This window comes from Aureicoccus marinus (assembly GCF_002954325.1).
GTDB classification, from domain to species: Bacteria; Bacteroidota; Bacteroidia; order Flavobacteriales; family Flavobacteriaceae; genus Aureicoccus; species Aureicoccus marinus.
Genome location: NZ_MQVX01000001.1, coordinates 819,161 through 876,597 on the forward strand (window position 1 = coordinate 819,161; position 57,437 = coordinate 876,597).

Sequence of the window (57,437 nt, forward strand, 5' to 3'; positions counted from 1 at the left end):
AAAACGAATTTTTGGGCGTCGTAGAGCTTGAGGGATCGATCAACTATGTCGCTTCTCAAGGTGATTATATTTTTGCTGCTTCTGGCAGAGAAGGTCTGCAGATCATAAAATTAAATCGTGTTCTAGATTTTAACGCCTTGTGTGAAAACGCGGTTAACTATTCTGGTCCAAACAACATGATTATTGCTTCAGGTACTACAGAAGCCTACCGGGGTTCTAAATCCCTGCGATCAATGACAGTAAATGGTGATGTTCTTTTATGTGGCAATTATACTGTTCGCAATGAAGTTAACTTGAACGAGAACAGTTCTGTGGATATGCAAGGCCGACTTTATGTTGGGCGAAATAACAGACGCCAGAATCTACACCTTAAGGCCGGGGCTACACTTCGTATTTCCGGAGGGTTGGTGGTCTATGGAGATTTAATTCTCGATCCAGGGGCCCGTATCGAATTTTTAGAATCCAATTTCAACTACGCGGCGATCCGCGGTACGGTCCAGATGGCTGAAAGTTCTTCGGTACAGGGCAGTTTCCGAGATATCTGGAATAAATTTTAGCAGAGAATTCTAGTCGAGAATAGCGGCTACGGCCTGTTCTAAGGCTGCACCTCTGAGGTCCCTACCGATGATTTTACCTTCTTCGTTAAGCAAGAAGGCTTTTGGGATCGAAGATACATTGTACATTTTGGCGATTGGATCTTGCCAAGCCATGAGATTACTTACGTGATTCCACTCCAAACCGTCCTGGGCAATTGCTTCCGCCCATTCTTCCGCGTTTTTATCAAGCGAAACTCCGATCACGGTAAAACCCTTGTCTTTGTATTGTTCATAAACCCGCTTAACATTGGGGTTTTCCATTCGACAAGGCTTACACCAAGCAGCCCAAAAGTCAACGAGGGTCACTTTACCCCGTACTTCGGATAGAATCAGCTCATTCCCATCAGGGTCTGGACCAATGAAATCAGGCGCGATAGCCCCAACACTGATGGGCTTTTCTTTGTCTATAAAAACCTTGATCTTTTCTCCGATAGGGCGTCTTTTCAGGTCTTCATCTAAAAGCTGGTAAAGGCTGTCAACGGTGATTACCGGTAGACTTTTTCGGTTGACCAAATCCTCCATCAAGGTTAAGGACATCAAGGATTTAGGGTGATTTCCGATAAAGGTTTTTGCAAAATCCAGGTTCTTTTGAACCAATTCTTGTGATTCTTCGATCAAGGCTGCATAGGCCACTGAATCCTGAGCGTAGTAGGCCTTGCGCATATCATCACGCAGGGTAGTGCCAATTTCATTCATGGTTCGGGTTTGGTCCATGAATTCCATCAACCACTCATTCTGCTCGGTCCCTTTTACGGTCATATAGGCCAAACTGTCAATGGGTGATTTAAAACTGATCTCTGCATTTTCGAGGATTACAGGTGCAAGCGTTCCGCCGCGACGAGAATCGAATTTGAGGGTGTACAGGTCAACTTCTTCCACTTTGCCTGTAAACTCGAAGTGCTCATCGACGATCAGGGCCGTATCTATCGGTTGAAACCGACCTAAAGAATCCCGCTTTTGCAAATACACTTTCGTGCTATCGGTCAATACTCCGCTTACACTTCCTTCGAGTGTAAAGCCATCTTTATCATTTTGACATCCAATCAACAGAGCTAAAACCCCGATCCAAGGCATGATCTTCTTCATTCTTCTAATTTGTCTCAAAGGTAGCAAGTTTGGGCATTTTTTGCTCAGAATCGGCTTTTTTTCCGTCTCGAATTCCACTGTTGGTAATTATGATTTAATTTCGATTTTCTATGAGGGAAGCTGTGACCGAGAAGGATTGGAAATCGTTGGAAGACGATTTTAAAGGAGAAATTAAACGAGACGACCTGCACCGCCGTATCTACGCGACAGACGCCTCGGTTTACCGGCGGGTTCCTCAGGCAGTAGCTTATCCGAAGAACGAGGAGGACATCAACCGCCTATTGGATTTTGCACGGAAAACCCAAACGGGTATCATTCCAAGGACTGCTGGTACTTCTCTCGCAGGGCAATGTGTAGGGGAGGGCATTGTGATGGATGTGTCTCGGCATTTTACGCGAATTCTTGATTTTGACCCCGAGAAAAAGCAAATTTGGGTGGAACCGGGAGTGATTCGAGACGATCTCAATCGCTTTCTGAAACCCCATGGTCTCTTTTTTGGCCCCAATACCTCAACTGCTAATCGGTGTATGATCGGTGGTATGCTGGGTAACAACTCCTCGGGTACTACCTCCATTCGCTACGGGGTAACGCGAGACAAAGTAGTTTCGGTCAAGACCTTATTGGCTGATGGAAGTCAGGTAGAGTTTAAATCGGTCTCCAAGGCCGAATGGAAAAAACGGTCAGAGCAAGAGAATAGGGAAGGAGAGCTTTACCGCCGTCTAGAAGAACTCCTAGGAGAAGAAGAAACCCAAACCCGTATACGAGAGAACTTTCCAAAACCGGAAATTCACCGCAGAAATACGGGGTATGCCATTGATGAACTATTAGATACGGAAGTGTTTTCGGCTTCTAGTCAGCAGCCCGCTCACCTAGGGCAATTATTGGCCGGGAGTGAAGGCACGTTAGCCATTACCCTGGCCGTGTGTATTCAACTCGATCCCTTGCCACCGGTTGAATCGGCCATGGTGGTTACCCATTACCAGAGCCTTCAGGCCTGTTTGCACGACGTTAAACCCTTGATGAGTCATCACCTCTATACCTGCGAGATGATGGATAAGATCATCTTGGATTGTACCAAAAACAATATTGAGCAGGCCGAAAACCGCAAATTTGTGGAAGGAGATCCGGCTGCCCTCTTGATGCTGGAGCTTCGTGCAGATTCGCGATCCGGTCTTAAAGAGCAAATCGCGGCCTTGCAATCGACTATTCAGGATAACGGCCACGCCTATGCCAGCCCTGTGCTTTTTGGGGAAGAAGTCAATAAGGCTTTGTCTTTAAGAAAAGCCGGTTTGGGACTCTTGGGAAACATTGTTGGTGATCGCAAAGCAGTAGCCTGCATAGAAGATACGGCTGTCGCCTTAGAAGATTTGCAGCCTTTTATTGATGAATTTGCCTCCTTGATGGAGGATTTTGGCCAAGAGGCCGTCTACTACGCCCATGCCGGAGCCGGGGAGTTACATCTACGACCGATTCTTAACCTAAAAGAATCCGCTGATGTAGCTCTGTTTCGTCAAATAACCCAAGCCGTGGCAGAACTCACGAAGAAATACCAGGGAAGTTTTAGTGGGGAACACGGAGATGGAATTGTAAGAGCGGAGTTTATTCCACTGATGATCGGGGAAGAGAACTACGAACTCCTTCGCGAGGTGAAGCGGCTCTTTGATCCCCTCGGAATCCTGAATCCAGGTAAAATTGTGGATCCTTATCCGATGGATAAAGCCTTGCGTTACGAGGTCGATCGTCAGGAACCGGAGGTGCAATCCTTCTTAGACTTTTCAGACAGCCTCGGTATCGTTCGTGCGACAGAAAAATGCAATGGAAGTGGTGATTGCCGAAAGTCTGCGGAGGCGGCTGGCGCCATGTGTCCCAGCTACCAGGCAACACGAGAAGAAAAAGACAGTACCCGCGCCAGGGCCAATGCACTGAGAGAGTACCTCACCGAGCAAAACGCGGATCAGGAAGAACTCAAAGAAGTACTGGATTTGTGCATCAGTTGTAAGGCTTGCGCTCGAGAGTGTCCTAGTAATGTGGATATGGCGGTTCTCAAGTCGGAAGTACAATTTCAATACCAAGAATCCAAAGGCTATTCGACACGGAGTAAGGCATTTGCGTACAGTACCACCCTCAACCGGATGGCCAGTCGCGTGCCCTTTTTATCCAATGCCCTGTATAAGAATCCCTTGAGCTCTGGATTGATCAAAAAGGTCAATGGGATTGCACCCAAGCGAAAATTGCCCTTGGTGCACAAATTGGATTTTGAAAAGCTCAATAAACGCTTAAAAGCTCAGTTTTCGAAAACGGCGAAGAAGGAAGGGATCGTCTTGTACGTGGATGAATTTACCCGCTATATGGATACGCAAATTGGCCAAGAGGCGCTTGAGCTTCTTTGGGGCTTGGGCTATTCCGTGGAAGTGGTTTATGGCGAGAGTGGTCGAACATTCTTGTCCAAAGGTTTTCTTCGACAAGCCAAGCGATGTGCGGAAGAGAACCTCAAAACACTCACTCCTTATTTGGAGCAAGGAAAGCCTATTCTCGGGGTAGAGCCCTCCGCTTTACTCAGCTTTCGGGACGAGTACAACCGCTTCGGTTTACTCTCAGAACAAGTCCAAAAGCTTGCGAACAATAGCTTTTTGGTCGAGGAGTTCTTGGCCAAGCAGTTGGAAGCAGGGCATATGTCCCCGGAGCAATTCACCTCGGAAGAAAAAGAAATTCAACTCCATGTGCATTGCCACCAAAAGGCGCTGAGTGATTCCAAAGTCAGCTGCGATGTTCTAGGTATTCCGGCCAATTACAAGGTCCGTCTAATGCCCACTGGCTGTTGTGGCATGGCTGGGTCTTTTGGCTATGAAAAGGAGCATTACGAGGTCAGTATGAAGATAGGAGAGTTGAAGCTCTTTCCAAGGATTCGCAAGCTGTCCAAAGAGGTGATTGTTGCGGCTAACGGAACCAGTTGTAGACACCAAATAGAGGATGGGACCGGCAGATTGGGATTACACCCTATTCAAATCCTGAATCGCGCCTTAGTCTAAGTCTTTGGCTTTGGCTTTAGCTTCGTCTTTGTCGTCTTGATGGACCTCGATATTTTTTAGAAACTCTTCTTTGTTGGTTATGGTTGCAATGAGCTCATTCATATCCATTTCTTTGAGTTCCTCATCCACATAAAAGGGGGACAGCTTGTCGTGGTTGTAGTGGTATACTCTCCAACGTTTAAAGCTGTACTCTAAAGCGGTTAGGTTTTCTACCCAATCACCAGCGTTTAAATAGAGGGTTGAGCCATTTTTATTTTCAATAATCTCTTTTCGAGGTTGGTGGATATGCCCACAGATAACATAGTCGTATCCGTTTTCAATGGCCAACTCAGCCGCAGTTCGTTCAAAATTACTGATGTACTTCACGGCTCCCTTTACACTGCTTTTAATTCTTTTGGAAAGGGAGTATCGTTCTCTTCCCAATTTTTTGAGGCCCCAATTAACAGCGCTATTGATCATGATTAACATATCATATCCGTAGCCTCCAAGCTTGGCAAGCCATTTCGCATTTTGAATCGAAACATCAAAAACATCCCCGTGGAATATCCAGGCTTTTTTGCCACCATCCAGCTCCAAAACAAGTTTGTTGATGATTTTTATGTTGCCCATGTCGGTATCGGTGAATTTCCGCAACATCTCGTCATGATTGCCCGTGATGTAATAGACTTCTGTTCCCTTAGAAGCCATGCCGATAATCTTTTTGAGCACTTTGAGGTGGGAAGGGGGAAAATAGCGCTTGCTAAATTGCCAAATATCGATGATATCGCCGTTGAGGATGAGTTTTTTGGGCTGTATACTGCTCAAATAAGCGATGAGCTCGTCCGCCTGACACCCGTAAGTACCCAAGTGCACATCCGAGATAACCGCTAAATCTATCTTCCTCTTTTTCAACTTCTAATCATTTACCATGCAAAGTAAAAGCCCAAAATTCAAATGCGAATCAATTCTGAATCATTTAAACATGAGCATTCGGTTAAGCATAGATTACAGAAATATACCGATTGTTAAGTTAAAGTTAGCCCCTAGAAACGAGTTGTTTCAAAGAATTAAAATTTAAATTTGGCCTTCAAGTCTTTTTAAATGTCAGGAAATAGTTTTGGAACACTTTTAAAGCTGACAACCTTTGGTGAATCGCATGGCCCAGCTTTGGGCGGTATTCTCGAAGGATGTCCAGCTGGTTTGGAACTGGATGTAGAGGCCATTCAAAAAGAATTGGAAAGACGCAAGCCTGGACAATCTAAAATTGTCACCCAGCGCAAAGAACCAGACCAGGTGGTATTTTATTCTGGACTGTTTGAAGGGAAAACAACGGGAACTCCCATTGGATTTGCCATTCACAACACCAACCAAAAGTCCAAAGACTACAGCCACATCAAAGACAGCTACCGGCCATCACATGCCGACTATGTCTACGACAAAAAATACGGTTTTCGCGACTACCGTGGAGGTGGGCGCAGCTCCGCGAGAGAAACGGCTAGTCGAGTTGTCGGTGGAGCGATCGCAAAACAGCTCTTACCCGATGTAAAGATTCAGGCCTATGTATCTCAGGTAGGGGATTTGGGATTGACCAAAAGTGCTGAGGAGCTGGATTTGAGCCTGGTAGAGAGTAATCCGGTGCGTTGCCCGGACCCTAAAGCCGCAGCGCAAATGGAAACCTACATCAAAGAGATCAAAAAACAGGGGGATACCGTCGGTGGAGTCATCAGTTGCCGAATCACCGGAGTGCCCGTAGGGCTTGGGAGTCCAGTTTTCGATAAGCTGCACGCCCGATTGGGAGCGGCCATGTTGTCCATCAATGCCGTTAAAGGCTTTGAATACGGGAGCGGTTTTGAAGGAGCCAGAATGAAAGGCAGTCAGCACAATGATGCCTTCAATTCAGACGGCAGTACCCAGACCAACCACAGCGGTGGGGTACAAGGAGGGATCAGCAACGGAATGGACATCGTCTTTTCGGTGGCCTTTAAACCGGTAGCTACTCTATTACAACCCTATACGACCATTGATTCTGAAGGTAATACGGTGGAAACCCAGGGGAAAGGAAGACATGATCCTTGTGTTGTTCCCCGTGCGGTTCCTATTGTTGAAGCCATGGCCGCCCTGGTCTTGGCCGACTTTAGCCTGCTCGCTCGCACCGATCGTTTTGATGTGGATTGATCACAAAATGCTATCTTCCCGAGCACAACCACAAGAATTACTTAAATAAGATTTATGGCATTACACTGGAGAATATTAGTCGGAATGGTTTTGGGCATCGCCTTTGGTTTTGGAATGACCCAGGTGGAGTGGGGCCCAGGCATTGTAGCCGATTGGATACAACCTTTGGGAACCATCTTTGTCAATTTGCTGAAATTGATCGCTATTCCACTTATTCTTGCCTCCTTGATTAAAGGTATTTCGGACCTCAAGGATATTTCGAAGTTTCGAAACATCGGTGTGCGAACTATGCTCACCTATATAGGGACGACGGTCGTTGCCATTTCGATTGGTTTGATTTTGGTTAATGTCCTTAAGCCTGGAGACGGTATTTCTGAAGCCACGGTAGCCAAATTGGAACAAACCTATTCCAATGCTGCTGGAGTTCAGTCAAAATTAGCCGAAGCCAGCAAACAAAAAGACAGTGGACCTCTGCAGTTCTTGGTGGATATGGTTCCCAGCAATGCCTTTAAGGCCTTCTCGGACAACGGGAACATGCTACAGGTGATTGTATTTACGATTCTCATTGCCTTGTCGATGCTACTCATCGGAGAAGAAAAAGCCCGCCCACTTAAGGACTTTTTTGATTCCTTGAATGATGTGGTGCTGAAAATGGTGGACTTGATCATGCTGATGGCCCCTTATGCGGTTTTCGCTTTGTTGGCTAATGTAGTGGTTTCTTCCAGTGATCCCGATCTTCTCTATGCGCTACTCAAATACGCGGGTGTTGTGGTTCTTGGACTGCTCTTGATGATTGTATTCTATGTCACCCTGGTAGGGTTATTCGCTCGAAAGAATCCTTTCTGGTTCCTCAAGCAGATGAGCCCAGCGCAATTACTGGCTTTTTCCACCAGTTCCTCAGCCGCTACACTTCCCGTTACTATGGAGCGGGTAGAAGAGCATATAGGGGTCGATAAAGAGGTATCCAGTTTTGTGCTTCCCGTTGGGGCGACTATCAACATGGACGGAACCAGTCTTTACCAAGGTGTAGCAGCGGTTTTTATCATGCAAGTACTCTGGCCTGAAGGTTTGGCCTTTAGTAACCAGCTTTCCATTATTATAACAGCTCTCTTAGCCTCCATCGGTTCGGCCGCCGTTCCTGGGGCAGGAATGGTCATGTTGATCATCGTTTTGGAAGCAATTGGTTTCCCTGCAGATTTGTATCCGGTGGCCCTGGCCTTGATTTTTGCTGTGGATCGTCCTTTGGATATGTGCAGAACAGTCATCAATGTGACCGGTGATGCCACTGTATCCATGTTGGTCGCTAAGTCCGTAGGGAAACTAGGCAAGCCTAATGTTAAAAACTGGGACGATAACTACGATGAAGTAAAGTAAGGGCTAGAGGTCCAGAAATTTTGACTTCAGTTCCGGTGTTGGAATCATGCAACTTTCTTTTTTGCCGAACCAACGGTAGCGGTTTCGCGCCATGAAATCGTATACGATATCTCGAATCGAGCTTGGTACCCACTGAAATACAGCAAGTAGCCCCCATATTCCGGGCAATTGCTTTCCGATGGTAAGGGCGGCATCTGAACGCAGATAAAAGGCCTTCCCGGGTTGAATAAGGACCATGGAATCCGTGGTTTTTGGATCGATTTGGCGCTCGGCGAGGAGCTGTTGCCCCAATTCACTTTGCAAAGAGGCAAACCGAAAGAGGTCTTTGCGGTCTCTCTTTAAGATGAACTGCACTCCTCCAGAACACAGGTTGCATACCCCGTCAAACAGGACAATCTGTTGTTCTTCTTTTAATGTTCTGAGGGCTGAGGTCTTCATGAAGCACAAAATTACGACATCACAGGCTTTATTTTGCCGCTTCGACCAGTTCGAGCTGATCGACCTTTACATGGGTCGTAAAGAGCCCGTAGTTGACGATAGCTTTGCCTTTTTCTATGGCATCAATGGTCCCTGTGGTCTTTCCGTCGTAGAGGCGAACCCGGTCCCCGATTTTAAATACCACCTTTTTCTTTGGAGCGGGGGCTTCTTTTTTCTTTTTGGCTTCTTTTTTCTTCTCTTCCCGAATAACCTTGACCTCCTTTTGAATTTCTTGTTGGGCGACGGCTTTTTTCTTTTTTTCGGCTTTGGCCTGTTCGGCAGATTTCTTCTTGCGTTTGCTGTTCTCGGTTTCAACAATGCGCAGAACTTCTCCTATCAACTGCCGCTTCTTGTTGTCCCGGAAATAGCGCTCTGAGGCATCATTCAACTTATTACCCAATACAATCATGCGTTGGTTGTGGTCGTAGAGTTCTTGATAACTCTCCAGCTTCGCTTTGAGTTTGGCATTGAGTTTCTCGAGTTTCTCGGCTTCTTCACGAGCCTTGGATTCTTCGACCTGTAATCGATTCCCCGTTTTACTGATTTTGTGCCTCTCTTTCTGAAGTTTGGCAATCGTCGCGTCAAATCGGACCTTCCCGCGCTCAATTTTCTTTTTGGCTTTATTGATTAAGCCATAAGGGATCCCATTCTTTTGGGCCACCTCAAAGGTGAAAGAGCTCCCGGCCTGACCTAAAACCAATTGGAAGGTCGGTTCCAACGTTCTGCCGTCAAAAAGCATATTGGCATTCGTCGCATAAGGCAATTCGTTGGCGAGAATCTTGAGGTTGGAGTAGTGGGTAGTAATCACACCGAACGATTCCCTTTCGTAAAAGACCTCCAGAAAAGCCTCTGCTAAGGCACCTCCTAATTCCGGATCACTTCCCGTTCCAAATTCATCGATAAGGAACAAGGTATTGGGGTCGCATTGCTTGAGGAAAGACCTCATGTTTTTGAGCCGGTAACTGTACGTACTTAGATGATTTTCAATGGATTGGTTATCACCAATATCGGTTAGAATGCGATTGAAAATGCAAACAGAGCTCCGGGGATGTACAGGTATTAACAGACCACTTTGCACCATGACCTGCAACAGTCCAATGGTCTTCAGGGTTATACTTTTTCCTCCTGCATTGGGCCCAGATATAACAATGATCCGGTTCTCAGAATGCAGTGAAATGGTTTGCGGCCAGGTCTTGTCTCCTTTTCTTTTATTGGCCAGGTAAAGCAATGGATGGTAGGCTTCTTTTAGGTCCAGCTGCTTTTCTTGATTTATCTCGGGCAGTATAGCTCCCAAATCCTGCGCATATCGTGCTTTAGCAGCAGTCAGATCAATCTTGGCTAAAAAATGCTGTTGCTTGTCCAATACCTCTCGGTAAGGTCGAACGAAGTTGGTCAGCTCCTTGAGAATCCGTTGAACCTCTTCCTGCTCTTCAAATTCCAATTGACTCAAGGCCCGCGTATGGGTTAGGGTAGATTCCGGGATAATGTAGACAATGCTACCCGTTTTGGATGAACCCAATACAGAGCCCTTTACCTTTTTACGGTACATGGCTTTAACTGCAAGAACACGGCGATTTTCTACGACAGATTCTTTGATGTCATCGAGGAATTCTGCTGCCTGATAGCGCTGCAGGGCAGAACCAAAGGTGCTGTTGATCTTACCACGTACCTCGTTCATCGCCGCCCGAATATGGCGGAGGTTGGGTGAAGCACTGTCTTTTATTTCCCCGAAGCGGTCAATGACCTGTTCGATTTCTTTCGGAATCGGAGACAAATCGTTAGCTTCTTCCGATAGTAAAAAGAGTTGAGGGTAGTATTCCTTGAATTTCTTTAAAAACTTCTTCTGCACCACAACCGAAACACAGAGTTGGGAGATTCGCCGAAAACCGGCTACCTCTAAGGAGGTGTTCTCGATCTGAAGAAGTTTGAGTTCCTCTTTTATGGAATCAAAACCGTGATTGGGGATGCGGTTGTCGTTTTCGAAGGAAGAGAGGTACTCCGAGGTCTGTAGTAGCAGCGGTTCCAGAAGGGCAAAATCGTTTTGAGGATGCACTTCTTTCGCCCATTCCTTCCCCAACTCCGTATGGCAACGGAGCGAGAGTTCCTCGCGCACAGAGGGAAACTCTAAATCCTCAAGGGTTTTAACAGAAATGGTCGAAGGTGAATTCATAGCCCGGCAAAGATAATACACTCTGAGGGGGAAGACCGCAGAATTGCTAAGTTTGCTGCATGAATGTCAAAATTGACCCCAGCTGGAAAGCGTTGCTGTCTGCCGAATTCGAGCAAGACTACTTCCAGGAATTGACCTCCTTTGTCCGTGACCAATACCAGAATCATCGGTGCTATCCTCCCGGCAAGGATATTTTTGCTGCTTTTGATTTTTGTCCAGTAGATCGCTGCAGAGTTGTTGTTTTGGGGCAGGACCCTTACCACGGCCCCAACCAGGCTCACGGGCTGTGTTTCTCTGTAAAAGAAGGGACGAATCATCCTCCTTCATTGATTAATATTTTTAAAGAGATTGAAGTCGATCTCGGCATACCCTATCCAAAAAGCGGACAACTAGATGCTTGGGCCAAGCAGGGAGTTCTTTTGCTCAATGCCACGCTGACGGTACGTTCGGGAGAAGCCGGAAGTCATCAAGGTCGTGGTTGGGAAAGGTTTACGGATCGGGTCATTCAAGAACTTTCAACAAGCAAAAAGGGCCTTATTTTCCTTCTTTGGGGAGGGGTTGCGCGAAAAAAACAAAAATTAATTAACACCTCAGATCATCTGGTTTTAGAGAGTGGTCACCCTTCGCCTTTAAGCGCCAATAGGGGATATTGGTTTGGAAATAAGCATTTTAGTAAGGTGAACCAGGCCCTCGTTCAACGCGGAGAAGCTCCCATTGATTGGCAGGTAAAATAAGTTATTCCGGTTTCATTAGGAATAGCAGTTCTAAAATAGATTGAAATTTAGTACGTTTACTTCACGTTAAAGCAGTACGAAAATTCGTATAAACCATGAGGAGCTTACATTCCATTTTGCTGGTTGACGACGACGAAACGACCAATTTCCTAAACAAATTCTTTGTCAAACAATTGGACCCTGATTTAGAGGTGGAAATTGCTGTAAATGGTCAAGAAGCTTTGAATTATCTTGAAAATCTTAGTCCGGATCATGCAGGGGGTATGATTGTCTTAGACATCAACATGCCTGTGGTTAACGGTTGGGAATTTTTAAATGCTTTTGAATCCAAATTTCCTGAAGAAACTCACCAAAAATGGGTAATCGTCATGTTAACCGCGATCAACTCCGAAGAGGCAATATCCAAGGCCTTGGCGCATCCCAGAGTAACCGACACCGCGCAAAAGCCCCTATCAGACCTTAAGTTTAGAGCGCTGATCAACAAGCACTTCTAAGTGGGATTCCAAATATAATCTTCGGCGATCATGGGCTTGTCGAGAACATCTAGGCTCAACAGAATGTCTTGTACCTTGTTCCATTCTGTAGGCTGAAAAGCAGATTGGCTCCATTCTGTTAAGGAAAGCCACTTTTGAACCTGCTCTAATTCCAATCCATAAGCATTGGCCAAGCTGTGTTCGATGCTAGGGATGCTTTTGAACTCCTCGGTATAACGAGAAAGTATTCGCTGCATGCTGCTTATGACTCCTGCATTCTTGTCGGCGTGTTCTTTTTGAGCCACCCACAAAAAGCAAGGCCAGGGAGTAGGGAAGTCATACTGCCTTTCTAACAAACCTTGTTCCACATAGGGATTGGTCGTGAAATGCTCCCACATGAAGTAGGTGCCGGGTTGCTCTTTAAGGTATTCTAGAGCCCCAGACAAGTGTTGTACGATGACAAACTGCTCCTTTTTGAGTTCAATACCTTGCTGAAGCCCCATGACTTTAGCCATTAAGTGGCTTCCACTACCAAAACGACTGATGGCAATCTGTGCCTCCGAAAGAGGAGGAGCGGGTTCGTCCTGGAGTAAACCTGTGTGAACTCCCCATAACAAAGGGCTTTGAACGTAGACTTGAATAATCTTTAAAGGAACTCCCATTCCTGCAGCTCTCAAGGTACCTTCTGTAAGCATGAGCGCCATATCCGTTTCGCCTTCCCGAAGCATATCGGTCATTCTGCCGGTCCCTTCCGGTACGTCCGTCCAATGCAGTTCAATTCCCGCTGCTTCAAAAGCGCCTTCCTGAATAGCTAAATGGAAAGGGTAATTAAAATGTTCCGGTACCCCGGTAATACGCACCTTTTTCATTCGCTGGATTTGGTTTTTAGATACTCGTAAATCTCCAACTGAGAACGTATAGCAGTTCCTTTTGAGGACCTGTAGTAGTCGTTGCTGTCTTCTCGATCCAGGATTCTGGCCTTGACATTGTCCTGAATTTGTATGTCCAGTATGTCCAAAAGCTCATTTTTAATTACGGCTTGGTATATTGGAGTTAAAACCTCGATCCGTCGATCAAGATTACGGGTCATAAAATCTGCGGAACCCATAAAAACTTTGTCTTTACCGGCATGTTGAAAATGATATATTCGGCCGTGCTCTAAAAAGCGATCGATAATACTGGTCACTACGATGGGTTGTTCCCCGGGCAGTAATTCACTTTTTTTCTTTTGTTTGAGACATGAGAATCCTCGGATTAGCAAGCGTACAGGCACCCCTTTTTCAGCAGCCTTCTGCAGGGCTTCAATCATGACACTGTCTTCAAGGCTATTCATTTTTAAAGTGATCCCACTGGGTCGGCCTGCTTCGGCTTCATCCGCCTCAAAACGAATGAGCTCCAATAGACGAAAACGAGTGGAATAGGGCGATACAAGCAGGTGCTTGACCTTGGGAAAGAGCAGCTTTTTTTGAAGTAATAAAAAGACCTGTTCAAGATCCTTAGTAATACCCTCGTGAGAGGTAAATAAGCCGTGATCACAGTATAGACGGGCGGTCTTGGCATTGAAGTTCCCGGTGCCAATGTATCCTAATCTTTGGATTTGACCCTGCACTATACGTGTCACCAAAGCTATTTTGGAGTGTACCTTGATTTGAGGTACACTGAAGATAACCTCAGCTCCTGCTTCCGCAAATCGCTTGCCCCATCGAATATTGTTTTCTTCATCAAATCGTGCCTGGGCTTCAACAAAAAGGACAACTTTCTTACCGGTCGCGATGGCCTGCAAGAGGGCATCAGTCAATGCGGAACTTTTTGCTATCCTGTAAAGTGTCATTTTAATGGATTCTACCTCAGGGTCGATTGAAGCTTGTCTAATTAAGGCTTCCAAGTGATCGAATCGCTGGTAAGGAAAATGGATGAGCTCATCCCTCCCAAGCAAATGTGCAAAAAGGCTTTCATCAAGGGGGAGATTAGGGTGGTCCAGTGGAGGTAATTCCGGGTAGAGTAAGCCATCTGTCGATTTTGGCTGAGGAAACCCAAAGAAATCCGAGATGTTATGGTAGCGTCCACCTTTGACCAAATCGGCTTCACCCAGCTCCAGTTGAGCACTTAATTCCTGGATAATTTTTGGAGGAGTATTGCGGTCGTGTAAAAAACGCGTTGGCTGGCCACTTTTTCTTTTATCGAGAGAGTTGTGGATCTTTTCGACTAGGGCAGCATCCGTATAATCGTCATCCAAATAGAGTTCTGCATCCCGTGATAGCTTAACTGAATAGGCTCTTTCGATAAATTCACCTGGAAAAATTAAAGGCAGGCAAAGCCGAAGCACGTCATCCATAAAGATGACATCGTGTTGCTTACTTGGCAAAACGAGAAAACGGCCTAGAGATTTAATGGGTATAGGAAGGAGAGCGAGTCTTTCAGGACGTTCAACGACCAGGTAAAGACCTCCATCTTTCAATTCTTCGGGATTAGCTGGCAGGATTTCGATTTCGTCTTTGAGCTCGCCTTCAAAAAACTGCTTGACAAAGTAGATTTGCTCTTCGCTCAATTCCGTTTCGTTTTTGAGCTTGATCCCCACCTTTTTTAACTCGAGTAGGGTAGCCTCAATGGTATTGCCAAAGCGTTCTTGCTGAAATTGTATTTTTTCAAGAATCTTTTGAAGTTGTTTGCTTCCTTTGAGTGCCAGCTTTTTACGGAGTTCTTTATCGATATCTTTTACTTGTCGCATCTGAGAAACGCGCACCTTAAAAAATTCATCCAGGTTGGAAGAAAATATGGCCAAAAACTTTAACCGCTCCAAAAGGGGTACCGTAGGATCTTCCGCTTCTTGCAGAACACGTTCATTAAAGTAAAGCCAATTGTAATCCCTGTTTTTAAAGCCTTTCATTCCTTGGGTTTAGTTGGAACAAAAGTAGGAATTGCGACTATAACTTATGGATGCGCTCGCTGTCGTTGTTGTACAGGAAGTTGTATTTCAACGCACCCCCAAGATAGGTTTCGTTGTTTCTCAAAAAGGCGTAGTAGTTGGTTTGTCCTTCCAGAACCTGCATACCTTTTTTACTGAGTTTAACCGGATTAAAAGAGGTGAAGAGGGGTTTTAAGCGTCCCATCATCCGATTGATTTGTGAGTCTCCGTAGCCGTAGGGGTTCTCTTCTTGCAGAACAGCCCCAACAAATTCTATTTTAGAAGCCAACTCTTTTTCCTCCGCGATAGACAAAACTTGGTTTTCGAAACTATTCAGGCCATTGCGAAGGGAAGGGAATCGGCGTAAATGCGCTTGAACGGCTTCTTCTAGGTAGTCGAACTGGTAATTCCCAAAGTCTCCTAAGTTTTCCAAACGCATGGGGTTGTCACTGCAGTACAACTGCCAAACGTAGTCTGCGTACTCAATATCATCTTGACTCAACTCGACCCTATTGTCATACAATTGTCGTAGTTGCTCGTCAGAAAGCTCACACAAAGCAAAAAGACGGTCTTGCCCTTCTTGTTCACCGCTGCAAACCAAGGAAATCTGGGCATGCCGACGGTGGGTTTTTAGCCAGCTGATCACCGCTAACATATTGACTTGGCAAAAAAGATCATATTCAAACCACAGCACAATTTGATCTTGTTGCTTGTGGTTACAAAGGGATCGGTATTCTTTTAAGGTCTTTTCTACAAACCAGGATTTGCTGACCTTGTAATTCTTGTTGAGGAACTCAAATCGCGTCTTCCAAAAGGATTCACTGCCAACAGAGCTCAGGGTCTTTCCTTCACACAGCATTTCACGCCATGTAATGATATCACCGTCTAAGTTCAACTGCTTTAGCTTTTGAGTAAAACTATCCCCGTTCGTGATGTGTAGAATGGAATTCATCGACACGTAGTTTAAGTGGTTAGGTATGGCTTTCGCACGATTTGTAGCTGCTAAATGTAAAATTATCAGGAAAAAAACAAAAGCAAATAATACAAAACCTTGATAATGAGCCCCAATATTTACTAATAACGTAAGAAATCAGGGTCAAAATATGAGGAATTCTTAACCTCCGACACGTTTTACTGCGAATCCTGATTTTTGAAGAAAATCCATGATTTGGTCTCGATAATCCCCTTGAATAATGATTTCTTCGTTTTTGATCCCACCACCGACATGCAAGTATTTTTTCAGGGCCTTCGCAAGGGCTTTGAAGTCTTTATCGGCACCATTGTAGCCCGCAATAATGGTTTGTGGTTTTCCTTTTCTCTTCTCGTATTTGCACAACAGGGGGTCATCCTGAAGCCAAAAGTCCGGTGAAGAGACCTTGTTGTCCTGTTCTTTTTCCGGTTCGTGGTCCGGAAACAGTTGTCTAAGTTGGTCTTCTAAATCCATGACTTTATTTAAGCAAGCCGAGTTCTCTTAGACGTTCGTTTAAGAAGTCCCCCGCGCTGATGTCTTCGTAAAGCTGCGGATGCTGATCGTCAACACAATTGTCCAAGCAGTTCAAAGGCATGGTGGCCTTTGGGTGCATAAAGAAAGGGATGCTGTAGCGTGACTCGGACCATCCGGCCTCTGGTGGATTGACCACCTGGTGTACAGTTGAAAGCAGACGGTTGTTGGAGAGACGCGAGAGCATATCGCCTACATTCACCATCAATTGATCCTTGGAAGCGATGGCTTCGATCCAATCTCCTTGCCTGTTCTGAACTTGCAGCCCCCTTCCATGGGCGCCCATCAACAGGGTGATCAGGTTGATATCGGTATGGGCCGCTGCACGGACCGCCTTCTCGGGTGCCTTCGTCAGAGGTGGATAATGGATAGGGCGTAAGATGGAGTTTCCTTGGCTCACCCATTGATCGAAATAGGTTTCTTCGAGTCTCAGGTGCAAGGCCAGGGCCCGTAACATATAAAGAGCAGTTTTTTCCAGTTGTTGATAGACTTCTTTTCCGACTGAATTAAAGGCCGGTAATTCATCCACGGTTATATTGGCCGGATACAGGTAGTCCTCTGGAGCAACTTCCTCGTATTGACCAAAGTGCCAGAATTCTTTCAAGTCTCCAACTGGGGCATTTTGAGCCTTTTCTTTGCCATAAGAGGTGTAGCCACGCTGCCCGGCAAGGCCTTGGATTTCGTAATTTGATTTGATCGATTGAGGCAGATCAAAAAAGGCCTTGATCTGGGTATACAAGTCTTCGCTGAGCTTATCGCTCAAAAAGTGTCCGCTGATGGCCACAAAGCCAATTTCTTCAAAGGCAGAACCCAGTTGTTCAACAAATTGCATTTTTTTACTGTGGTCGTCCGACAGGAAATCTCGTAAATCCACCGAAGGAATCTGGTTCATTGCGTATTTATTAGGCCTTTCAAAGGTACGGAAAGATCTCTCTTTGTTAGGGTGTCAAGGAGATTCTGTTTAATTTTCGCTGCGAATAAGAAATGGAGAAGTTTCGCGCTTCATAACCCTACGGAAAATGAGATACAACCGATCCAATCTCGACAAAAAAGTACTGTTGCAACTCTATAAAGGGATGCTGAAACCTCGTATGATTGAAGAGAAGATGCTGGTCCTGCTTCGGCAAGGCAAAATCAGTAAGTGGTTTAGTGGTATTGGCCAGGAGGCAGTATCCGTAGGAGTTACACAAGCACTAAAAGAAGACGAATACATCCTCGATGCACCGCAATCTGGGGGTGTTTACCTCTAGAGAAGTACCCCTTTGGAAGTTATTTGCCCAATGGCAGGGCAAGGCCACAGGATATACCAAGGGCCGGGACCGAAGTTTTCACTTTGGTACACAATCCCACAAAATTGTCGGGATGATTTCTCATCTGGGCCCGCAATTAGGGGTTGCCAATGGAATCGCTTTGGCCGAAAAGCTTCAAGAGAGTTCCAAACTTGCCGTCGTTTTTACAGGAGAAGGTGGAACCAGTGAAGGGGATTTTCACGAAGCCCTGAATGTGGCCTCCGTCTGGAAGCTCCCCGTGATCTTTATCATCGAAAACAATGGCTATGCCCTTTCCACGCCCACTGAAGAACAGTATGCTTGTAAGCAGCTCAGTGATCGGGCGAAGGGTTATGGCATGGAATCCCGACAATTGGACGGAAACAATGTTGTAGAAGTGTATTCCAAGCTAAAGAGCTTGTTTAAGGATGTCCGAAGACGTCCTCGACCGGTCTTGGTCGAATGCATGACCTTTCGGATGAGGGGGCATGAAGAAGCCAGTGGAACCAAGTATGTCCCTGAAAAATTGATGAAGAAGTGGGAGAAAAAAGATCCTTTGGTCAATTTTGAACGCTTTTTAAAAGAAGAAGGCCTGCTCAATTCAAAAAAGAGTGAAAAGATAAGAGCCGAAATCGCAGCGGAAATCGACGAAAATTGGTCCAAGGCCATCGCTCAACCCGAAGCGACCTTTTCGGAAGCCGAAGAAATTCAGGATGTATACGCCCCGCATCGTCCAGAGCCTGTATACGCCAATGGAGGATCCTCCACCTTGCGCCTGATCGACGCGGTTTCGGACGGTTTGAGACATGCCATGCGTCGATTTAATGATCTAGTGATCATGGGGCAGGATATCGCGGAATACGGCGGTGTTTTTAAGGTGACAGAAGGCTTTATCGAAGAATTTGGCAAAGGCAGGGTCCGCAATACACCTATTTGCGAGTCCACCATCGTGTCTGCGGGAATGGGGCTTTCTATTTCTGGAATGAAGGCTGTGGTCGAAATGCAATTTGGAGACTTTGTCAGTTCTGGCTTTAATCCTATCGTTAATTATTTAGCCAAAACCCATTACCGTTGGGGGCAAGCCGCTGACGTGGTGGTGCGGATGCCCTGTGGAGCAGGAGTAGGGGCAGGTCCGTTTCACTCCCAAACAAACGAGGCCTGGTTTACGAAAACCCCTGGACTTAAAGTCGTTTATCCAGCATTTCCTTATGATGCGAAAGGCTTGTTGATTTCTTCCATTGAAGATCCCAATCCGGTGCTCTTCTTTGAACACAAAAAACTGTACCGCAGTATTTCGGAAGCGGTACCCGATGACTATTACAACCTGCCTTTGGGCAAGGCACGCCTGGTTCGAAAGGGAGATCGCATGACCCTGGTTACTTATGGGGCAGGTGTCCACTGGGCCCTGGAAGTACTGGAGCAACATCCTGAGCTTCAAATCGATTTAGTCGATTTAAGGACACTCGTGCCTTTGGATATGGACAGCATTGAAGAATCCGTTCGCAAAACCGGAAAGCTCCTCATCGTTCAGGAAGACAGTCTTTTCGGCGGATTAGCCAGTGAGATTGCGGCTCAAATTGGGGAACGCTGTTTTCAGCACTTGGATGCACCAATTAAACGCTTGGGTAGCCTGGATACTCCAATCCCTTTTGCCAAAAGCTTAGAGGCCGGTTATTTACCGCAGAATCGCCTTAAACAGGCTCTGTTGGATCTCTATCACTTCTAAAAAGGGTCAAAAAAGACGAAATCTTCTGTTTTTGAGTGTCTTAAACAATTTTTGAGGGGGTACTGACGTATATACTAGTACGAGAACCCTTTCTTATGAAAACACTACTGCCCCTTATTCTGAGTCTGCTTACCGCAGTATCCACAACAACATCCTCGAATTTTCGCTCACCAGAAGGCAATTGGCAACTGGAGTACGCCCTTATTGAAGGAGAACGAAGCTTATTCGAAAAAGAACTATTTGGCTTAGCCGATGAACTCTGTTTAAAAAGTAGCCGCTGGTATTTTAGAACAGGCTCTAAAAAGGACGGTAGTATTGTTTTGGCTCCGAGTCCGCTGTGTTCAGAAGGACAACAAGATTTTCGCTGGAAAATGAAAAAGGGAGCTAAAAAACAATCCCAACTCCTACTGACGATTGGGAAAGGCAAAGAACAAAAGGAGTATCTCTTTGATTTACTGCCTAATACCGTCGAAGACCACCTCTATTTACAGTATTGCCGGGGGAAAGAAGAAAAAGGAAATGCCCTGATCCTTTCTCTTCGCAAGGAGTGATTCTGCCCGAAATGGCCTATCTTTCCTACAGTGAATGCATACGAGGTAATCATTGTTGGAGCAGGATTGGCAGGTCTTACCGCCGCTCTGGCGCTATCTCGTTCTGGAGTATCCGTTGCCCTTATTGAAAAGAATAACTTTCCCAAGCACAAGGTTTGTGGGGAATATATTTCGAATGAAGTCCGAGACTATTTGGAGTCTTTTGGACTCGATCTCAGTGATGCAGACCCTATCCAATATTTAAGGTTTAGTACGGCGGGCGGTCGAATGCTGGAGACGTCCCTGCTTAGGGGGCTTTGGGATCAGTCGTTTTACCCTGGACCACAGACTTTGGAAACTCTGCCAGGCTTCTGGTGTCGTTTGTGTACAAGAAAAGGTGGAGGATTTGCAGGTCAATATTCAGGCAGACCAGGAGTATCCAGCCAAAGTCGTCATGGCCTCAGGTCACGAGCTCAGGGCTAAAGTGCTCTTGGCCACACATGGTAAGCGCGCAGCTTTGGATCGGCAACTCGATCGTTCTTTTATTCAGCAGAAGAGTCCTTGGGTGGCCTTTAAAGAACATTACACGAGTTCGGCTTTTCCGTCGGGTTCCGTGGAGTTGCATAGTTTTCAGGGTGGCTATTGTGGTTTGTCCCGGACTGAGAACGGATCCGTCAACCTGTGTTTCTTAATACATCAAAACCGCTTAAATAAAGGGACTTCCCGTGATGCACTACTCAAAGTATTGAGTGAGAATCCTCATTTAAAGGCTTTTCTCCAAGAGGCGACGCCCTTGTTCGATCGTCCCATGAGTATTGCGCAAATCTCTTTTGGTATTAAAGAGAGTGTCGAAAACCATATTCTCTACGCAGGCGATAGTGCAGGACTCATTCATCCCCTTTGCGGAAACGGGATGGCGATGGCCATCCATGCTGCTTCTATAGGAGCGCAACTCATCTCCTCATTTCTGGCTGGTGAGATAAATCGCCCAACCCTGGAATCTGAATACAGCAAAAAGTGGAAAAAGCATTTTCAAACCCGTATGCGTACCGGTAGGTATATTCAGAACCTTATAGGTAAAAAAGTACTGAGTGAACCCCTGGTTCCTCTCTTAAACCAGTATCCTCATTTGGTTCAAAAGCTCATTCAATTAACCCACGGAGAACCGTTAAGCGTATGATGGATTTTAGTGTACGTTTTGATGGAAAAGAGATCATGGACGGGCCGGAAAAGGTGCCGGGAAGTTATGAAAGGGCCTATCGGGACATCAGTCGGTGCAATGCCATGCTCGGCGGACACAAAGCCAACCTTTCGGAGGTTAAAAAATTGATAAACAGAAACATAAAAGAATCGTATACGATTTGGGACCTTGGAAGCGGGGATGGAAGTACTCTTGCTTACCTGTCAAAACACCTGAAAAACGGTAAGAAGAGCTACACTTTTCAAGGTTTTGACTTGAGTGCACTCAGCGTTGAAGTTGCTCGTCGAAATTATGCCCACGACGAGCGTTTACAGTTCTACCAACAAGACATTTTAAAAATGTCCACAGAAAATAAACCGGACATTATACTTTGCAATCTGACCCTGCATCATTTTACCGATGAGGAGGCCAAGATCTTATTGAAAACTTTAGTCGAAAGGGTCGAGTTGGGTGTTTTGATCAATGATCTGGAAAGGCATCCTTGGGCTTACCGATTGTTTAAAGTCTTTAGTTTAGTTTTTATTCGAACTCAAATCGCCAAAACGGATGGCTTGATCAGTATACGTCGGGCGTTTCATCTCCAAGAATTTAAGCAATGGGCCCTAGAGATTCCCCAGGCCCTGCACCGAATTCGCAAACAGCCCTTATTTCGATTGATTTGGGTACTTGAACCTCTTAAACCATCAAAAAATTGAACAACCCGTAATGAAAGAAACAACAACCGCCTTGAACTACCCGCGCATTAGCCATGTGCATAAGGCATTGCCTGAACACACGCGCAATACGGCCGAAATTTTACCTTTTGTTCGGCTCTGGCTTGAAGGCCAGGACGAGCGCTTTATACGCAAGGTGGTCAAAGTGTTTGAAGGAGCAGGCGTAGACAAACGCTACGGCATTATGAGCATTGAAGAGGTTTTTCAGGCCACCTCATTTCAAGATAAAAACAAGCTTTATGAAGCGGCGGCCAAGGAATTGGGCGAAAACTGTTTGCGCGGAGCTTTAAAGGAGTCGGGATGGGCCGAAAAGAGTATCGACATGGTGATTACCGTGAGTTGCACCGGGATCATGATCCTTCTTTGGATGCCTACCTGATCAATGCTTTAGAACTCCGACGCGATGTAAAACGGCTGCCGGTAACGGAGATGGGATGTGCCGCAGGGGTTTCTGGAATTATATACGCAACGCACTATTTGAAAGCCAATCCCGGAAAACGGGTTGCCCTTGTTGCGGTGGAATGTCCTACCGCTACCTTTCAACACGGAGATTTCAGTATGGCCAATATGGTCAGTGCTGCCCTCTTTGGAGATGGCGCAGCTTGTGTGCTCTTGAGCTCAAAAGACGAAGACAAAGGGCCCGAAATCAAAGGGGAGGGGATGTATCACTTCTATGAAGCCACCCATTTGATGGGCTTTGACCTTACCAATACGGGTTTGCAAATGATTTTGGATCCCGAGGTGCCTTCTATGATAGAAAGTCATTTTATGGATCTTTTAGTGCCCTTTCTGCAAGAGAACGGGAGTGATCTCAATCGACTCAAACACCTGGTTTTTCACCCGGGAGGAAGAAAGATCGTCCAGACCGTCGAAGACTTGTTCGGAGGCTTGGGAAAGAACATTGACGACACCCGGGAAGTGTTGAGGCAATTCGGGAACATGAGTAGTGTAACCGTCCTCTATGTACTCGAACGATTTTTGAATCGGGAAGTCCCTGCAGGAGACCAGGGTTTATTGCTCAGTTTTGGGCCAGGATTTTCGGCTCAAAGGGTATTAATTGAATGGAAATAGCGTACTATGGAACCGAAAAAATCGTATACGATTAAGCCATACGCCTTGATTTTAGGGGGAAGCAGCGGCCTTGGATGGGCCAGTGCTCAAAAATTAGCTCAAAAGGGCTACGCCTTGTGGATTTTGCACCGAGATCGGGGAACAGAAAGAGACAATCTCGAGAAAAAATTTGCTGAATTACGCCAGCATTGTCCGGAATTAATCACCCAAAATACGGATGCCATTCACCCTCAAAAAATGGTGAAGGCCATCGAAGAAACCTTGTCAAAAAACCCCAAAATCAAAGTGCGGCTTTTGCTCTTTAGTATAGCCAAAGGGAATGTAAAGCATTTGATTGATCAAGATTCATTAACACCGGCCGACTTAGCAGTGACAGCCGAAGCGATGGCATTTTCGCTCATGCGCTGGGTTCAGGAATTAGACAAGCGAAATCTATGGACTTCTCCAGCGAGTGTTTTGGCTTTCACCAGTGAAGGAGGGCGTAGGGCCTGGCCTGGTTATGCAGCCGTGGGCGCTGCAAAGGCGGCCCTGGAAAGTCTAATTCGTTCTATGGCGCTGGAATACGCACCCAAAGGTATACGCTTTAATTGCCTACAGGCGGGGGTTACGGAGACGCCTTCCTCGGCCTTAATCCCGGGTATAGAAGAGCTTAAAAGAGAAAGTGAGAGAAGAAATCCCTACCAAAGGCTCACCACTCCGGAGGATGTGGCTAAGGTTGTCAGCTTGCTGGCTAGGGATGAAGCACTCTGGATTAATGGAGCCATCATTCCTGTAGATGGGGGAGAAAGTATACGTTAATGAGAAACAACAAATACACGGCCTATATCGAACGATTGCCCTATGGCAGAGACTTTTTGTTCGTTGAAGGCATTGACCACCTGACCGATGCAGAAATCAGGGGCTACTTCACTTTTAAAAAGGACTGGCCTGTTTTTTCTGACCATTTTCCGGCTAACCCTGTTGTGCCGGGCGTAATTCTGATCGAATCAGCGGCTCAAATAGCCTTGGGTATACATGGTTTGTTTTTAGAGGAGCAAACGAGCGGAGAGGTCCAAAATGGACAAATTGCCTTTTCTGAAGTGCAAATGGAGTTTCTAAAGCCTCTTTACCCTGCTGATAAACTGATTGTTATAGGGTCTCCTGTCTACTACCGATTTAATAAGCTCAAGACCAAAGTACAGCTGTTTAATCAGCAGGAAGAAATGATAGGCAGAGGAGTTATGTCTGGAATGTTATATACTGAAAAACATATATATAGAGTTTAATATGTCAACTAGAAAAAGAAGGGTTGTAGTAACTGGCATTGGGGTTTGCGCCCCCGGAGCTTTGAGCGCCGATGCTCTTCATGACTTATTGCTCTCTAACGGAAATGCTATCGAACACTTTCCTGAATTGCAAGAGTTGAACTTCGGGTGCCAGTTGGGAGCGAAACCGGCCTACCAGGAAGAAATGTTAGCGCCTTATTTTGATAAGCTGTGGCAGAGAGGGCTGAAAAGTGCGGGTATGGTTTATGCGGTATTAAGCGGGATGGAAGCCTGGAAGAATGCAGGATTAGAAGCAAGGCCTGAACAGCGTGATCCACAGGCAGGGATGGTCTTTGGAGCTGGAGTTCTTGGTGTAGATAAGCTGTACGAGGCTTTTGCTCAGGTTGACCAGGGTAATGTTCGCCGCTTGGGAAGCACAACGGTTTTGCAAACCATGACCAGTGGAGCCAGTGCATACTTGGCTGGTTTGTTGGGTTGTGGAAACCGAATAAGCGCCAACTCCTCTGCTTGTAGTACTGGAACAGAAGCCGTTATTCTTGGCGCCGATTGGATAAAACAAGGCAAAGCCAAACGGATGTTGGTTGGCAGTACTAGCGAAGGCGGACCCTATGTTTGGGGTGGTTTTGATGCAATGAGGGTGCTGCCCCGATCTTTCAACGACAAAGTGGATCAAGCCAGTCGTCCAATGAGTGCAACTGCGGCGGGCTTTGTTCCTTCTTGTGGCGCCGGAGCCTTGGTTTTGGAGGACTTGGATACCGCTACAGAACGCGGAGCAACTATTTACGCTGAATATCTGTCAGGTAGTCTCAATGCCGGAGGTCAAAGGGAAGGGGGGAGTCTAACGGCACCCAATCCTAAGGCTGTGCGCGACTGCATTCGAGAAACGATTAATAAAAGTGGATTAAACGCGAGTGAGATCAATGCGATCAACGGGCATTTAACGGCAACCAAGGGAGACGTAGCAGAAATTGCCGCCTGGACAGAAGTGTTTGCCGAACAGCAAGCCAATCTGCCTCCAATCAATAGTTTCAAGGGGCACCTTGGGCACGCCTTAGCGGCCTCTGGCAGCATTGAATTGGTCGCTTGTGTAAATCAACTCAAGCACCAGGTGATTTATGGGAATCGAAATTGCGTCGATCTGCATCCAGAAATTGCAGAGATGGCCGGGGATCGAGTTTTGCAAACATCCCGATACCAGTCCCTGGAGGCTATCATCAAAGCGAGTTTTGGTTTTGGAGATGTAAACGCAAGTGTTATTTTTAAGAAGTGGTCAATGGATTGACCTTAAACACGCCTATGGATAAAAACGAAATGCAGGAGAGCCTGCTAAAAATTGTAAAGCTCTATCTTCCTGAAGATGTGAGTATTGAGGATGTTCAGTTGAAGAGTAATTTTATACAAGACTTGAATATCAATTCCGCTCACCTTGTGGACATTGTTTTGGATGTAGAAGATGAATTCGGCGTGGTGTTAGAGAATGAAGACATGGATGGCATGCAGACGGTGGAAGATGCTCTTTCGATCATCACCAAGAAGTTGGAAGACGCCTAGAGAGATTCCTTTAGACCAAAACGAATACGGAAAGTGACTTTGTTCTCTTCCTTTTTCTTTTTAATCCAAATCCCAAAGTCACTGCTGAACAGCTCGCCTATTGCGGTGTAATAGTCCTTACTTGGGTTCTTTTCGATCCTCAGCTCCAGGGGCTTTTGAACGCCTTTAATCCGGATATTACCTTTTATTTGGTAGCCATTGGAAGTCTTGATCAGGCTTTCTGTATGGAATTCCATGGTTGTGAACTCCTTGCGGTTGAAGTATTTCTTACTCATTAAATGCCAATCCCGAATCGCATTGCCGGTCTCGATACTTCCCACTTGGATACTAGCCTTCCATTCTTGGGGCTGGAGAGAGTCCAAATGAACCGTATCGGGGAAACTGAATTGAGTGAAAGTGCCCTTCACGTTTTTGGAAGGAAAAGTAAAACGGACGTCTACATTCGTGAAACGCATTCTGTTTAAGCTATCCTGAGAAAAAACAGTGTTAATCGTAAAAAAAAGCGCAATAAGAGAAAGGAGATGTCTAAGATTCATGTAGATTTGCTGAACAATTTGTAAGAAAAATATTATTTATTTTAATGATTCCGGTGCAGTGATATAATATGCTGTAATACAAGGATTTGAGAAGCGTTAAATGTTGATATTTTCTTGGTTTTTGTTGATTAGTCTTGTAGGAATAAGGCAATAAAAGGCTAAAATAAGCGTAATTTAACTGGACGATTCGATACTTAAACAATTATGCCACATTCCGAGACTAAAATTGTTGCTACAGGACAATCAGAATTGGATCAATTGATCCTCAAGCTGGAACGCAGTCACAAAAGTGTATTGCGAATTAGTACGAAACTGCAATCCTATACTTACGAGCCCAACAATTTGGAATCTTTTGAAAAGTTACGCAATCTGCGAATAGGTTTTCGGGATTTGGCTCGAGATCAGGTTTTGTTATTCGAAGTGATCAAAAATGGCAAAACCATTCGGGAAATGCTGATCGAACGTCTCGAGCGCCTGCAATCTCGTTTTTCCGACCTGGAACACGAGTTGGCTTCCTATCTTCTGGACCTTAAAGGCTACTACTAGGACCAAAGAACCTTCTTTCCTAAAATGTTGAACGAAGATAGCCTGTTCTTTATAGGGAACTTGAAGGATATTCTGTTAAGGTACTAGAGCATTATCGGCATTCTTAGTAATTTGAAAGACTAAGAAATCATCACCTATGCTTGCTCGAAAATTCACTTTTTTCTTTCTTCTTGCTTTTGTTTTAGTACCGGTTTGGTCTCAAAATGGGCTTTCAACCGTGGTTATCTGTTGGGATACTTCAAAATCGATGGAAGTCCGGGCTATAGAGGAAGAAATGAGCTACTTGGAGAAGCTTTTTAAAGAAAAGAAAGAGACCAGGGTGCAGCTCTTGTTGTTCGGAATGGATGTCAAAGAGAGGACTTATCAAATTCGACAGGGCAATTGGAGTAAACTGAAAACGGACCTGCAAAATGTCGATTACGAGGGTGCTGCTTTTTATTCTGCCTTAAATCCAAAAATTGAGAACCGCAAAGTCTACCTATTTACAGACGGCCTTCAACTTCTTAAAAAGGATTATCTACTGCTAGGAGAGGGGAGTACCATTCTCAATAGTTCACCCAAGGGCAATAGAAAGTTCTTGAATAGAACAGCTCTGTTAAACCGTTCAGAATTTCAAGATTTGGTTTCGGAACAGCTGGTAAAAAGGGTAGAAGAGGAAGGGGCTCAAATTCGAGGCACCGTTTTCGTTGATAACGAACGGTTGGCGAATATTCCGGTAAGGGTAAAGGGATCTGATCGGGTGGTGTACACCGATCAGCAAGGGGAGTATTTGATCCCGGAGGCATTGAAGGTGACAGTATTATTGTAAACAACGATTTTACTTTTGCGATAAGGGATATCCAGGATCGCGAACTCTTTTTAAAATCTAGGATCACCCAATTGGATGAAGTGGTCCTTACCGAAAACAAGAAGGTGTCTGAAGTTTCCAAGGAAGAGGAGGGAACCGGCTATGCTGTTCAGTCTATAGGCAAGGAGGAGCTCACTACGGTAAATACCAATTTAAATTCGGCTGTGCGCGGGCGATTCTCTGGAGTAACGACAGGAGGGGGGATCCAAAGTGGAGCAGATCAGGACCTCAGCCGGTTTATCGTGAGAGGCCAATCCAGCATGTTGTTAAATAACTATGGACTTATCGTGGTCGATGGAGTGCCGATCAAGCAATCGAATTCGTCTAGTTCGAATTTTCAGAGCGGAGATGCCATCGCAAGCACCAATTTTATTGATCCTGCACTCATAGAAGATATTACGGTTTTGAAAGGGTTGGCTGCAACCAACCGGTTTGGATCCTTGGGTTCCAACGGGGTGTTGTTGATTACCACAAAGACAGCGGTCACTAAGGGTAAAAATGGCGAAATTGTGGATCGAGCACGACTGACGGACAATATTTATAACGAGAACGAAGCCTTGGCCAAACCCCAAGAGGCGCCCTTTTATCAGCTGCTCAAAGCGGCTCAAAACCCGCAGGAGGCTTACCAAACCTACAGCTCACTTCAGGAATTGAATAAAGGAAACATAGCCTTCTACCTGGAGTCCTATGATTATTTTTCGAAGCAAAATAAAACACGGTCTATAAGTGTTTTAACTAATATTCTGGAGTATTTCCCGGAAGATATCAAACTGTTGAGAACGGTTGAATTTTATCTTTCTCAAGCAGGCTACGACCAACAGGCACGTCTGGTGAACGATCAAATCCTGGAGATTTCGCCCAGTAATTTGCACGCGTATTACAAAAGAGTGATGTTGCCCGACGATAAAGCCATTCAGACCCAGATGGAAACCAAGTACGCGCTTCTTAAAGGGAGAAAGAAATTCAAGGAGATCAATGCGCAGCCCATTCAAAAAACACTGCTCAGGGATATCAAGAATTTTATTGAGAAAAACAGGGCTGCATTGAATGTAAACTCCATCGATTCCTACCTGGCCAACAATATCCGTTATGATGCGCGCTTTGTGTTTGAATGGAATAACCCGGAGGCCGAGTTTGAGTTGCAATTCGTGAATCCTCAAGACCGGTATTACAATTGGGGATATTCGCGTAATGAAGATGCACAACGGTTGAATTCAGGCTTGATCAACGGCTATATGTTGGAAGAATTTGAATTCTATGGTAAAGAATCTATCGGAAAATGGATTGTGAACGTAAAGTACTTAGGGAATATCTCAGAAGCAGATCAAACACCTTTGGTATTGAAATGTGTGGTCTACACAGACTTTGGAAAAACCACAGAGCAAAAAAAAGAAGTGGTGGTGCATCTTTCTAAACGCAATCAGAAGCAAAACGTACTAGAAATCGTCGTTAACTAGATCTTTTAAAGGGGATTATAAAGGAGGCCATTCTGTATCTCCTATAATCTATTTTACATAATATAAATTATAGAACAAATAGTCTGAGCAGTAATTGATGGTGTCCCCGGCGTATAGTTTTGCTATTTGATATAAAATCAGTTCTGACGCTTTAGCGTCAGAAGGTACCGATTTTAGGCCAAAGTTGAAGTTTTATCATCGTCTTAGAACCCATTAGATCTTTCCCTACAAATCCACACAGATTTCTTTGAGGGCGCCTTTGTTGCCACCGCCATGAAATACAACGCGTTCAATTCCCTTTCCAATTAAATAGAAATCTTTAAAAGAGTTTTGATAGACTGCAGCACTATCGAGGACTTTTCCCTGTTCAGTAGTCGCCCAAACCTTAAATTCGATATTGTTGCTCGCCATTCGCAGTTTAACCTGATTCAGCCGTTTTGGAAGCCCAATCGACATTCCTTCGGATTCGAATTGCAAGGCAGTTTTTTGCCCTGTTTCGTTCACCATGAGTTTGCCATCAGATTCTACAGTAAAACCAGCTTGTTTAAAAGGCGAACTTATAGGGGTATCATCGGGGTAAGTTCCAAAATCGAGACAGATGGAAATCACAGGGTTTTCAGCAAGATTGCTGGTCCTTCGTCGGTTTTTGTCAGTTTTACACGCCTGAAGCGTCAAAAAGCCAACAAATACAGAAACCATAATAGATTTGCACATAAGCAGAAAAAAATCCTAAAGTTCTTTCAACTCCTGGTCAGTGCACTACTAGAAAACTGTAATCCTTATACAGATTACCATCTATTTTCGGGCGTTGAAGTGTTATTTCAACTAGTCGAGGGATGAATTTAGCTCTTCCAGTACGGTTTTAAGCTCCTCATATCGCTCTTGCACATCCTTGCCTACCTTCTGATCGGTTCTTCCGACCATATTGTAGAGATAAGATATCTGTGAGACCAGCATTTGCTGTGGATAAGCGCCTTTGGCGTTTCGAAGCTTGTTGAGCACATTCTTCAGTTTTTCCTGACGCTCAGAACTTCCTTTGGCTTTTTTGAGGTCCTTTTCTAGTCGATCCTGAAGCTGGCGAGCTTCGCTCAATAAAGAGATAACTTTTTGTTGCCACTCCCCTTGCGCTTGCAGTTTGTCCAAGGTCAATCCTTCCGCCTCTACACGTGGATCGGCCAAAACCTCAAAGGATTGTTCCATTTGCTGCTCCCCTACAGTCAGACGAGCCGTGTATTGTCCCGGAAGGACCATGGGCCCATTGCGGTATCGCCTTCTGCTATTTTTGTGCCACGGACCTTTAGAGCGCAGATCCCAAGCAAATCGGTGCATTCCCCTACCCTTTTCTAATCGGGTATTTACATAGCGGAAAGTAGTACTCAGATTCATGTCTTCTACCTCTTCGACGGATGATTTGAGTAGGGAGTTCCCACTAAAAATGGAGACCACCGTATTCCCAGACTTGTCTAGTATATCCAACTGCACCTCTGATTTACTATCGGGCAGATAGTAATCAATATAGACCGCTGTTCTTGGATAAGCTGGAAAAGTCCCGGAAGAACGTACCAACGGGTAACGGTAACGAATGGTTTTATCCGGAGCGAATAAATGAGGCTTAGCCCCTAGAGAGCTGATGCCTTGATCTCGTAGAGGCGTAATATTGTCTAGAATCCAGAATCCTCGGCCCATAGTGCTGACAATCAGGTCTCCACGGTAAATTTTTATGTCGGTAATGGGTGTCACGGGCAGGTTTTGCTGAAAAGCTTCCCAGCTCTGGCCATCATCCATAGAAATGAACATTCCGTATTCCGTACCTGTATAAAGCAAGCCTTTGCGCACTGGATCTTCACGCAGTACTCGGGTGGTGTAATCAGAGGGGATTCCACTACCCGACTTGGTCAATAGCGACCAGGTTTTTCCGAAATCTGTGGTTTTGTACAAATAGGGTTTTGCATCTCCTAAAAGGTGGCGATCGACAGCAATATAAGCGGTGCCCAAATCATGCACAGAGGCGGCAATGGATTCTACCCGCCCTCCTTTGGGTAGTTTTTTAGGCGTGACATTTGACCAGGTTTTTCCACCATCGCGGGTCACAGAGACAACTCCGTCGTTTGACCCCGTCCAAATCAAGCCTTCTTGCAAAGAGGATTCCCGAATAGAATACAGGGTGCTGTAGTACTCTTCTCCGGTGATATCCCGGGTAATAGGGCTTCCGGAAATTACCTGTTTGTCCGCTTCAAAAGCCGTCAAATCGGGTGAAATGGTTTCCCACTCAAAACCATCCGAATCGGTTTTGTGCAAAAACTGGGAGCCGTGATAGACCACATCCGGGTTATGGGGCGAAACATGTACCGGAGCTACACGCTGAAAACGGTATACCAGGTCTTTAGGATTGTGGCCGTAAATATTCGAAGCTCCCACATAGTAGCTTTTCTCCACTCCGGTTAGTTTATTAAAAACTCCAAACCGCCCTTTACAGTTGGCGTAGACAATATTGGGGTTACCGGGTTTAGGGACCGCAGGTCCGGTTTCGCAGCCACCCGTATTAATGATCCAGGCAGATCCAGGATTCTGCACAGCACTTGGTGGAAAACTCGGTACGGCAATGGTGGTGTAATTGTCTTGTTGGCCTGCGTAGAGCCAATACGGGTATTGGTCATCGACCTCGACCTGATAGAGCTCAGCTGTTGGCTGGTTGAATTGAGTAGACCAGGTTTCTCCGCCATTAAAGCTCACGTTCGCTCCTCCATCATTGGCCTGAATAAGGAGTTGCGGGTTACTTGGGTTGAGCCAGATATCATGGTTATCGCCATGAGGAACTGACAGGACTCTCCAGGTTTTTCCGCCATCAGTCGATTTGATTAAGGGGTTGGCATTGGAGTAAACAATATCGGGATTAGTCGGGTCTAGTTCTACATTGGTGTAGTAAAAGGGACGGTTGACCAGGCGGATATCATCAGAGACATGGGTAAATGAACCACCCTGGTCTGAGGATTTGTACAGTCCCTGCTCTCCTTCCGGGGCTTCAATTACGGCGTAAAGAATGCTGGAATCAACTGGTGATACCGCAAGATCAATTTTTCCTATCGTATTCTGTGGCAAACCTTCATTCAGCCTCACCCAGTCTTGACCTCCATTGACGGATTTATAAATCCCGCCTTCATCCCGGTTTCCCCCAGAAATAATCGTCCAGGGCTTGCGCTCTGCCTTCCAAGCGGCTGCATACACCACATTGGGATTTCCGGGCAGCAGTTCCAAGTCAGAAAAGCCAACCTTATCCGATATAAAGAGTACTTTCTCCCAGTTTTCTCCTCCGTCTTTTGTTTTGTAGATTCCCCGCTCCAGGTTGCTGGTAAAAGCATTCCCGATGGCAGCGACCCACACGATATTGCTGTTGTTGGGATCGATTTCTACCGCCCCGATCTGCCCGGCATTTCTAAGGCCGATATGCTTCCAGGATTTACCTCCATCGATGGATTTGTAGACCCCTTTTCCGCTGATAACATTACTGCGGAGCCCGTCTGAACCGGTTCCCACGTAGACAATATTCGGATCGTTTTGAGCGACACTGATGGCTCCAATTGAAGGTGTATCAAAGTAACCATCGGAAACATTCTTCCAGGTGGTGCCGTAGTCCAGGGACTTCCATACCCCTCCTCCGGAAGCCCCTAGGTAAAAGGTCCCGGGCTCTTTGGCTACTCCCGTAACAGTCGTCACACGTCCACCTCGAGAAGGTCCTACGGTTCTATACTGCAAAGATTCATAATTCGCTGTTGACAATTGGGAAGATTCTTCCTGACCCATACACCAGAGGCCGGACAAAGAAAAAAGCATCAAGAAAAGAACGCGAGTGAGCTTCATAAGGGAAATGATTTATAAACCCTTAAAGATAGGGAATATTAAAGGTCTCAAATTACTAGGGTAATAGGGTCTACACACAAAAAAAGCCCGGTTAATCCGGGCTTTTGAAGTATCGTTAGGAGCGTTGATTAGTCAAGCGTAATTTCCTGGGTAGCGCCATTAGGATAAGTTACTGTGGCCTTTTTGTCACAGGTCCCGTCTCCAAAGTCTACATCAAGAGAGAGTCCATTCTTGCTCACATTCATGGTTCCAGAGGACCAGTAAGCACAGTTGAACTGCTTCGAAATGTTTCCGGCAATGGTAAAGGTGTTTTCACCTTCCGTAATAGTCCAGTTTCCTTGCAGGTTAAAGAGGGTATCTTCTCCTTCTTCAAAGACGACCGTAAAGGTTTTGGTTCCGTTTTCTGTAATAACGCTGCCATCTTCCAGAGTAACCGTAATATTACTAGTTGTGGTGAACGAAATATTGGTTTCGCTTTGTTCCCCATTAAGGGTAATGCGGCGTGTTCCATTTACCGTTGTTTCACCAACCATAAAGTCTGTGAAAGTAGCGGTAAAACTCGCCCCATTTTGGTTCTCTTCGTAGAAAACATTAACGGTACCATTGAGCGTTTCTGACCCTTCAACAGAGCAGTCTGTAAAGGTTACCGTAAAGCCGTTTTCAGTATAGGTGGTTTCATAGCAGTCGTTCTTCGCTCTTTCACCAGCACGTTTTGTGGCAAAACCACCAATATAGAGGTCAGAAAGCACATCGTCCACAGTCGAAGTCAGGTCATCTGCATTCAGGATGGTTTCCATTTCTTGGCTCGTCAGTTCCTGCCCGTTTTCTACACCTAAATCCGGAGTCTCCTCTTCACTACAGCCGATGACGAAAAGTCCAATAAAGGCAAAAAAGAATGCTTTTTTAGTGATTTGCTTATTCAAAGACATGGTTATCGTTGTTTGGGTTACCCCAGTAAAACGGGTACTGACATCGAATCGTATACCTTAGTGGTTTTTCTCGTTCAAACGTCTTTTGGTTCTAAAGCGAGAAAACAGGACAATCTTTTTTTTGGTATTGATGAAGTAAACACCTGATAGCAGGATTAGTGCAGCCATACCAGCCTGAAGGGTGATCTTTTCGTTTAAGAAATAAGCCCCTAAAATCAAGGCCACAATGGGGTTGACATAGGTGCTGGTCGCCACCTTTTCGGGAGAAACGGTACGCAATAAGAAATTAAAAGAGGTGAAGGCAATAATGCTTCCAAAGATGACAAGTAAACCCATGGCCCAGAGTACATCAGTACTCCAAGTCACCGGACTACTCCACTGCTCCCCTGCGATCGTACTCATGACCATCAACAGGAGTCCACCCCAAAGCATTTGGTAAGCGGTGTTGACCAAGAAGTTTTTAGGGAGTTCGGCTTTGGCTACAAATAAACTGGCATAAGACCAGCTGATCATACAAATTAAAATGAGAAGCATTCCCACCCAGGCATATTCCTGCGTTAGGATTTGTTGCTGACTCACCAAGAGGTACATTCCGATCACCCCCAAAAGCACCCCCACATACGACTGAGGTTGGATGCGTTTACCTTGTAAGACCCACATCATCAATAGAATAACCAAAGGTTGAGCCGAGATTTCAAGGGCTGCAAATCCACTGTCTAAGTAACGCAAGGCCCAAACGGAAAAGCCATTGCCTATGGATAGAAAAAGAAAACCAGCAAATAGGGAATTCAGCGCTTGTCTTCTGTTAATTTTTAACGGCTTACCCGAAATGGCTGCCCAAATAAAAATTAAACCTGCTGCCGCTGTAAAGCGAAAACCAGATAACATAAAGGGAGGCAGTTCAAGAACCGCAATCTTATTCAGTAAGTAGGTCGAGCCCCAAATGATGTAAATCGCAGCGAAAGCAAGGATTACAAGGAGGTTGTTTGACGAAGCTTGCGGTTTACTGCTCATTGGTTTTTTCCATTAGCTTTTTAAAGCCTAGGGCAACTCCGTTGGTCCATCCAAATCCATCTTGGGTGGGGTACTCCCCTCCCCCCGAAATCAGGCTAAGGTCTTCCACGTTGTATTTTTCCATCATTTTCCCTGTATTCGCATAGACTTTCTCATTGATGTTGAGCCAACGGTCCGCAACGAGAGTTGCGTCGTCTGTATACCCGTAGTTCAACAAACCATAAACGGCCATCCATTGAAGAGGCGCCCAGCCGTTGGGGGCATCCCATTGCTGACCTGAATGATCTACCGTGGTAAGAAGACCACCGGGTTTTAAGAACTGTTTGATTAAGGTAGCGCGCACCTGGGCGGCTTGTTCAGGTGTTGCCAGCTCAAAATAGAGTGGATAAACCGCGGCCAATGTCCATTCCTGCATGGATTTTTCATCTTCAAAATCGTAATCCAGGAAGAAGCCTTCATCTGACCAAAGGTACTTTTGAATGGCCGCCTTACGGGCTTCCGCTTTTGCTTTGAATTGGGTCGCTTCCGCAACCTTGGTTTGATCAGCATAGGCTTTACTGATTTGCATTTCCATGAAGTACATCAGGCTGTTCAGATCTACCGGTAAAATACGGGTGGTCTTGGTTGTCGAAAATTTTCCTTTGGTACCGTACCAACGGGAACTAAAATCCCATCCCGAACAGGCCGCAGCTCGAAGGTCACGGTACAGTTGTTTCTTTTGTTTCTCATCGTAGAGCATTTCGGCTAATTCGCGATCCTCTCGATATGATTCTGGTCTGGGTGTATCTCCAGAATCCCAATAGCGGTTGAGTACAGCACCATCAGCCAATTCAACCCGATAACGACTGGCCGTCGAGCTTCCCCAGCTTTCGTTCAGGCTGTCTTTCCGCATCCAAAAATCATATTCGGCAAGCATCTGTGGTAAAAAGCGCAGGCGCTGTGCTGGATTTTCTCGAGAAATGGCATCCACCATCAAGCTGAAAAAAGGGGGTTGAGAGCGGGTGAGGTAATAATCCCGGGTTCCATTGGGAATGAATCCAAGGGAGTCTATCAAAAAAGCAAAGTTTTCGACCATGCTTTCGGCCAGTTCATACCGCCCACTCACCAGCAAGCCTTCCATGGTAAAGTAGGAATCCCAGTAGTAGATTTCACGGAAGCGACCCCCAGGGACGATATAGGGCTTGGGTAAAGCGATTTTACTCGAATGGGCTTCTGGAACATCAGCTTCTTTGCGCAGTCTTGGCCACATGCGCTCAATGTGCGCATACATATCGGAAAGGGTGTCATTAGCAGCAATCTCTGGTAAGGCGGGGAAGCGCTCAAAGTTCTCTTCTACGAACGCTTTCAGTGAAAAGTCCTTCTCTTCGCGTAGCTCCAGGTATTTCTTCTCGAGCAGGGCAAAGGAATCCTTTGGGGTGTAGTCCACAAAGGTTTTGGAATCCGGAAAGAATCCCTCCAGCTGAACCGCCTTAAACAGTTCTGTTTCGTAGTACTGATCCGCAATAGTTGTCGGAGTGGGTTCCTCCTTACAAGCCACAAACAAAAGAACAAAAGCAGTGAGTACACATCGTTTTTTCATAGAGCAAATTGGATAGTACGTTAAAGATAGAATCTTTCCTTTAGAACTATACAGGAAACCAATACCTTTAATGATCCATGGACCGCAGTATATTACGAGATCAGGTGAAGACGTACTTGTTGGAGCAAATTCAGCAAGGCCGCTTGGGCGTTGGTGAATCCATTAACCTGGCTTCCCTCTCTCGGGAAACCAAGATCAGTGTAACTCCTATTCGGGAAGCATTGAGTCAATTCGAACACGCCGGTATTGTCAAAGCATTGCCCAATAGAGGCTTTGTTATTAGCAAAATGGAAGCCAAGGAAGCAGAGCAGTTATTCGAAACCCTCGCTCAATTGGAACTGATGGCCCTGGAAGACACGGCAATTGACCAAATAGATACCACTGAGCTTCGAAAGCAACTTCGCAATCTAGAACAGACCCATACCTACCTCAGTCGACTTAATGCGCATTATACCTTTCATGACCTGTTGACGGGTAAATGCACCAACAAGGTCCTTTTGGGAATTATCCAGGATTTACGAATTCGGGTTTTGTTCTATGAGCAGGCCTTTGTTACCGAACCTTCTTTTTATGAGCATATTGACAACCAGAAAGAAGCCATTGTGCAGGCTATTGAAGAAGACAACCTGCCCACGGCGGCTTTGATTCTTAAAATGAACTGGATGATTGTGCTGAACCATGTCAAAAAAGAAATGGCCCAGAAAAACTGAGCCATCCTTTTGAAACCTTATTCAATTAATCGTTGGTATAGTTGATTTTAATCCAAATGGCGGTGCCACTCATAATGGCTTCCGAAACAACGATCAACTCTTTTTCGTCAATAACATCACCATTGCGTTCGGCCACTTCGTCCACTCCGATGACACCATCCCGAACATTTCGAGCTCTTGTAGCAATAAGCAGATCTCCGGCAGCCGGTTCCTTAGCCGGATCGCCAAGCAATTGGTCAAAATAACGGGCACTTCCGTCAGATTCAGAATATTGTATATAACCCTCCTCAGAAAGCTTTTCGCGTACAGCGGCATCGGCTTTAGCGATATCCTGATTAGAACTGCTGGCGCTGGTGATGATAGCCGTATAACAGTCCACGCTCTGCAAATCAGCACAGAGACTTAAGGCCGTTTGATCTGCTTCGTTTTGGCAGCTGCTACCAACCAATTCGCTAAGACCCAGATAATCAGGAATAACGCACAGATAGGTTGCCGCCCCTGCACTTAGAATCAGAATAAGAAGGAATAGAGGCAGTACCCAACCTCTCGACTTTCTTCTAGGTCGGTAAGAGGACTCTGAAGAAGCCTCATAGCTGGGGCGTTCTGATGAACCCGTTGAAAAGGCCATCACCGGTTCCTTCACTTGAACGTTTTCTGTTGGTTCTTTGGCTAGAACAGGTTCGGTTCTTGTGTTTTCCTCTGAGCTCTTTGGCTGATTGTTCCCTTTTTCGTCCAATAATTTATGAGTCACCTCCTCTTTCAAGTCCAAAGCCTGAATCAATTGCTCTAAACCTGCACGATAGGATTCTTTGAAATCGGCCTGTTGAAGTCGACGAAGTCGGAATGGAATTTCGCAATCTTCTACGAGTAAGGGGATTACTTTTTTGTCTTCCTCCATCGCAAAGGAAACTTCATCCATTACGTTATTGGACTCCACGGAAGTCTTGGAAAGTACAACCAAGAGGTAGCCAGAAGCTTGTAGCGCTTCTTCTATGGTGCTATCCCAGTGATTTCCGGGTGCAATATCCAATTGGTCCAGCCAGATAGATGCCCCTGCACCGCGCAGTTGGTTGGCCAATCGCAGGACAAACTCAGAGTCGTCACGGGAGTAACTAAAAAATAGGGTTTCGCTAGTCATGTGAGGTAGTTTACGATTTACTCTTCATCCGGATCAAGAAGGATATAGGTCTTCTCAAAAATCTCGGCATCACAGGGATAGAGCTCTCCCTCAATCCCGCGCATCAGCCAGTCTCCTTTTTTACCTCGCATGATGCCTTCCATGGTTTCGACTTCAAAGTCTTCGTCCATTTTTATGCATCCAACAGGTATGGGCTTTTTGATGGCCTGTTTGAAATCCAGCTTTTCCGCCTTTTTCCGGTTGATTTTAAGCATTTCGAAAAATAGTAAAAATATCAGCGTAAAAACTGCTGGTGAAGAAATTGAAGAAAGGGCTGTTGATCATCCGCATTTCCGCTTAATCCAATAAAGGCCTGATAGGCATTGGTGTGGATGGATATTTTTTCTCGGAGCCCGCCTAAAAGTGCAGCAGCTTCGTAATGAGCCCGGGCTTGATCTTCCTCCTTGAGGTAGAGGTAGGCCTCCGCCTTGGTGGCCTCAACCCATAGTCCTTCCTCCCCTGCTTTTTCAATCAAGTCCAAAGCTTCGCGTGCATGTCTTTTCATATCGACCGGATCTTCAAAGGCGAGCAGCGATAAGAATGCTAAATTGATGCTGTGGTAGTAAGCTTCTGACCAATCTTCTCTTTTCTGAGCCAGTTCCAGGCCTTTTTCGTAAAAGGTAAAGGACTCCTGGGCTGTGGCAAAAGAAAGGGTTTCTAAATATTTGCGTTTGAGCCGCCCGGCTATGAGTCCTAGCAAGTGCGTATTGCGTTGGGCCAAGGGATGTTCCCTTAAGAGGTCCATGATTTCGTCAACTCGGCCCAACCCTTCGAGGGCAAATACCAGCTGTTTCATAGAACGAACGTCTAAATCGTCAGCTCGGGGCAAGAGGCGGTCTACCACTTTGCGGTATTTACCGAGGGTAACCTCGATTTCTTCCTGGGAGGTATACCGATGAAAGAACTTCTTGTTGTTCAGGCTTTGAAAGATTAATTGGTATGCGTCGTTTTCTCGGTTCTCCCCTTTGAGTAAACTCAGGTGATCTCCTGCAATGGTTACGCACTCCTTATCTTGAAAAGGCCCAAAATTCGATTCTAAAGAAATGGCGTGGTCTTGTGTGCCAGCAACCACATGGAGGCGGAAAGGATAACGCTCGGGGAAGCGCGCAGCCCATTTGGCCCTCATGGTTGAAATAAAGGGTTGATTGGCAGCCAGGTCCTTGTACTTGCGGTTCCAGATCTGTTCGGCCTGTTCTTCCGGAATTCCTCCATTAGGACTGGCCAAAAGCATGACGTGCGAAATTCTGCGGATTTCGGGTTCTTCCAATTGGGTTATGGATTTTTGAACCACAAGCCCTCCCAAACTGTAACCTAAAAGAGCAATTTGGCTGTACTTGGCATAGCGGTACCGAAGACTGGTTGCCAAATAATCCGCAATACGTTCAATGTCAGAGGTACTGGCCCAGATTTCTTTGCCTTGTTCCGGTTCGACGAAGGAACTGAAGCCAACCGGAAAAAGATCCCAATTCATCAGTTCGGCTTCCTCCATGAGCAGATGAGGAATTTGGCCGAAACTATCAGAGGCCTCTCCCGAAAATCCATGAACGAAAAGAATAACCCCCTGAGCCCCCTCCTCTTCCCGGAAAACCGTAACAGGCGCCTCCTTTTCATTTTCCATGATTGGAATGGTCTTTTCTAAATAAACCTGTTTTTGAGCAGGAAGTTGACTGACAATAAAATCGTCATAGATCTGCAGATTGGCGTAGGGTCGTTGATAAGGATTGCGTTCAGGAACCTTGCGAAATAAGTATTGGATGACTTCAGAAATCCGAATAAAGGGTTCATTGAAGTAGGTTTTATGTTCTGCCCGAAGCACCTCTTGTAGACAAAGGGTATACAAACTGTGATCATCTCCGTCCAGGATCCAGGAAGACTCGTTTTCGCGACAGGAAGAGATGATGGACATTCCTCCCCCATCATCCAGCTGCTGGGCTAAACCCTCAGCACTGACGGTACTGGATTTTGATTTTTTGAAATGCTGTCCGATCCCTGCGGCGTGGCAGCAATCCAAGAAGAATACCAAGCGTTTAGACGACAGCTGTTTGATTTTTTCTTGCAGTTCTTCTGCCTTGACCCAAGTATCTTCATAGCCCTCTGCATCAAAGCCATGAGGCACCAGGTAAAACTGTTGCCAGGGCGGATAATAGCCTCCGTGTCCTGAGTAAAACAACAGTACCGAGGATTCTTCATCCACCTTTTCGATAAGTCGATCAAAGGCCTGAAGAATATGCTGACGATCCGCCTTCTCTTCGGTTAGCAATTCGATATTATCGGCCGGATACCCCCCAATCTTTGGATCTGCAAGTAGATCATAAAGGGATTGGGCATCAGCGGCAGTAATCGGTAAATCGGCACCTACCCCGATTAACAAAGCGTAGGCATTACTCAATTCCTGCATACTAATGTCTTAATCGCAATAGTTGGTGAAAATCTGATCGGTTGTGTAGCCTGTCGAGTAAGGGATCATTGGCAAAGCTCGAACGGGTGTAATAATGCCCCTGATCAAGAGCGGTCCGCAAGAGCTTCATGGCTTTTTCTTCTTGACCCGCAATGACTTGGAACTGGGCTTCGGCATAAGATACAGCACTATTGGCCTGCTCCTTGTGCTCGTCAAACAACATTTCCGCTTCCTTGAGCCTACCCATTTTGGTAAGGGCTATAGCCTGCCAAGAAATAGTTTCGTGTTGACCGGTCCAAGCCACGTCCTTTTCGCGTTCTTGCAAGTAAAGCTCTAGAAATGCTGAATAGTCCTCTGAATAAAAGAGTGCAGAAGCCCGGGTATGACTTTGGATACTGTTGGAGGGTAAACGAGAAATACGCTGTAAATAAAGTCGAGCTCTATTGGGTTCGTTGATCAAAAGGAATTCCGTACCCATTTTAAGGTAAAGCTTGGCCAGGGTTTCGGCTTCGGTTTGATCCAGAAGTTCAAAATTCTTTACGGCCTCTTCGATTTTCTTGAACTGTCTTGAGCGAATTAAGGCAGTTAAAAAGACCTCCTTCAAACGGCGATATCCAGGAGCTGAATATGAGGGCGTAAAAGGTCCAAGGCCGCATGAAACTGTTTGTTGAGCACTTGGGACCAGGCTCTTAAATAGAGGCGATCTCGGCAAAAGTCACTTTGTCGGATCTCCTCTTTACTCATCGGGATCTGCTCAAAATAGGCCTCTATATCCGAGGGCTTGTTGACGTAAAAGAGTGCCATGGACATGACTGACGAATTGGTTTGCAAGTCTCTTGGAGCCAAAAAGTACTCTTCTTTCATGTGCTGATAGGCCGATGCATAATCCAGCTGGAGCAGACTGCGATACAGCAGGATGAGGTTTTTTTGCCGGCTGTCCCATTTTTCAATGGAGTTTTCAAGTTCCCTCAAACAGCTGTCTGCCCGATCCAGATCTTGTAAGTTGAAGTAATACCCGACACGCAAAATTTTGGGTTCAAAATAATCCGGGTCAATTTCGAGGGCTTTTTCCAACTCCCCCATAAAAATAGAAGAATCGTGGTAGAATTCTTTGGCCTTTTCCAGGTGTAAAAAGGCCCGATAAGAAATCGGATTCTGTTCCAGGTTAAGCTCTTTCTTGTCTTCCCGTGCTAACCAGCCCAATACACGCTCTGTCAGTTGTTTGACCCCATTGGACATCTCCTCTACAGGTACGTCCACTTCGATAACTTTAAGGGTCTTGTGGGAGCTTCGGTCTTTGATTTCGGAATGCAGGTGGAGTTTTCCGTCTTCTTCCGAATAACTGCCTTTGATCAGCCTGCGGTGTGGCATGCGATTGAATTTTTCTCGGATCGCATGTTCATCCAGGCCGTCAATGCTTTGGTATTCTTTTAAAAAGCTGGGATAATCATAGGATTCTGCCAGTTGATGTTTATTGATTTCGCGACTTAACCAGGTGGGTGCACGTTCACTCAGGATAGCTAATTTGGGATTGGATTGTAAGCTGAGATCTTCGAAGGCCAGTATACCTAAGGATTTCCCATTAGCCGAACTACTCAGGGGGGGGTACTCATTTCTTCTTCCTCTTCCTCCAAAAAAGATCGGGCAAAGCCTTCTTTAAGAGGACAAAAATGCCAATGCAGAGCAACAAGAGTAGGGAAGGAAGTACAATCCAAAACCCTTTTAAAAATGCTGGATCCAGGTGGGGGGCTATTCTGCTTATAGGCTCATAGTCACTTAGACTTATAACCGATAACAAGGAACCACTGATGAGTACAATTCCTAGTCCAATTAATTTAAAGTAATCCTTACGAAAGGTCCCTCTGTAGTATTCATCGATATCGCGTGCCGATGGATCGTAAACGCTTTTATCGATATAAGGGGTAATCTGAAAAAACCAAACATAGTAGAGAAAAGCGGGAAAGGCAGCGATGAGAAAAAATACCAGTCCAAGAAATAAGGGACCCGAAAGCCTTTCGCCATCTTCTCTGTAGATATCGAGAAGAACATAGACCGTTCCGGTGAAAAATCCGATGATAGTTCCCCCTCTTGAAAAGTAAACTGCAATCTTGTTGAATACTTTCCATTTACGGCTTTCCCTAATAAAATTAAGGGGGGTCATGCGTTTTGGTTCGTTTGGTTTTTTTTACTAATATAGGATAAAGAAGAACGTTATGCCCACAGAACCAACGACCTATTCGGCTTACACTTCTCCAAAAATGGGAGCCGAAAGCGACAAGCCCAAAACGGATAAGCCAAAAGAAAATACGGAAAAACCTAAGCCTCAGGGAGTTCCTAAACCCGGCGTGATCATCCGTCCGGTCGGGGATTAATCCTGAAAGGGATTTCTTGTTAATTTCAAAAAATCTTCTTCAGTATCAATATCAAAGACCGATCCAACCGGTTGGACCCATTCGATGTCTCGTTGTTCGCAATTGATCAGGTCCCTCGCTCCCTTATCGCCTTCTAATTGTTCTAATGCTGACCAAACAGATCTGCTAAATACTGCAGGTACGCCTCCCCTTTTTCCGTAGTCGGTAGCAGCGCCTTCATTTTTCTCAGCGGTTTTTAACAATTCTTCAAAATGAAAACGTCCCAAGCCCGGTTGATCACAGGTCGAAATCAAGATGGTCTCAACCCCAGTCCTGTTTACTAATTCTTTAACCCCCATGGCAATAGTCGATCCCATGCCTTGCTTCCAATTAGGATTCCAGAGGATGTTGGCTTCAACGGGAAGAACGGCTTCCACCGCTTCTCGATGAGCTCCCGTGAGCACCAGGACATCATCGCAACAAACCTTCAATTCCTCAAAAGTATGCGTGAGTAAGGTCCTGCCTTTATAAGGAAGTAATTGTTTGGGTCGACCAAGGCGTTTGGATTCGCCTGCAGCCAGCAAAAGGGCGACCGTGGATTTAGCTTCCATGGATTTTCCCTTTCTTATGTTTTAATCGTTCCCCGCTATGACCCCTTTCTAAAAGAAGAATTTCGGAAAGGATGGAGAGCCCAATTTCTGCTGCATTTTCTGCGCCGAGGTCCAGTCCTGCCGGAGCATTCCATCGATCTGGAAATTCCAAGGGGGCACTGGGGAAATGATCAAATAAGCCTTCAACCAGTTTTTCCCGCCGGTGCGCCGGACCCAGAATTCCCAAATAAGCAAATGGACATTCTGATAAGGCTCCAAGAAATGCTAAATCCCGAGCAAAATTGTGGCTCATCACCAGGATATTGGTTTGCTGATCCGAAGGCCAGTGCATTTGTTTTACTTCCTGTCCGGCGCTCCATTCCTCATGGTGGTGTGCAGCCGGAAAATCATCGGTCTTCTTTCCTTCTTTGGGGTCCGTCACCACACCAACCTCATAGCCTTGAGCAGCTGCCATAGCCGAAATCACCACCGCGTCGTGTTCTCCTCCAAAAATGAGTAATCTCTTGCGGGGACTTAGTTCTTGTTTAAAACAGAGGCCTCCTGTTGTAACTTCAGACGATAGTGGCCATGAATTGCCTTCTTCGCTCCATATCGTTCCCAGGCCTTTTTCGGCATTCATATCCAGGGAGTAGTAACTCTGTAGTTGAAACGACTTTCGGTGATTAAAGCTCTGGTCTAGAGCTTCGAAATGATCCTCGTCTACATCAAAAGGTTCTAATAAGAGGTACAATATGCCTTCGCATCCAAGACGATAACGACCATCATACTGCATCATTTTGGGTTTTTGTGAGGCGAAAACTGCTTCTGCCTGTCGCTGCACTTCTTTTTCGACACAACCGCCACTAACAGCCCCTACGCGTTCTCCCTGTTCGGATATCAGCATGCGTACTCCAGGTCTGCGGTAGGAGGAGCCTTCAAGATGAACAACAGAAGCCAATACAAAACGCTCATTTTTGTGGCGCTCTTTATAATGGGTCCAAAGTGTAAACCATTCGTGGGTCATGTCGCTATAAAATTAATTGAAAGGACTGATAAGCAACGGGCTCATCGGCCTCTACCGCGCTTTGTGGAGGAATGCTAATCAAGCCGTCCGCCTGCGCCAGACTGACTAAATCTCCGGAGCCGTTACCCGTCAGAAGTTCAGCTTTCAACTGTCCTTGTACGGATACCAGCTTTACCTGGATGTGCCTCCAGAGATCAGAAGGATTATAGAAGTGCTCTTTCATCACCACCCTTTCGGCCTTGGTTTCCAGACCGAGGCTCTTTCGCAACCAAGGAAGCACATACAGTATAAAGTTTGAGAAGGTGGACGCTGGATTACCCGGCAGGGCGAATACCACTTTACCCTTCGTCCGATCGGCTCCGAACCATAGAGGTTTACCTGGTTTTTGCCTTACACGATGAAAGACTTTCTGGATTCCGAGTTCTGGCAATACTTCCGGAAGGTAGTCGTAACGGCCTTTGGATACTCCTCCGCTACAAATCAGCAGGTCGTTTTGTTCGAGTAGGCTTGCCAAATCCTGACGCAAGAGTTCTTTGTCATCTCTTATGATTTGAATACTACAGGGAATACCCAATTCTTCCAGTCCGGCCTGCAGGCTGTATACATTGGACATGCGAATCTGATGAGGAGCAGGTTCTTCGTGGGGTAAAACCAATTCATTACCAGTGGCTACAATAGCTACCTTAGGTACAGAATGAACCTGTAATTCAGTCTTGCCGACAGAGGCCAATAAGCCAATTTCAGCTGACCCCATTCGAGAACCGGCTTTTAAGAGAACGTCTCCTTTTTGCGCATCTTGGCCTTGAGGGTGTATGTTTTGTCCGGGGGTGACTTCTTCTTGAAGCAGGATACGATTCTTTTCTCTTTTTATTTCTTCATACATCACCACGGCGTCGGTGCCCAGCGGTAATGGAGAGCCCGTCATAATTTCAACGGCTTTCTCAGGGTCCTTTAAGCGGTATTGGGGATCACCAGCGGCTCGCAGTGTTTCGATTACCCCTTCCCTATTGACCAGATCAAAACTCGCAGTATGGAGTGCAACCCCATCTTTGGTCACCCGATTAAAAGGGGGAAGATCGCGATCGGCCAGAATAGGCTCTGCCGAAATCCTTCCGCGTGTTTTCTCGAAGGAGAGTGTTTCTTTCTCCGGCTTAAAGAGATGCTCGGAGATCAATTGATGCGCCTCTGCTGGTGTGATCATAGTTCTAATTCAGGCTTTGATACAAAATACGAATACCCACCAGCAGAACCAAAATTGCCGTCGTTCTGCGGATAATTAAGGGTCTTATTTTTCGTGTGGTCCAGCGCACCCCTAATTGCCCGCCGAGGAGCACCGCCAGAACCAGGCCCCAGTCCTGAGGTTGCGGACTGTTCCATTGCGCGCTACCCCAAAGGCCAATCAAGGCAGCCAGGGAATTAATCCCAATAAAAAAACTGGCTAGGGCCGCTATTTTCTGTGCCGATTCCCAGCGCATTAAATGCAAGATAGGGGCTAAAAAAATACCTCCGCCAATGCCGACAAGTCCCGAAAGAAATCCGATTCCACCGCCCAATCCACCTCTTTGGAGGTAGGACAGGGTCTTAGCTGACTTCTCGTCCGATCGAAAAGAAACCAATAAAGGAATAGCGGCGATGATTAACAGGGTTCCCAGTAAGATGAAAAATACCTCGTAGTCCAATCGTAGAGTGGCACCCCAAAAAGCCAAAGGGACACTAAAGACCACAAAGGGTAGAAATAATTTCGATTTTAAGAGTCCCTGCCGATAAAACACGACAGAGCTTCCACCTACAACCACAAGATTACAAATTAAGGCCAGTCCCTTAATCGATGCGATTTGGTCGCTGTTAGCGGCGGGATTTTCATGTAAAAGTAAAAGGCCCAAGAGGGCAAGATAACTGGATCCTCCGCCGAAACCCGCAGAGGAATAGAGGGTGGCTACCAAGAAAAAACCGAATAGAAGCAGCAGGTATGTGGAAGGGTCTAAGCTCATGCTGGTAGGGCCTCAACTCCCCCCATTATACTGTAAAAACGGCATTTCGGGTGGTTGTTTTGCAGGTATTTTTGTGCCTCCAGACTTCTCTTTCCACTACGACAAAACAAATAGTAATCCGTTCCTGATTTCCATGGGTAACTAGGCGCTTCTTTTTCCAGTTGACTTAAAGGAAGATGTGCTGATGCAATCTCGCCTTTTAATTCAGTGGATTCGCGAACATCGATCAGCTCAGAGCTCTTCTTCTCTTGCTCCTCAAAAAAGGTAGCCCAGCTACGAATGACCTCAATATCAAAAGCACAAGGGACCTCGTACAGGTCTTCGAGTTCTTTGATTTCTCTGTTTTCTGGTTTTAACTTGAAGCGGATCTTTTGTTGTCGGTGCGTCAGCACATCGATCAAGAGCAAAGAGCCACTCAGAATTCCGGGCAATCTACATACGACCTTCACCACTTCCAAGGCTTGCGCACTACCCACAAGAAATGGCATAGCTCCAAGAATCCCGTTTTGATCGCAACTGGGGATTTCATCTGCCCTTGGAGGTTTAGGAAACAAACAACGGTAGGTTGGGCCTTCCTGATAATTAAAGACACTTAATTGCCCCTGAAACCCTTGCAAAGCAGCCTGCACCAAGGGTTTGTTTTTTATCAGACAGGCATCGTTTAATAGATAACGGGTTCCAAAATTGTCTGTGCAATCAACGACGACATCATAATAAGCGATTAGGTCCAGGGCCGTATCGGCATTGATGTAATCAGAAAAAGTATGCAGTTTGGTAAAGGAATTGCGCTCCTGCAGTAGATCTTTCAAAGCCTCTGCCTTGGAACGCCCAATATCTTCTTCTCGGTAAAGGGATTGGCGGTGCAGGTTGTGCACTTCCACCCGATCGCCATCCAAAAGGCCTAATTCCCCGGCACCCATGCCATTGAGAATTTGTGCCACAGGAATGCCCAATCCACCCAGACCAACTATTAATATTTTGGCTTTCTTCAGGTCTTGCTGGCCAGATTCGCCAAAGCCCGAAAGGTCAAACTGTCGAATATACCTCTGTCTTTCTTCGGGATCAAACATGGGTCTTGTTCTTGGAGGAATAGAAAATAATCGAATTCATCACTGGATGCCGCAAATTGGTTTATCCGCCTAAGGAGGTCATCGAGGATCCAAATACCTTTTCTTGGTGTTCCTTTTCGGCCTCGAATCCATCCTTTGCTCTCCTTAGAAGGACATTTTGCATAAGACTTGCGAATTCTTCCTCTCCGTTAGGGCGTCTCAGAACATCTCGCAATTGAAGTTGCCCTTTACCGTATAAGCAGGTGATCACTTCCCCTTTAGCGGTGATTCGCAAGCGATTACAATTGGCACAAAACGTCCGGCTATAGGCTGGAATAACGCCAAGAGTACAGCGGTAGCCCTCAATTTTAAACTCTCTTGAAGTGGCGGTTAAAGGAACGACCTCTTCTTCAAGGGTACCCAGATGCTCCTGAAGGTGTTCCAGTATTTTTTTGTAGTTCCAATGCCCAGGGCTCAAATCGCGACTGCCCCCATTAAAGGGCATTTCTTCCAGAAAGCGCACCACTACCGGGAGTTCTTTCATATAGTTCACCATAGGAACCAATTGATCCTGGTTTTGACCGGTGAGAACGACACAATTGATTTTTACATGAATACCCGCATCGATTAGTTTGTGGATATTTTCCATAACCAAATCGAATTGATCTCGGCGGGTAATGCGCTTAAAAGACTCTGCATCAATGGCGTCAAGGCTGATGTTGACTTCATCCAATCCCCAGTCCTTGAAACGATCGATATAAGGGCCGATTAAGGTCGCATTGGTTGTAATAGAGAGGTGTTTAAGTCCCTTTTGTTCTGCTAAAAAATCGAGTAACAGAGGTACTTCTTTTCGAACAAAGGGTTCTCCTCCGGTAAGGCGGATTTTGTCAATCCCCATTTCGATCAGCGAACGACTTATAAATTGCATATCTTGGAGGCTGAGCAGGTGCTCCTGCTTGCTAAAAGCAATACCCTCTGCCGGCATACAGTAATTGCAGCGTAGGTTACACCGATCTGTAACCGCTAATCGGAGGTAATTAATTCGTCTTCCGTGATTATCCTTCAGCATGCTTCTCTTTCTATCCTCCACTCACCGGTGGAATTATGGCAATTTCGTCGGTTGATTCTAAGGGTGTATCCTCCTCGGCATAATCCGCATTTACGGCGATGGCCAAACTGCTTAGTTCTCCTAAAGCTGGAAAGGCAGCTAAAAGCGCAGTCCGCAATTCCTTTACCGATTTAGGGAAGTTTTCCTTTTCTTCAAGCAGAACCGACCACTCCCCCTCTTCTACACCAACAATCTCTCGGGCTTGCCCAAAAAACAACAATGCCATACTTAGCCAATCACTGGTTTTGATTGAGGAATAAAGGCCTCAGGATGATCCACAAAAGGTTGACTGTACAGGCGTTTACCCGAAACGGCATACAAGGCGTTGGCCAAGGCACCTCCTGCGGGTGGTAGAGCGGGTTCTCCGAGTCCAGTTGGAGAAAGTTCATTTTCAATAAAGTGAACTTCAACCTTCGGAGCTTCTCTCATTCGGATTAAACGGTAGCGATCAAAGTTGTTGGCCAAAGGTGCTCCTTTATCAAAACCAAAATCCCCGTACATGCTGTGTCCGATTCCATCGATTACCCCACCTTCGACCTGGTTCTTGGCTCCGGTAGGATTGATGACAATACCACAATCCACAACACAGGTGATCTTTTTGAGCTCGGCGCGTCCATTGACCACTTCTACATCGGCCACTTCTGCCACATGGGTATTGTGGCAATAGTAATTCACAAACCCTTGATAGATCCCTTTTTCTTTTTTGCCCCAACCCGATTTTTCAACGGCCATTTCGATAACCTTCTGCATGCGTTCAGCGGAGTACTCCACATTAGCGGCTTCATTGTTCTTGACCTTGTCCAAAAGCTGCATACGCATTTCAATCGGGTCCTGCCCCATCGCCTCGGCTAGTTCGTCAAAGAAACTCTGTTCCGCACTCGCTAAGAAATTGGTGTATGGCGCTCGCCAGGCTCCGGTAGTGATATTACTCTGGTAATTTCCGGTTTCTACTTTGTAATTCTCGATGGCTCCTGCCGGAAAGAAGTTCGGAATCAAGTCGTACATATTGGAATTAACCGCTGCCTCTTTTAGGTGATAGGCGGTCAGTTTCCCGTCTTTGATACCGGCTTTAATTCGGTATTTGATGGCCATGCGGTAGATGCCATCTTCCATATCATCTTCCCTGGAAAAGACCACTTTTACCGGTTTTTTAGCCAAAGAAGATACTTCTGCTGCTTCCAGGGCAAAATCACCGTATAAACGGCGTCCAAAGCCACCTCCCATCCGGGTCATTTCCAAATGAATATCTTCCGGTTTACGCTTGAGCAGCGTAGCCACACGGTTGGCCGTCCAAGCCGGTGTTTGAATAGGCCCGACCAGATGTACCTTGTCTTCCGTGACATTCGCATAAAAGTTCATGGGCTCCATGCAGTTGTGGGGCAAGAAAGGACTGGAATAGGTTCTTTCAATAACCTGATCCGCCTCGGCAAAGGCTTTTTCGACATTCCCGTCTTCACGCTTTACCTCAAACTTTTTTCCGTTTAGAATCTTATCTAATTCGGCGCTGTGATCAGAAGAGCTTTCTAGAGGAGTCCCTTCCTCGTATTCCGCTTTGATCATGTTTTTCGCTTCATGGCGGTATAGGTGTCCTTTGCAATTACGGCGATTTTATCACCGAACTGAAGGACTTGTTCCACACCCTGAACTCCTTCGGCTTGTTTGGCATCAAAACTCTTGAGTTTTAGTCCAAATGCTGGGGGCCTTTTGACACTGGCAATGCGCATCCCTTCTGCCTTGTAGTCCAAACCAAATAAAGGCTTTCCGGTCACAATGTGATCCAAATCTACATTGATGGCGTCTTTACCAATGATTTTATATTCAGCAGGTGATTTGAGACTTACCTCTTCAGGGATCTCCAGTTTAGCCGCGGCATTCACCAGAGCACCGTAACCCAGTTCTTGATCGCTGTCCAGGTGTTTAACGACTCCTTGCTCCGCCTTGCATCGACTGGCATCAACATTCCATTGAGCCGCCGCAGCATTGACGAGCATTTGTCGCGCTGTTGCCCCGGTTTTGCGAAGGGCATCCCACCCATGACGGATGGATTGACTTCCTCCAGCGACCTGGCGGGTATAATTCACATTGTCTAAAACTCCTTGCTTGACAAGAACCATGTCCCAAGGAACTTCGAGTTCTTCGGCTATGATCATGGGCATGGAGGTTTTGACCCCTGGCCGATCTCTGGATTGGGCGAATAAATCGTCACGGCTCCATTTTCGGCAATTTCAATAAAGGCATTGAACTCACTGTAATCCAAAGAAGCTAAATCGATTGGTGGTTCGGCGGTAGGCTTACAGGCTTCGAACAGATTGAAACCGATTAAGAGTCCTCCCCCCGCAAGGGCAGATCTCTTCATAAAGCCTCTTCTGCTAACGTTGGTGCTAATAGTTTTCATAAGGAGGCGATTTTAAGAATTATCAGCAGCCAGGCGGACTGCTTTTTCAATTCGGTTATAAGTGGCACAACGGCAGATGTTTCCGTGCATGACGTTGCGTATCTCTTCATCTGTCGGATTGGGGTTCTTTTCTAGGAAAGCACTGGCCGTCATCATCTGACCTGCCTGGCAATAACCGCATTGTGGTACGTCAAGGCTTTTCCAGGCTTCCTGTACGGGGTGATCTCCATTTTCAGATAAGCCTTCGATGGTGGTGATTTCGCCCTGTACCTGCCCGATGGGCAAACTGCAGCTGCGAATCGCATTTCCGTCTAAGTGTATGGTGCAGGCGCCGCATTGGGCTATCCCACATCCGAATTTTGTTCCTACAAGATTGAGGTGGTCTCGAAGTACCCAAAGTACAGGGGTGTCCGGATCCACGTCAACCGTGTGCATTTGGCCGTTGACTTTGATTTCCATTTTAGGTTCTTTAGTGATCTTCAAGTTATTGATTTCCGATTGAATTTGGTGGTCTTTAACAGCTGGAATTCGCTTTTAACACTTCTTTAAAGCCAATTTTAACGGAAGGACCAAATGATTTTCCCTCTATCTTCGTTCTGGATTTGAACCTATATCGCTTCAAATGAAAAAATTCATTGGACTATCCCTGCTCGTTTTCTGCCTACTATTTGCGGCTTGTGACAACCGTTTGGTCACCAACAACCGCAACCTGAACAGCAGCATATATGGCCTTGGTGAAGAGCCCGATCCCTGCCTTGGTTTAGACAACAACAGCTATTTCTTATCGATTCAGGAACAGTTTACAACACTGCCGGGTAAGGTTTCGGTTTTACTCAGGGCCACGGCCATTGATGGTACCCCGGTCAGCGGTTTGGAGGCTTCTGATTTTAGACTTTATGAGCAAGGACGGAACGACGCCTGCTTCAACCCGGTTTCTTCTTCGGAATCCTTTGCGCGAATTTCACCTAACGCCCAGATATTCAGTAACAATACCTTATTGGTTTTGGACTTGAGTAATTCTGTTTTAGAAAGCAGTTTGGAGGAACTCAAAACGGCTTCTACCAGCTTTTTAAACCAGGTGCTGCCCGAGGTAGAAAACGAATCGGTACAAATGGCGATTTACTGGTTCGATGGAGAGGATGAATTGCACCTGTTGCAAGAGGCTACCTCTTCCAAGGCTTTACTGACCGAGGCTATTGCCGGTATAGAGCCGGGCATTAGTCAAGACCCGTCGACGGACTTGTATGGAGCTGTCATTAAATCGACAGAGATTGCCGAAGAATTGATTGTGGATAATTTGCAGGACTCTTTTGTGACCGCCGCCAGTATTGTCCTCTTTACAGATGGTTCTGATCAGGCTTCTCGTTATACCGAAGAAGAGGCTTTGCGTGTGGTCGAAATTGCCGATCCCAATATTTCTTTTTACACCATTGGTTTAGGAGCGGAAATTGAAACCGATGTGCTCACCGCAATTGGTAAAACCTTTAGTGTGATCGCGCAAGACAAAGAAGAGCTAGAGCAGACCTTTAGCGCTATTTCTGATCGCGTTTCTCAAGCGGCCAGTAGCTTCTACCTCTTTGAATACTGTTCTCCGAAAAGGGATGGCAGTGGCTTCAACAACCTGGTCATTCAATTGATTCAGGAAGACGGCCAAGGGGCTGTGCAGACCCGATTTGATTCCGATGGCTTCACCGGGGGGTGTCAGTAAGGCTTACCGAATAATCAAGGCGTTGCCGAAGTTGCTGTAGTCAGGATTCGGCAGTTCCAATAAGAAACCGTTGATGACCGCATGAGTGAGCTTACCGTCTTTCTTGAGGAAGAAGGTTGGGTTCATCCCTACCTTCAAAGAAAAAGGAGGTAACTCAAATTTTCTGGGAACAATATGAAGGGGACTCTTGGTGAAACGAGTCTCTGGGTTTACCCCATCCGCACGGACATAAGCCACTCCCTTATTGAGTAATTCCTCGTCGTTTACCAGGAACAACATCCCGTTTTCGGCCTGGGTGGTATTGTAAGTGACTTTAGGGGCAACAGCCGTATAGCCAGTGGCATCAAAGGTTTGGTAGCCGTAATAGGTCGATAAGTCACCTTGATCTGCGATACGCCCTTCAAAATGAAAGTAGCGGTGGTCTTCGTCGTCCCGCTCTTGTCGCATGATTCCCAAATCCAATACATAAGGTTTGCCTTGTATCAGGTAAGTCAGGTTGGTAATCTTTAAGTCAAACAGCTTGAAATCGTTTTGGGGAATCGCCTCGTATTCTGATAGCGGCATTTTGGTGAAAGACTTCTTGGCCAAGCTCTCAAAGGCTCCCACAAAGCACAAAAAGTTCAGTTTGCGGATGTATTGTTTTTCGGGATCCCCGAGTCGACCTCCGGATTCGATTAAGATGGTACTGGTACCCCATTTTTGAACATTGTCCCCAAAAGCGCGAGGCTCGAAATCGTCATTCCATTTGCCCACCTTACCCGGTATGTGCTCTTGAACTAAACGATTCAAATAAACGATTACTTTCATAGCATCAGCCCGGGTGGTATTGATGTCTTTTTCGTAATTGTAAGCAGGAGCTAAAAAGGTGATCGTTGCCGGATTCTCTGAACGCTTGGCATTGTAGTAGATCTGCTGATCATGCAGGTTGAAACCAAATTCTGCATTCAAACTATCCCGAACTCTTTTTAACACCTGACTTTCCGGGGAAGCAAGACGTAAGGCGTCTCTGTTGATATCGACTCCCAGGGTATTTCTTCTTTGAAAGACTTCTGCTCCATCTGGATTGAGCATCGGTAAAAAATGGATTCTTAGTTTGGCTAGAATGGCTCGTTTTTCTTCCTTAAAATCAGGGGATTTAAACCAGTTGATCACATCGAAGATGGATTGTGTCGCCGTCGGTTCATTCCCATGCATTTGAGACCACATAAAAACGTCCGTTTCTCCTCTCCCTATGCTGATCAGGGATAGACTTCGGCCTTCAATAGAATAGCCCACAGTGTTGACCTCGAAAGCGGGATGTCGTTCGAGCTTCTCGATCAGCGGTTGTAATTCTTCGTGTTTGATTCGACGTTTGTCCAGGCTTTTTTCCTGATAGCGTTCGTACTGTTCGAAACTCTTTTGTGTCAGCTTGGTTTGACCGATCGCAGGGGAAACTAAACAAAGCAAAGCAAATAAGATCAGAGAAAAGCGAAATATCATGGGTGTTAGTTTTGGTTGGTGTTTTCAATTACAGGCAGGGGCTTAAACCCTAATTTACTGGTGGCCGAACGCACACGCTTCATAAAGTCATCCCCAGGGTCTGTTTTTTGGGTTCGGTAGCCTTTGTCTACTTCGAGCCACAACGGGTGTTCTTCGAAGAGGGTGTATTCGTGGTGTCCGATAACGTAGTCAATGGCATACCTGGATTTTAATTCCTTAACCAGCCATACATTAGCCTTAAGCTGTTCCTTGGTCAGGGGCTGCTCCTCTCCTCCTACGTTTTCGATACCAATAGCACAGTGGTTCAAACCGATCACGTGCCTGGCCATGGTCGTTTCTGGTAGTAATTGATAGATTTTACCGTCTCGATCTACTAAAAAATGGGCCGAAACATTCAATTGACCTGCTCCTTTGATCAGACTGCGGTGATTGGGCAGGGTAGACGAGTAAAATGCCTGAAAGGATTTTTCCAGGGTGGGAATAGCCGTCCAATGGAGCACAATCATCCTCGGCTCAATTTGTACACTCTCGGCAGGCAGGTTGTACCGAGTCTTCAAATACTCTTTCGTTAACTCTTTTCGCTTTTGATCAAATACAATCGGTTTTTGTTCCAGAACGGGTCGATAACCGTCACAGGCAGAAAAAGTCAAAAGGATAAGGAGAAGACCGGAAAGACGAAAAACTCGTCGATAGTTGTTGATACAGAGAAGTTTACTGATTTTCATGGCAGCTGTCAAGGCTTTCTTTTAGGGATAACGACCGGACCAAAGAAAGATTTTACCATTTAAATGTAAAGGAATTATTCGTCACCTGTTTCGCCGCTATTCTACACCCTTGTGCTTTTATACCACAGCTTTGTCTGGGTTCACAACAATAATTTCGGCTCGGCGGAGTTGGCGTCTACATTTACAATGTTCTTATTAACCAAGACAGTTAAATTTTTTCATTTTCATATAGTGTTCTCGTAAAAGGGCCCTGGAGTAATTCAGGGCTCTTTTTGATTTTATACCCTACGAGATCCACTTGTTCTCCCCAAAGTCTGGTTTTCTTTTTTCTAAGAAGGCATCTCGCCCTTCTTTGGCTTCATCGGTCATATAAGCCAATCGAGTAGCTTCTCCAGCGAATACCTGTTGGCCAACCATACCATCGTCTGTCAGGTTCATGGCAAATTTGAGCATCTTGATGCTTGTTGGAGATTTTTCTAAAATTTCTTGGGCCCACTGAAAAGCCGTGTCTTCTAGTTCGGCATGAGGAACAACGGCATTGACCATTCCCATCTCATAGGCCTCTTGAGCAGAGTAGTTACGCCCCAGGAAAAATATTTCCCGGGCTTTCTTTTGCCCGACCATTTTAGCGAGGTAGGCTGACCCGTATCCTCCATCAAAACTGGTGACATCTGCATCGGTCTGTTTAAAAATAGCGTGCTCCTTACTGGCCAGGGTCAAGTCGCATACCACATGTAAACTGTGGCCTCCCCCTACAGCCCAACCGGGAACCACAGCAATGACCACCTTAGGCATAAAGCGAATAAGGCGCTGTACTTCCAGAATATTCAAACGATGTCTTCCGTCCTGACCTACGTAGCCTTGGTGTCCTCTCGCCTTTTGGTCACCTCCACTGCAAAAAGAATACACCCCATCTTTTGGTGAAGGTCCTTCGGCAGAGAGAAGCACTACCCCGATGGAGGAATCCTCTTGTACATCGTAAAAGGCTTCGTATAGTTCTGAGGTGGTATGAGGTCTAAAAGCATTGCGCACCTCGGGCCGATTAAAAGCTATTCGGGCCACTCCGCCACATTTTTTGTAAGTAATATCAGTGAATTCGCGAACGGTAGTCCATTCCATGGAAATGATTTTTTAGAATTCAAAGATAACGGTTCCCCTACGGATTTTTGTTCTTCTCGGCAATGTAGCGGCTTAAGTACTCGGTACTCCTCAGGCGGTGATGCCAAAGGGTTTGTTGGAGAAGGCGCTTTTTTCTGTGTTGATCTAAATCATGCAATTCTTGCCCTAGTCTTTGGTCTAAATCGGCATGGCCTTTCGTCGCTGACCAATTGGCGTTAAAGTAGTTTGAAATGAGGCCTTGCTTCTCTTCCCAAATCACTCTTGATTGGTAGAGCTCTATTGCATTAGCGATAAGCTCTTCCGCTTTATCCCCGCAGAATCCCGGGAACCCCTGAGGTTCCGTAAGCCCCTCTACCCCTTGACTAGTGCTTATACTTGGGCATCCCGCTCGCATACCCTCGGCCAGTTTGCCTTTTATTCCCGCCCCATACCGTAAGGGAAGCAGGTTTACACGGTATTTTTGAAGTGATTCATTCAGGTCAGAGCAGTGGCCTCGAAACGATAAACCTTTGACTTTTTGAAAGGACTGAATGGTATGGCTGGGCCAGTAACTCCCATAGATGTGACATTCTGCCTGGGGAAGTTCTTTGTGTATGGCCGGCCAGAGATCTTTTGCCAGCCAGTTTACGGCATCCTTATTTGGTTCGTGTTTGCCGTTTCCTATAAAGACGAAGTGTTCTCTTTCGCTAAAGTCACACCGCCAGCCATTATCAGTGAGCTCCTCATACATAAAAGGAAGCACAAGACTGCTCTGTGCTAAATCGGGAAGCTCTGCCTTGAGCCATTGCAGTTCAAAATGAGAGACCAGCAAGTTCAGGTCAGACCGCAACAGACACCCGATTTCTCTGTGGGTGATCGTTTGCTGTCTCCACAAATCCGGACCAAAGGGGATCTCTTGTTTAAAAGCTAATCTTCGGGTATCCCTTAAGGAATGTAAGTCTTCGGTATTCAGGATCTGGAAAGCCTGGGGAGCTACTTCCTTTACTCTCCAGCTGAATTGTTCTTCCACCATAAAGCGGTCAT

Annotated in this window: 56 protein-coding genes and 2 pseudogenes (2 of these 58 running past the window's edge); 22 read left to right on the forward strand and 36 right to left on the reverse strand. The window is 45.9% G+C overall.

All coding sequences use genetic code 11. The features are described 5' to 3' along the window. Positions 1-557, forward strand: partial view of an LVIVD repeat-containing protein gene (locus BST99_RS03850; protein WP_105000625.1) — the end only. 1,060 nt of this gene lie to the left of the window's left edge; the window shows 557 of its 1,617 coding nt (coding positions 1,061-1,617); its start codon lies off the left edge, out of view; the stop codon is at positions 555-557. A gap of 9 nt (positions 558-566) precedes the next feature. Here BST99_RS03850 and BST99_RS03855 read toward each other — a convergent pair whose 3' ends face one another. Then, positions 567-1,682, reverse strand: coding sequence for a TlpA disulfide reductase family protein (locus BST99_RS03855; RefSeq protein WP_105000626.1), 1,116 nt, complete (start codon positions 1,680-1,682; stop codon positions 567-569). A gap of 110 nt (positions 1,683-1,792) precedes the next feature. Here BST99_RS03855 and BST99_RS03860 point away from each other — a divergent pair, with 110 nt between their 5' ends. Then, positions 1,793-4,711, forward strand: coding sequence for an FAD-binding and (Fe-S)-binding domain-containing protein (locus tag BST99_RS03860; RefSeq protein ID WP_105000627.1), 2,919 nt, complete (start codon positions 1,793-1,795; stop codon positions 4,709-4,711). Here the strand turns inward: BST99_RS03860 and BST99_RS03865 are convergent. Next, the gene (locus BST99_RS03865; RefSeq protein WP_105000628.1) at positions 4,703-5,602 is read right to left on the reverse strand and encodes a UDP-2,3-diacylglucosamine diphosphatase; all 900 of its coding nucleotides are present in this window, start codon (positions 5,600-5,602) and stop codon (positions 4,703-4,705) included. The genes BST99_RS03860 and BST99_RS03865 overlap by 9 nt on opposite strands. A gap of 189 nt (positions 5,603-5,791) precedes the next feature. Between BST99_RS03865 and aroC the strand changes: the two genes are divergently transcribed. Together aroC and BST99_RS03875 are read left to right on the forward strand one after the other, a co-directional pair. Then, positions 5,792-6,865 carry a chorismate synthase gene (gene aroC / locus BST99_RS03870; RefSeq protein WP_105000629.1) on the forward strand — a complete coding sequence of 358 codons (1,074 nt, stop codon included), beginning with the start codon at positions 5,792-5,794 and terminating at the stop codon, positions 6,863-6,865. 45 nt (positions 6,866-6,910) lie between these two features. After that, complete coding sequence (locus tag BST99_RS03875; protein ID WP_105000630.1) at positions 6,911-8,239, forward strand: dicarboxylate/amino acid:cation symporter; 1,329 nt, start codon at positions 6,911-6,913, stop codon at positions 8,237-8,239. A gap of 3 nt (positions 8,240-8,242) precedes the next feature. Here the strand turns inward: BST99_RS03875 and BST99_RS03880 are convergent, their stop codons facing one another. Next, a complete protein-coding gene (locus BST99_RS03880) occupies positions 8,243-8,677 on the reverse strand; it encodes a thiol-disulfide oxidoreductase DCC family protein (RefSeq protein ID WP_105000631.1) in 435 nt (144 codons plus the stop codon). Between the two features lie 28 nt (positions 8,678-8,705). After that, a complete protein-coding gene (locus BST99_RS03885; protein ID WP_105000632.1) occupies positions 8,706-10,886 on the reverse strand; it encodes an endonuclease MutS2 in 2,181 nt (726 codons plus the stop codon). A gap of 59 nt (positions 10,887-10,945) precedes the next feature. Between BST99_RS03885 and ung the strand changes: the two genes are divergently transcribed. Together ung and BST99_RS03895 are read left to right on the forward strand one after the other, a co-directional pair. Beyond that, the gene (gene ung, locus BST99_RS03890) at positions 10,946-11,620 is read left to right on the forward strand and encodes a uracil-DNA glycosylase (protein ID WP_105000633.1); all 675 of its coding nucleotides are present in this window, start codon (positions 10,946-10,948) and stop codon (positions 11,618-11,620) included. 95 nt (positions 11,621-11,715) lie between these two features. Next, positions 11,716-12,114 (forward strand): response regulator, encoded by a 399-nt coding sequence (locus BST99_RS03895; protein WP_105000634.1) that lies wholly within the window; start codon positions 11,716-11,718, stop codon positions 12,112-12,114. Here BST99_RS03895 and BST99_RS03900 read toward each other — a convergent pair. The 5 genes from BST99_RS03900 to BST99_RS03920 form a co-directional block, all read right to left on the reverse strand. Then, positions 12,111-12,962 (reverse strand): ABC transporter substrate-binding protein, encoded by an 852-nt coding sequence (locus tag BST99_RS03900; RefSeq protein WP_105000635.1) that lies wholly within the window; start codon positions 12,960-12,962, stop codon positions 12,111-12,113. The genes BST99_RS03895 and BST99_RS03900 overlap by 4 nt on opposite strands. Next, complete coding sequence (gene ppk1, locus BST99_RS03905) at positions 12,959-14,980, reverse strand: polyphosphate kinase 1 (RefSeq protein WP_105000636.1); 2,022 nt, start codon at positions 14,978-14,980, stop codon at positions 12,959-12,961. The genes BST99_RS03900 and ppk1 overlap by 4 nt, the downstream gene beginning before the upstream one ends. Before the next feature lie 37 nt (positions 14,981-15,017). Then, positions 15,018-15,950 carry a DUF1835 domain-containing protein gene (locus BST99_RS03910; protein ID WP_105000637.1) on the reverse strand — a complete coding sequence of 311 codons (933 nt, stop codon included), beginning with the start codon at positions 15,948-15,950 and terminating at the stop codon, positions 15,018-15,020. 162 nt (positions 15,951-16,112) lie between these two features. Beyond that, positions 16,113-16,442 carry a translation initiation factor gene (locus BST99_RS03915; RefSeq protein WP_105000638.1) on the reverse strand — a complete coding sequence of 110 codons (330 nt, stop codon included), beginning with the start codon at positions 16,440-16,442 and terminating at the stop codon, positions 16,113-16,115. 4 nt (positions 16,443-16,446) lie between these two features. Next, complete coding sequence (locus BST99_RS03920) at positions 16,447-17,391, reverse strand: isopenicillin N synthase family dioxygenase (RefSeq protein WP_105000639.1); 945 nt, start codon at positions 17,389-17,391, stop codon at positions 16,447-16,449. A 127-nt stretch (positions 17,392-17,518) separates the two neighbouring features. Between BST99_RS03920 and BST99_RS03925 the strand changes: the two are divergent. From BST99_RS03925 to BST99_RS03970, 10 genes and pseudogenes are all read left to right on the forward strand, one after another. Then, positions 17,519-19,493, forward strand: a pseudogene (locus BST99_RS03925) (alpha-ketoacid dehydrogenase subunit alpha/beta). A gap of 95 nt (positions 19,494-19,588) precedes the next feature. Continuing rightward, on the forward strand, positions 19,589-20,044 hold the full coding sequence (locus tag BST99_RS03930; RefSeq protein ID WP_105000640.1) for a hypothetical protein: 456 nt from the start codon (positions 19,589-19,591) through the stop codon (positions 20,042-20,044). 30 nt (positions 20,045-20,074) lie between these two features. Continuing rightward, complete coding sequence (locus BST99_RS03935; protein ID WP_181044140.1) at positions 20,075-20,506, forward strand: FAD-dependent oxidoreductase; 432 nt, start codon at positions 20,075-20,077, stop codon at positions 20,504-20,506. Beyond that, positions 20,430-21,203, forward strand: coding sequence for an NAD(P)/FAD-dependent oxidoreductase (locus tag BST99_RS03940; RefSeq protein ID WP_146106193.1), 774 nt, complete (start codon positions 20,430-20,432; stop codon positions 21,201-21,203). The genes BST99_RS03935 and BST99_RS03940 overlap by 77 nt, the downstream gene beginning before the upstream one ends. Next, positions 21,200-21,919 (forward strand): methyltransferase domain-containing protein, encoded by a 720-nt coding sequence (locus BST99_RS03945; RefSeq protein WP_105000643.1) that lies wholly within the window; start codon positions 21,200-21,202, stop codon positions 21,917-21,919. The genes BST99_RS03940 and BST99_RS03945 overlap by 4 nt, the downstream gene beginning before the upstream one ends. 10 nt (positions 21,920-21,929) lie before the next feature. Beyond that, positions 21,930-23,008: pseudogene (locus BST99_RS03950) on the forward strand (type III polyketide synthase). Between the two features lie 6 nt (positions 23,009-23,014). Then, positions 23,015-23,806 (forward strand): SDR family oxidoreductase, encoded by a 792-nt coding sequence (locus tag BST99_RS03955; RefSeq protein WP_105000644.1) that lies wholly within the window; start codon positions 23,015-23,017, stop codon positions 23,804-23,806. Next, complete coding sequence (locus tag BST99_RS03960) at positions 23,806-24,273, forward strand: 3-hydroxyacyl-ACP dehydratase FabZ family protein (protein WP_105000645.1); 468 nt, start codon at positions 23,806-23,808, stop codon at positions 24,271-24,273. The genes BST99_RS03955 and BST99_RS03960 overlap by 1 nt, the downstream gene beginning before the upstream one ends. A 1-nt stretch (position 24,274) precedes the next feature. Next, a complete protein-coding gene (locus BST99_RS03965; protein WP_105000646.1) occupies positions 24,275-25,555 on the forward strand; it encodes a beta-ketoacyl-[acyl-carrier-protein] synthase family protein in 1,281 nt (426 codons plus the stop codon). Positions 25,556-25,569: 14 nt separating this feature from the next. Then, a complete protein-coding gene (locus BST99_RS03970; RefSeq protein WP_105000647.1) occupies positions 25,570-25,824 on the forward strand; it encodes an acyl carrier protein in 255 nt (84 codons plus the stop codon). Here the strand turns inward: BST99_RS03970 and BST99_RS03975 are convergent. After that, entirely contained in the window at positions 25,821-26,279 is a 459-nt protein-coding gene (locus BST99_RS03975; RefSeq protein ID WP_181044141.1) for a YceI family protein, read from the reverse strand. The two genes, BST99_RS03970 and BST99_RS03975, sit on opposite strands and share 4 nt — an antisense overlap. Positions 26,280-26,564: 285 nt before the next feature. On the opposite strand from BST99_RS03975, the gene BST99_RS03980 reads away from it, so the two are divergent. The 3 genes from BST99_RS03980 (at position 26,565) to BST99_RS03990 (ending at position 29,210) form a co-directional block, all read left to right on the forward strand. Continuing rightward, positions 26,565-26,906, forward strand: a complete 342-nt coding sequence (locus tag BST99_RS03980; protein WP_105000649.1) for a hypothetical protein — start codon at positions 26,565-26,567, stop codon at positions 26,904-26,906. Positions 26,907-27,042: 136 nt separating this feature from the next. Beyond that, on the forward strand, positions 27,043-27,714 hold the full coding sequence (locus tag BST99_RS03985) for a vWA domain-containing protein (RefSeq protein ID WP_105000650.1): 672 nt from the start codon (positions 27,043-27,045) through the stop codon (positions 27,712-27,714). A 104-nt stretch (positions 27,715-27,818) separates the two neighbouring features. After that, complete coding sequence (locus BST99_RS03990; protein WP_181044142.1) at positions 27,819-29,210, forward strand: YfaP family protein; 1,392 nt, start codon at positions 27,819-27,821, stop codon at positions 29,208-29,210. A gap of 225 nt (positions 29,211-29,435) precedes the next feature. Here the strand turns inward: BST99_RS03990 and BST99_RS03995 are convergent, their stop codons facing one another. The 5 genes from BST99_RS03995 to treF form a co-directional block, all read right to left on the reverse strand. Beyond that, positions 29,436-29,909, reverse strand: coding sequence for a hypothetical protein (locus BST99_RS03995; protein WP_105000652.1), 474 nt, complete (start codon positions 29,907-29,909; stop codon positions 29,436-29,438). Positions 29,910-30,035: 126 nt separating this feature from the next. Beyond that, positions 30,036-33,068: a WD40/YVTN/BNR-like repeat-containing protein gene (locus BST99_RS04000; protein WP_105000653.1), complete on the reverse strand. Its 3,033-nt coding sequence runs from the start codon at positions 33,066-33,068 to the stop codon at positions 30,036-30,038. 128 nt (positions 33,069-33,196) lie between these two features. Then, positions 33,197-33,997 carry a hypothetical protein gene (locus BST99_RS04005; RefSeq protein ID WP_105000654.1) on the reverse strand — a complete coding sequence of 267 codons (801 nt, stop codon included), beginning with the start codon at positions 33,995-33,997 and terminating at the stop codon, positions 33,197-33,199. Positions 33,998-34,054: 57 nt separating this feature from the next. Beyond that, positions 34,055-35,011 carry an EamA family transporter gene (locus tag BST99_RS04010; RefSeq protein ID WP_105000655.1) on the reverse strand — a complete coding sequence of 319 codons (957 nt, stop codon included), beginning with the start codon at positions 35,009-35,011 and terminating at the stop codon, positions 34,055-34,057. Then, positions 35,001-36,590: an alpha,alpha-trehalase TreF gene (gene treF / locus BST99_RS04015; protein WP_105000656.1), complete on the reverse strand. Its 1,590-nt coding sequence runs from the start codon at positions 36,588-36,590 to the stop codon at positions 35,001-35,003. Before treF ends, BST99_RS04010 begins: the two co-directional genes overlap by 11 nt. 77 nt (positions 36,591-36,667) lie before the next feature. On the opposite strand from treF, the gene BST99_RS04020 reads away from it, so the two are divergent. Beyond that, positions 36,668-37,300: a GntR family transcriptional regulator gene (locus BST99_RS04020; RefSeq protein WP_105000657.1), complete on the forward strand. Its 633-nt coding sequence runs from the start codon at positions 36,668-36,670 to the stop codon at positions 37,298-37,300. A 25-nt stretch (positions 37,301-37,325) separates the two neighbouring features. Here BST99_RS04020 and BST99_RS04025 read toward each other — a convergent pair whose 3' ends face one another. The 6 genes from BST99_RS04025 to BST99_RS04050 form a co-directional block, all read right to left on the reverse strand. Then, positions 37,326-38,438 (reverse strand): TIR domain-containing protein, encoded by a 1,113-nt coding sequence (locus BST99_RS04025; protein ID WP_105000658.1) that lies wholly within the window; start codon positions 38,436-38,438, stop codon positions 37,326-37,328. Between the two features lie 17 nt (positions 38,439-38,455). Then, positions 38,456-38,692 carry a PGDYG domain-containing protein gene (locus BST99_RS04030; RefSeq protein ID WP_105000659.1) on the reverse strand — a complete coding sequence of 79 codons (237 nt, stop codon included), beginning with the start codon at positions 38,690-38,692 and terminating at the stop codon, positions 38,456-38,458. Positions 38,693-38,712: 20 nt separating this feature from the next. Further along, positions 38,713-40,875 carry a caspase family protein gene (locus tag BST99_RS04035; RefSeq protein WP_105000660.1) on the reverse strand — a complete coding sequence of 721 codons (2,163 nt, stop codon included), beginning with the start codon at positions 40,873-40,875 and terminating at the stop codon, positions 38,713-38,715. A gap of 1 nt (position 40,876) precedes the next feature. Further along, positions 40,877-41,479: a hypothetical protein gene (locus BST99_RS04040; RefSeq protein ID WP_105000661.1), complete on the reverse strand. Its 603-nt coding sequence runs from the start codon at positions 41,477-41,479 to the stop codon at positions 40,877-40,879. Next, positions 41,476-42,246, reverse strand: coding sequence for a hypothetical protein (locus BST99_RS04045; protein WP_105000662.1), 771 nt, complete (start codon positions 42,244-42,246; stop codon positions 41,476-41,478). The genes BST99_RS04040 and BST99_RS04045 overlap by 4 nt, the downstream gene beginning before the upstream one ends. 238 nt (positions 42,247-42,484) lie before the next feature. Then, positions 42,485-43,036: a hypothetical protein gene (locus BST99_RS04050; RefSeq protein ID WP_105000663.1), complete on the reverse strand. Its 552-nt coding sequence runs from the start codon at positions 43,034-43,036 to the stop codon at positions 42,485-42,487. Positions 43,037-43,088: 52 nt separating this feature from the next. Between BST99_RS04050 and BST99_RS14280 the strand changes: the two genes are divergently transcribed. Next, on the forward strand, positions 43,089-43,247 hold the full coding sequence (locus tag BST99_RS14280) for a hypothetical protein (protein WP_181044143.1): 159 nt from the start codon (positions 43,089-43,091) through the stop codon (positions 43,245-43,247). Here the strand turns inward: BST99_RS14280 and BST99_RS04055 are convergent. From BST99_RS04055 to BST99_RS04095, 11 genes are all read right to left on the reverse strand, one after another. After that, a complete protein-coding gene (locus BST99_RS04055) occupies positions 43,244-43,837 on the reverse strand; it encodes a nucleotidyltransferase family protein (RefSeq protein WP_105000664.1) in 594 nt (197 codons plus the stop codon). The two genes, BST99_RS14280 and BST99_RS04055, sit on opposite strands and share 4 nt — an antisense overlap. Further along, a complete protein-coding gene (locus BST99_RS04060; RefSeq protein ID WP_105000665.1) occupies positions 43,827-44,840 on the reverse strand; it encodes an XdhC family protein in 1,014 nt (337 codons plus the stop codon). Before BST99_RS04060 ends, BST99_RS04055 begins: the two co-directional genes overlap by 11 nt. A gap of 4 nt (positions 44,841-44,844) precedes the next feature. Next, positions 44,845-46,041 carry a molybdopterin molybdotransferase MoeA gene (locus tag BST99_RS04065; RefSeq protein WP_105000666.1) on the reverse strand — a complete coding sequence of 399 codons (1,197 nt, stop codon included), beginning with the start codon at positions 46,039-46,041 and terminating at the stop codon, positions 44,845-44,847. A gap of 4 nt (positions 46,042-46,045) precedes the next feature. Then, positions 46,046-46,831, reverse strand: a complete 786-nt coding sequence (locus BST99_RS04070) for a sulfite exporter TauE/SafE family protein (RefSeq protein ID WP_105000667.1) — start codon at positions 46,829-46,831, stop codon at positions 46,046-46,048. Then, complete coding sequence (locus BST99_RS04075; RefSeq protein WP_105000668.1) at positions 46,828-47,901, reverse strand: HesA/MoeB/ThiF family protein; 1,074 nt, start codon at positions 47,899-47,901, stop codon at positions 46,828-46,830. The genes BST99_RS04070 and BST99_RS04075 overlap by 4 nt, the downstream gene beginning before the upstream one ends. A gap of 61 nt (positions 47,902-47,962) precedes the next feature. After that, entirely contained in the window at positions 47,963-48,949 is a 987-nt protein-coding gene (gene moaA, locus BST99_RS04080; protein WP_105000669.1) for a GTP 3',8-cyclase MoaA, read from the reverse strand. A 10-nt stretch (positions 48,950-48,959) separates the two neighbouring features. Next, entirely contained in the window at positions 48,960-49,214 is a 255-nt protein-coding gene (locus BST99_RS04085; RefSeq protein WP_105000670.1) for a MoaD/ThiS family protein, read from the reverse strand. Between the two features lie 2 nt (positions 49,215-49,216). Continuing rightward, the gene (locus BST99_RS14880) at positions 49,217-50,548 is read right to left on the reverse strand and encodes a xanthine dehydrogenase family protein molybdopterin-binding subunit (protein WP_317046107.1); all 1,332 of its coding nucleotides are present in this window, start codon (positions 50,546-50,548) and stop codon (positions 49,217-49,219) included. Then, on the reverse strand, positions 50,545-51,138 hold the full coding sequence (locus BST99_RS14885; protein ID WP_317046108.1) for a molybdopterin cofactor-binding domain-containing protein: 594 nt from the start codon (positions 51,136-51,138) through the stop codon (positions 50,545-50,547). The genes BST99_RS14880 and BST99_RS14885 overlap by 4 nt, the downstream gene beginning before the upstream one ends. After that, positions 51,135-51,383 (reverse strand): twin-arginine translocation signal domain-containing protein, encoded by a 249-nt coding sequence (locus BST99_RS14890; protein ID WP_317046109.1) that lies wholly within the window; start codon positions 51,381-51,383, stop codon positions 51,135-51,137. The genes BST99_RS14885 and BST99_RS14890 overlap by 4 nt, the downstream gene beginning before the upstream one ends. Positions 51,384-51,395: 12 nt before the next feature. Continuing rightward, positions 51,396-51,842, reverse strand: a complete 447-nt coding sequence (locus BST99_RS04095; protein WP_105000671.1) for a (2Fe-2S)-binding protein — start codon at positions 51,840-51,842, stop codon at positions 51,396-51,398. A 163-nt stretch (positions 51,843-52,005) separates the two neighbouring features. On the opposite strand from BST99_RS04095, the gene BST99_RS04100 reads away from it, so the two are divergent. Beyond that, positions 52,006-53,091: a VWA domain-containing protein gene (locus BST99_RS04100; protein WP_105000672.1), complete on the forward strand. Its 1,086-nt coding sequence runs from the start codon at positions 52,006-52,008 to the stop codon at positions 53,089-53,091. 3 nt (positions 53,092-53,094) lie between these two features. On the opposite strand, the gene BST99_RS04105 is transcribed toward BST99_RS04100, so the two are convergent. From BST99_RS04105 to BST99_RS04120, 4 genes are all read right to left on the reverse strand, one after another. Then, entirely contained in the window at positions 53,095-54,570 is a 1,476-nt protein-coding gene (locus tag BST99_RS04105; RefSeq protein WP_105000673.1) for a M14 family zinc carboxypeptidase, read from the reverse strand. 5 nt (positions 54,571-54,575) lie between these two features. Further along, positions 54,576-55,295, reverse strand: a complete 720-nt coding sequence (locus BST99_RS04110; RefSeq protein ID WP_105002427.1) for an N-acetylmuramoyl-L-alanine amidase — start codon at positions 55,293-55,295, stop codon at positions 54,576-54,578. Between the two features lie 285 nt (positions 55,296-55,580). Beyond that, a complete protein-coding gene (locus tag BST99_RS04115) occupies positions 55,581-56,414 on the reverse strand; it encodes a 1,4-dihydroxy-2-naphthoyl-CoA synthase (RefSeq protein WP_105000674.1) in 834 nt (277 codons plus the stop codon). 37 nt (positions 56,415-56,451) lie between these two features. Beyond that, on the reverse strand, positions 56,452-57,437 hold the 3' portion of the coding sequence (locus BST99_RS04120; RefSeq protein ID WP_105000675.1) for a glycosyltransferase. The gene runs 247 nt beyond the window's last position; 986 of the gene's 1,233 nt are visible here — the last part of the coding sequence; its start codon lies off the right edge, out of view; the stop codon is at positions 56,452-56,454.

Coding starts and splice junctions, on each gene's coding strand:
- BST99_RS03855 (WP_105000626.1), bottom strand. CDS start 1,682: ATGAAGAAGATCATGCCTTGGATCGGGGTTTTAGCTCTGTTGATTGGA.
- BST99_RS03860 (WP_105000627.1), top strand. CDS start 1,793: ATGAGGGAAGCTGTGACCGAGAAGGATTGGAAATCGTTGGAAGACGAT.
- aroC (WP_105000629.1), top strand. CDS start 5,792: ATGTCAGGAAATAGTTTTGGAACACTTTTAAAGCTGACAACCTTTGGT.
- BST99_RS03880 (WP_105000631.1), bottom strand. CDS start 8,677: ATGAAGACCTCAGCCCTCAGAACATTAAAAGAAGAACAACAGATTGTC.
- BST99_RS03885 (WP_105000632.1), bottom strand. CDS start 10,886: ATGAATTCACCTTCGACCATTTCTGTTAAAACCCTTGAGGATTTAGAG.
- ung (WP_105000633.1), top strand. CDS start 10,946: ATGAATGTCAAAATTGACCCCAGCTGGAAAGCGTTGCTGTCTGCCGAA.
- BST99_RS03895 (WP_105000634.1), top strand. CDS start 11,716: ATGAGGAGCTTACATTCCATTTTGCTGGTTGACGACGACGAAACGACC.
- BST99_RS03900 (WP_105000635.1), bottom strand. CDS start 12,962: ATGAAAAAGGTGCGTATTACCGGGGTACCGGAACATTTTAATTACCCT.
- ppk1 (WP_105000636.1), bottom strand. CDS start 14,980: ATGAAAGGCTTTAAAAACAGGGATTACAATTGGCTTTACTTTAATGAA.
- BST99_RS03910 (WP_105000637.1), bottom strand. CDS start 15,950: ATGAATTCCATTCTACACATCACGAACGGGGATAGTTTTACTCAAAAG.
- BST99_RS03915 (WP_105000638.1), bottom strand. CDS start 16,442: ATGGATTTAGAAGACCAACTTAGACAACTGTTTCCGGACCACGAACCG.
- BST99_RS03920 (WP_105000639.1), bottom strand. CDS start 17,391: ATGAACCAGATTCCTTCGGTGGATTTACGAGATTTCCTGTCGGACGAC.
- BST99_RS03930 (WP_105000640.1), top strand. CDS start 19,589: ATGAAAACACTACTGCCCCTTATTCTGAGTCTGCTTACCGCAGTATCC.
- BST99_RS03945 (WP_105000643.1), top strand. CDS start 21,200: ATGATGGATTTTAGTGTACGTTTTGATGGAAAAGAGATCATGGACGGG.
- BST99_RS03955 (WP_105000644.1), top strand. CDS start 23,015: ATGGAACCGAAAAAATCGTATACGATTAAGCCATACGCCTTGATTTTA.
- BST99_RS03960 (WP_105000645.1), top strand. CDS start 23,806: ATGAGAAACAACAAATACACGGCCTATATCGAACGATTGCCCTATGGC.
- BST99_RS03965 (WP_105000646.1), top strand. CDS start 24,275: ATGTCAACTAGAAAAAGAAGGGTTGTAGTAACTGGCATTGGGGTTTGC.
- BST99_RS03970 (WP_105000647.1), top strand. CDS start 25,570: ATGGATAAAAACGAAATGCAGGAGAGCCTGCTAAAAATTGTAAAGCTC.
- BST99_RS03975 (WP_181044141.1), bottom strand. CDS start 26,279: ATGCGTTTCACGAATGTAGACGTCCGTTTTACTTTTCCTTCCAAAAAC.
- BST99_RS03980 (WP_105000649.1), top strand. CDS start 26,565: ATGCCACATTCCGAGACTAAAATTGTTGCTACAGGACAATCAGAATTG.
- BST99_RS03985 (WP_105000650.1), top strand. CDS start 27,043: ATGCTTGCTCGAAAATTCACTTTTTTCTTTCTTCTTGCTTTTGTTTTA.
- BST99_RS03995 (WP_105000652.1), bottom strand. CDS start 29,909: ATGGTTTCTGTATTTGTTGGCTTTTTGACGCTTCAGGCGTGTAAAACT.
- BST99_RS04000 (WP_105000653.1), bottom strand. CDS start 33,068: ATGAAGCTCACTCGCGTTCTTTTCTTGATGCTTTTTTCTTTGTCCGGC.
- BST99_RS04005 (WP_105000654.1), bottom strand. CDS start 33,997: ATGTCTTTGAATAAGCAAATCACTAAAAAAGCATTCTTTTTTGCCTTT.
- BST99_RS04010 (WP_105000655.1), bottom strand. CDS start 35,011: ATGAGCAGTAAACCGCAAGCTTCGTCAAACAACCTCCTTGTAATCCTT.
- treF (WP_105000656.1), bottom strand. CDS start 36,590: ATGAAAAAACGATGTGTACTCACTGCTTTTGTTCTTTTGTTTGTGGCT.
- BST99_RS04020 (WP_105000657.1), top strand. CDS start 36,668: ATGGACCGCAGTATATTACGAGATCAGGTGAAGACGTACTTGTTGGAG.
- BST99_RS04025 (WP_105000658.1), bottom strand. CDS start 38,438: ATGACTAGCGAAACCCTATTTTTTAGTTACTCCCGTGACGACTCTGAG.
- BST99_RS04030 (WP_105000659.1), bottom strand. CDS start 38,692: ATGCTTAAAATCAACCGGAAAAAGGCGGAAAAGCTGGATTTCAAACAG.
- BST99_RS04035 (WP_105000660.1), bottom strand. CDS start 40,875: ATGCAGGAATTGAGTAATGCCTACGCTTTGTTAATCGGGGTAGGTGCC.
- BST99_RS04045 (WP_105000662.1), bottom strand. CDS start 42,246: ATGCCACACCGCAGGCTGATCAAAGGCAGTTATTCGGAAGAAGACGGA.
- BST99_RS04050 (WP_105000663.1), bottom strand. CDS start 43,036: ATGACCCCCCTTAATTTTATTAGGGAAAGCCGTAAATGGAAAGTATTC.
- BST99_RS14280 (WP_181044143.1), top strand. CDS start 43,089: ATGCCCACAGAACCAACGACCTATTCGGCTTACACTTCTCCAAAAATG.
- BST99_RS04055 (WP_105000664.1), bottom strand. CDS start 43,837: ATGGAAGCTAAATCCACGGTCGCCCTTTTGCTGGCTGCAGGCGAATCC.
- BST99_RS04060 (WP_105000665.1), bottom strand. CDS start 44,840: ATGACCCACGAATGGTTTACACTTTGGACCCATTATAAAGAGCGCCAC.
- BST99_RS04065 (WP_105000666.1), bottom strand. CDS start 46,041: ATGATCACACCAGCAGAGGCGCATCAATTGATCTCCGAGCATCTCTTT.
- BST99_RS04070 (WP_105000667.1), bottom strand. CDS start 46,831: ATGAGCTTAGACCCTTCCACATACCTGCTGCTTCTATTCGGTTTTTTC.
- BST99_RS04075 (WP_105000668.1), bottom strand. CDS start 47,901: ATGTTTGATCCCGAAGAAAGACAGAGGTATATTCGACAGTTTGACCTT.
- moaA (WP_105000669.1), bottom strand. CDS start 48,949: ATGCTGAAGGATAATCACGGAAGACGAATTAATTACCTCCGATTAGCG.
- BST99_RS04085 (WP_105000670.1), bottom strand. CDS start 49,214: ATGGCATTGTTGTTTTTTGGGCAAGCCCGAGAGATTGTTGGTGTAGAA.
- BST99_RS14880 (WP_317046107.1), bottom strand. CDS start 50,548: ATGATCAAAGCGGAATACGAGGAAGGGACTCCTCTAGAAAGCTCTTCT.
- BST99_RS14885 (WP_317046108.1), bottom strand. CDS start 51,138: ATGATCATAGCCGAAGAACTCGAAGTTCCTTGGGACATGGTTCTTGTC.
- BST99_RS14890 (WP_317046109.1), bottom strand. CDS start 51,383: ATGAAAACTATTAGCACCAACGTTAGCAGAAGAGGCTTTATGAAGAGA.
- BST99_RS04095 (WP_105000671.1), bottom strand. CDS start 51,842: ATGGAAATCAAAGTCAACGGCCAAATGCACACGGTTGACGTGGATCCG.
- BST99_RS04100 (WP_105000672.1), top strand. CDS start 52,006: ATGAAAAAATTCATTGGACTATCCCTGCTCGTTTTCTGCCTACTATTT.
- BST99_RS04105 (WP_105000673.1), bottom strand. CDS start 54,570: ATGATATTTCGCTTTTCTCTGATCTTATTTGCTTTGCTTTGTTTAGTT.
- BST99_RS04110 (WP_105002427.1), bottom strand. CDS start 55,295: ATGAAAATCAGTAAACTTCTCTGTATCAACAACTATCGACGAGTTTTT.
- BST99_RS04115 (WP_105000674.1), bottom strand. CDS start 56,414: ATGGAATGGACTACCGTTCGCGAATTCACTGATATTACTTACAAAAAA.